This is a genomic window from Pusillimonas sp. (genome assembly GCF_029263785.1).
Lineage (GTDB): Bacteria > Pseudomonadota > Gammaproteobacteria > Burkholderiales > Burkholderiaceae_B > Pusillimonas.
On sequence record NZ_JAJUFE010000012.1, the window covers coordinates 1 to 57380 of the forward strand.

Here is a 57380-nt window from a genome sequence, read left to right on the forward strand (position 1 = left end):
AGCATCAGATTGGGCCACCTTCGGCAGCATTTTGGCGACCCGCTGCTTGTCAGGACGTCGAGCGGACTCATGGCCACGCCATTTCTTGAGGGTCTTATCGGCGACATCGAGCGCGCAATCAAATTGCTAAGCCCCGAAGAAAGCGCCCGGCGTGCGTTTGATCCGGTCACATCGACCCGGCGCTTTCGCCTGGGGCTGAGTCACATTGCACAAATGGTCATGCTGCCCGAAATTCTGGGGCAATTTAAGGTGCTTGGTCCCGGTCTTAAAGTGGAATCTCTGGATCTTGACGGCACTACCGCCGGGCTGCTGGAAAGCGGCCAGCTCGATCTTGCGGTCGGCTACACGTTTGAGTTGCATAACGGCTTCTTTCAGCAACGGCTGTTCGCCGAAAATTACTCCTGCATTGTCCGGCAGGGTCACCCTCGCATCGGCGACACCTTATCCAAGCAGCAGTTTCTGGATGAAGAACATCTCGCCCTGATTGCCCCGGCTACCGGGCATTCCATGTTGGACAAGGTTTTGGAAGAGCGTGGAGTGCAGCGCAAGATAGCAGCCAGGGTTTCTTCGTATCTTGGGCTTGAGCAGATACTGGTATCGACAGACCTGGTCGCCATGGTTCCATCGCGTCTGGCTCGAACCCTGGCGTTGGGCGATCGCATCAAGATCCTGGGCCTGCCGTTTCCTTCACCCACCTACGAAGTACGCCAATATTGGCACGAACGCTATCATCACGATTCGGGCAATAGTTGGCTGCGCAAGCTTATCTTCGAAAGCTTCACCAATCTTCCTCCGGTGTTCACCAAATTGCTGGGTTCGGTAAGTTCGCAGTGACTCTTTGTTCGTCGGTCACGCGCTGAAAAATCTCATCATCGCCCTGTGTGCAGGCAGGTTTCCAGGCCGGAATAGGTAGTTCCCGAGTCGATGCAAACGCCAATTGTTGCGTACTTTCGGGGTGACTAAGCTTGCCCATTCCAATTGGTCAATGCTTGTCACCACGGAGGTCAATATGCGAGAGCGACTCGATTGCGCTTTGATTGGTACCGCGTGCACAGAAAGCTGGACACGTCCCTGGGCCGGCCGACATTTTGCCGGTCGCCTGTATTTTCATTCACCCATGCCCAGCATCGACGTGTCGCATCCCGAAGCGCCCGATCAACTGGGCAACGGCTCCATGATCCTTCGTCGCTTCGATGTCTGTCTGGTGCCGGTCAGCGCGCAGAATCTGGCCTGGGCGCGTACCAGCCTCTCGGCAGCGAACGGCAGGCTTACTACGCCGGTGTTTGCCCTCATCGATCAGCTCAAGGCGGCAGCGCTGAACGATCTCTACGAGCTTGGTTTAAGTGATTTCGTCCGCGCACCGCTGTGCCCCGAAGAGTTGCGTGTACGAATCGAACGGCTGCTTGAACGCCGTGCGCCGGCGCTGTCCTGGTCAATGCCTGTCAGTTCGCCTTCTACCCGGGTCGGCGAGCGAAGCGGAGACTACATCGGGCCCGCCCAGGGGCTTCGCCCAGACGAGGCCGAGCTGTGCTCGACTATACTTGAGCGTACCGGCATCGAACTCGACGCCTATGCTGCTGCCACCGCTTCGCGCAGCGCAACCTCCCGCGAATCCTTTCGGGCTGCCAAGGGCAAGATCATCGAAAGGTTCGAAACCGCCTATATCAAGGCTGCATTGGGCAGACACTCGGGCAATATCGCCATGGCCGCCCGAGCCGCCCAGAAGCACCGTCGTGCTTTCTGGGCCCTGATGCGCAAGTACGACATCGACGCCGCTCCCTACCGGTCCGAGTCGCCACCTAAACACCTTTCCGACGGGTAAAATGACCCGCGTATTTTTTCAAGGATAGCCGTGTCGTCTCCCACACTTAAGAACGATGTTTTCCTGCGTGCGCTCATGCGTGAGCCCGTGCCCTACACTCCGCTTTGGCTGATGCGCCAGGCCGGGCGCTACTTGCCCGAATACAACGAGACCAGGGCGCGTGCAGGATCGTTTATGGGTCTCGCCCAAAACCCCGAATACGCTTGCGAGGTAACGTTACAGCCTCTGGCGCGCTTCGAGCTGGATGCGGCTATCCTTTTCTCTGACATCCTTACGGTGCCCCATGCCATGGGCCTGGGCCTCGACTTTGTCGCTGGCGAAGGTCCCCGATTCGCGCATCCTGTGCGCAGCGAAGACGAAGTCCTCAAGCTTGCGGTTCCCGATATGTCGCAGCTGCAATATGTGTTTGACGCTGTGTCGCTCATTCGCAAAGAGCTCGATGGCAAGGTGCCCCTGATCGGTTTCGCGGGCAGTCCCTGGACTATCGGTTGCTATATGGTCGAAGGACAAGGTTCCAGCGACTACCGTCTTATCAAGAGCATGCTTTACTCCCGGCCCGACCTCGTCCATCGGATGCTGAACGTCAATGCTCAGTCTACGGCTTTGTACCTCAATGCCCAGATTCAGGCTGGCGCACAGGCCGTGATGATCTTCGATAGTTGGGGCGGCGTATTGGCCGACAGCCTGTACCAGGAATTCTCGCTGGCCTATGTTCAGCAGGTGGTTCAAGGCTTGACCCGCGAGCGTGAAGGGCGTCGGGTGCCTGTCATCGTCTTCACAAAAGGGGGCGGGCAGTGGATAGAAGACATCGCGGCTTGTGGCTGCGATGCCGTCGGTCTGGACTGGACTGTCAACCTTGCCCAGGCTCGCCGCCGGGTCGAAGACAAGGTCGCCCTGCAGGGCAATATCGATCCCATGGCCCTGTTCGGTGGCGAGGCAGCCATTCGTGCCGAGGCACGTCGGGTCATCGACGACTTTGGGCCAGTCGGCGACGGAGGCCACGTGTTCAATCTCGGGCATGGCATTTCTCAATTTACCCCTCCCGAGGCGGTGGCGGCCCTGGTCGACGAAGTCCACACCTACAGCCGGGGCAAGCACTGATATTGCACTGAACAATTCGCAAAGGCCCGTGACTACGGGCCTTTTTGACAAGTTGTGCACAAGTTACATCGCTCTGCAACAAAACCGTAGCTCGGAAGGTCTGCATTAAGATTGCTATGTAACCTGTTGATTTATAAATGGTATATGTAAAGTTCGTGGTGGCGGGTGTGATTTGTAAGGAAAACAGCACCGACTTATCCCAAGTTGTTATTGCGGTTCTCCCCAAAGTTATCCACAGGTGTCACTTAGCCCTTTCGCCAGACCCTGATGACAACAGGGCTTACACGCCATACATAAGAATTTACTTTAAGTCTCAATGACCGCTCCGTCGTCGATCTTGCCCAGTCGCGAGCCTGGCCCGCACAATGCTGATGCACCTGCCTACTGGTTACGGGTCGCGCTCGATGTGCCCCTGCCGGGTTTGTTCGACTACCGCAGTGATCAGGATGTTGCCGTGGGAACGCGGGTAATCGTCCCGTTCGGGCGGCGGAAAATGGTGGGTGTCGTTGTTCAACTGGAAGATCAGCCGACCATCGATGCGCACTTGGTCAAACCCGTTGAACAGATCCTGAGCGATCTGCCACCCATGCCCGACGACTGGATGCGTCTGGCCAGGTTTGCCGCCCAGTATTATCAGCGGCCGCTTGGCGAAGTCATGCTGCCATGTCTTCCCACGGGTTTACGCAAGGTCAGCGCCTATCAGGGCAAGCGGTCTGGGGGCGGACCGGTAGTGCGCAGCGACGCACGAAAGCAGTCGGCGCCTGCCTCCGATGTCACGCCGGCAGCGGCACCCCAACTTAATGCCGATCAAGAAAAGGCTGTAAACGAGATCTGCGGCATTCAAGGCTTCAAGGCAGTACTGCTGCATGGTATTACTGGCAGTGGCAAAACAGAGGTGTATCTTCGTGCAGCCCAGCACGCCTTGGCGCAGGGTCGGCAAGTGCTGTTCATGGTGCCCGAGATCAATCTCACCCCGCAGCTCGAACGATCACTGCGTGCTCGACTGACCGCTGTTGCCGGTGGCGATATTCTCGCGGTCATGCATAGCGGCCTGGCCGACGGTGAACGCTTGCGTGCGTGGCTGCGTGTGCAGCGCGGCCAGGCGCGAATCCTTCTTGGAACCCGCTTAGCCATCTTTACCCCGCTTCCCGACCTGGGGCTGATCATCGTTGACGAAGAGCACGACGCTTCCTACAAGCAGCAAGACGGCCTTCGCTATTCGGCGCGCGATCTGGCTGTGTGGCGTGCGCACGACTTGGGGATACCGGTAGTGCTGGGCTCGGCGACGCCGTCCCTCGAGTCCTGGCATCATGCGCAAACCGGGCAGTATCTTCTTTTATCGTTAACGCATAGGGCCCGCGATGCCGAGTTGCCGGCGGTCCGGCTGGTAGATACCCGTCGGCTTGCCCTGGAGCAGGGCTTGTCGCCACATCTGGTAACGGCCATGCAAGAGCGCCTGCAAGACAAACAGCAGTGCCTCGTCTTTCTTAATCGGCGCGGTTATGCGCCGGTACTTTCGTGCGCGTCGTGTGGGTGGGTCAGCCAATGTACGCGATGTACCGCCTATACGGTCTTGCATCGGGCCCGCGGCGGGCGAAATCTTTTAAGTTGTCACCATTGCGGGTACCGAAGCCAGGTGCCTCGTGCTTGCCCCGACTGTGGCGACCAGGATTTGCGCCCGATGGGGCGCGGTACACAACGCGTCGAAGAACATCTTGCCGAACTGTTTCCCGACGCCCGCATTGCACGGATTGATGCTGACAGCACGCGTCTGAAAGGTAGCGCCGAGGCCCTGTTTGCCAAGGTGCATGCCGGTGAGGTCGATATTCTGGTCGGCACGCAGATGGTCGCAAAGGGTCATGACTTCTCCAATCTGGGTCTGGTTGGCGTCCTTAATGCCGATTCCATGCTTTTTTCACAAGATTTTCGTGCTCCCGAACGATTGTTTGCGCAGTTGATGCAGGTGGCCGGCAGGGCTGGGCGCCACCTGAAGGGTGCAGAGGTCATCATCCAGACCGACTACCCGGAACAACCTGTTTATCAGGCGCTGACCCGCCACGATTACAAAGGGTTCGCCGAGTACGCCCTGACCGAGCGCCGGGCGGTGGGTTTGCCGCCATTCGCCCATCAGGCGCTGCTTACCGCCGAGGCCCGGGAACTGCGGCTGGCCATGGACTTTCTTTCTGCAGCGCGAGACTTCGTCGGTCAGCATCCAGACCGGTTCCCAGCGGCAGATTTGATCACTCTGTACGACCCGGTGCCCTTGCGGGTAGTACGGGTCGCCAATATTGAGCGTGCGCAGCTCCTGGTGGAAAGTAGCAGCCGACCGGCGTTGCAGGCGTTTCTTTCCGTCTGGATGCAGGCCATGCCCCAGCTGGCAGTCGATACTCGAGTTCGCTGGCAGCTTGAAGTTGACCCCCTGGAAATCTGATGTCTGGATACACGAGTTTGCCAGCAGGCCATACGCTGGCTCCTGATTTGAATCCGCCCCAACGTGGCGCCGTCCTGTATCTGGACGGCCCCTGCCTGGTCCTGGCCGGTGCAGGCAGTGGCAAGACACGGGTCATCACGCAAAAGATCGCGTATTTGTTGCGAGAGTGCGGCTATCAGGCCCGGAACGTGGTGGCGCTTACCTTTACCAACAAGGCCGCTCGCGAAATGAGCGAACGGGTCAAGGCCCTGGTCGATTCGCGCCTGATGAAAGGCCTGACGATCAGTACATTTCATTCCCTGGGAGTGCGATTTCTGCGCGAGGAAGCCCGCCATGCCGGGTTGAAGTCAGAATTTTCGATTCTTGATTCCACCGATTCACTGGGAATAATTCAGGAGCTGCTGGCCACTACCGACAAGGCCAGATTGCGAGCCGTCCAGCAAACCATCTCGCTATGGAAGAATGCATTGATGGATCCTGATGCTGCCGAACGCGCAGCAGCTACGCCGAACGAGGCCGATGCCGCGCGGGTGTATCGAAACTATGAAGCGACGCTTGCCGCCTACCAGTCTGTTGATTTCGACGACCTGGTTCGACTGCCCACTGAGCTGATGCAGACCCATCAAGAGATACGCGAGCGGTGGCAGGCGCGCGTGCAGTATCTGCTGGTGGACGAATATCAAGACACCAACGAATGTCAGTATCGCCTGGTAAAGCTTTTGACCGGTCAACGGGCGATGTTTACGGCGGTCGGGGACGATGATCAGGCAATTTACGCCTGGCGAGGCGCGACGGTCGAGAATCTGGCCAAGCTCACCACGGATTATCCTTCGCTCAAGATCATCAAGCTTGAACAGAACTATCGCTCGGTAGAACGTATCTTGTCGGCGGCCAATCGGGTGATCGGACATAATCCCAATTTGTTCGACAAGAAGCTGTGGTCGAACCTTGGTGTGGGCGAGCCCATACAGGTCACCGCTATGGAAACCGACCTGATCGAGGCGGAATCGGTTGCAGTGCGCATCTCGGCCGAACGATTCGAGCGGCGAGCGCAGTGGCGTGATTTTGCAATTCTGTATCGAAGCAATCAGCAGGCGCGCGTTGTCGAACAAGCGCTGCGCAATCTTCACATTCCTTACACGGTGTCCGGCGGACAAAGCTTCTTTGACAAGGCAGAGATTCGTGACGTTCTGGCGTATCTGCGCTTGATCGCCAATGATGATGACGACCCCGCTTTCATCCGTGCGGTCACGACTCCCCGGCGGGGGATAGGGCAGGGAACCTTGAAGACCCTGGGTGAGTTTGCTTCCGAAAATGGCTTGTCTCTTTTTGCTGCGGTCTTCGAAATTGGTGCGTCGCAACGGCTGGCGTCACGCCAACTGGAATCTTTGCAAACTTTCGCACGCTTCATCCAGAGCATTCAGGAGCGTGCGGGCCGCAAGAGCGGTCGGCAAGTCACTCGGCAGGCCGAGCCTGCGGGCCCGCTTCTTGACGAAATGCTGGCCGCTATCCAGTACGAGCGCCATCTGTACGACACGCTTGATGATCGTGCCGCACAGACACGCTGGCAAAATGTGCTCGAGCTTACAGAGTGGCTCAAGCGCAAGGCCACCGAGGACGAGCTCGATCTTTTCGAATTGGTGCAACATGTGGCGCTGGTGACCATGCTTGAGCGCAGCGACGAGGAAGATCCCGATGCAGTAAAGCTATCTACGTTGCATGCTTCGAAGGGGCTTGAGTATCCACATGTGTATCTCATCGGCGTCGAAGAAGGGTTGTTGCCTCATATGGGCCGCGATGAAGAGGATGGCGATCCCGCAAAAGCTGCCGAATCGCTGGTAACCCGCATACAGGAAGAGCGTCGCCTGATGTACGTGGGCATTACGCGAGCTCAGCGCTCGCTGCACCTCACTTGGTGCAAGAAGCGTCGCAGGGCGCGCGAAGATGTTGTCTGCGAGCCATCCCGCTTTATTGCCGAAATGGGGCTTTCCGCCCTGAAACCGCAAGAAGACTCATCGTTGCAGGCGATGTCTCCCAAGCAACGCCTGAGCATGCTCAAAGACTTGCTCAACAAGACAGAAAGCTGAATCTGCGAAGCGGGTCTCGTCTGCTTTTTTGTGATCCACGGGCTGAACAGGCCCGGATCAGGCTTGCGTTTTGTTTTAAGCGTAGTCGCCGACGGGTATGCACGAGCAATACAGATTCCGATCACCGTAGCTGTTGTCGACCCTGCCAACCGGAGGCCAATATTTGTTGGCCTGAAGACCTGGTACAGGGAAAGCGGCTTGCGAGCGCAAATAGCTGTGGTTCCATTCGTCGGCACTGACCATTGCCGCCGTATGCGGCGCATTGCGCAGAGGATTGTCGTTTGCGGCGAATTCGCCGGCCTGGACTCTGGCGATCTCTTGTCGAATGGAAATCAAGGCCTCAACAAAGCGGTCAAGTTCGCTCAGCGCTTCGCTTTCCGTTGGCTCTAACATCAGCGTACCAGGTACGGGAAAGCTCATGGTTGGAGCGTGAAATCCGTAGTCCATCAGGCGTTTCGCAATGTCTTCATTGCTGATGCCGGTGTCCTTTTGCAGTGGCCGGATATCCAGGATGCATTCATGCGCGACCAGTCCTTTTGCGCCGGCATACAGCACCGGATAATGCGGGCTCAGACGCGACGCAAGATAATTGGCAGCCAAAATCGCGTGTCGAGAAGCATCGGTCAGCCCCTGCGAGCCCATCATGGCGATGTACATCCATGATATGGGGAGGATGCCCGCCGAGCCATAAGCCGCAGCGCTGATTGCTCCGATGCCGTTTGGATGAGGCTCGTAGCCCTGGGACCGCTGGTTGGGAAGGAACGTCGCCAGATGTTCGGCTACCGCCACCGGGCCCACTCCCGGGCCTCCGCCGCCATGCGGAATGCAGAACGTCTTGTGCAGGTTCAGGTGGGATACGTCTCCACCAAATCGGCCTGGCGCTGCAAGACCCACCATGGCGTTCATATTCGCGCCATCGACATAGACCTGGCCTCCGTGGCGGTGAACGATATCGCAGACTTCGCGCACGGATTCTTCGAAGACGCCGTGTGTCGAAGGGTAGGTGATCATGATGGCAGCCAGGTTCTGGCTGTACGACTCGGCCTTGCTGCGCAGGTCTTCCAGATCAATATTGCCGTGGTTGTCGCACTTTACGACGACCACTTCCATACCCACCATTTGGGCCGAGGCCGGGTTCGTTCCATGTGCCGATGCGGGAATGAGGCAGATATTTCGGCGCGACTCTCCGCGTGACGCATGGTAGGCGCGAATGATCTGCAGGCCTGCGTATTCACCTTGCGATCCGGCATTGGGCTGCAGGCTGACGGCGGCATAGCCGGTCACGGCGCAAAGCATGGCCTCAAGTTCCTGGATCATTTCCCTGTATCCCCGGGTTTGATCTTCAGGAGCGAAGGGGTGGATGTTTGCAAATTCGGGCCAGCTTATCGGAATGAGCTCGCTGGTGGCGTTCAGCTTCATCGTGCATGAGCCCAGGGGGATCATTCCGCGGTCCAGTGCAAGATCCTTATCGGCGAGACGACGCAGATAGCGCAGCATCTCGTGCTCGCTGTGATGGGTATTGAATACGGGGTGGGTCAGGTAGGGCGTTTGTCTTGCCAGCGTGCCGGGGAAAGCAAACGACTCAATACCTTGACGCAGATCGATGTATTCCGGAGCCTCACCACCTTGCGCAAAGATGCTCAAGAGGTCCTGCACGTCGGACGGGCCGGTAACCTGATCGAGCGATATGCCGATGTGCGTATTGTCAAGTTGTCGAAGATTTATGCCTTTGGCCTGTGCTGCTTCGATGAGGCCTTGAGTCGCCGAGCCGGTAATCAGGGTGAGAGTGTCGAAATAGGTCTCGTTGACGCGTTCCCAGCCCATCTCGGCCAGGCCCTTTGCCAGGGTGCTGGTCAGCTCGTGTATTTCCTGGGCGATTCGTCTGATTCCGCCCGGACCATGGTAAACAGCATACATTGACGCCATGATGGCCAGCAGCGCCTGCGCCGTGCAGATGTTTGACGTGGCTTTTTCTCGTCTGATATGTTGCTCACGTGTTTGCAGGGCCAGGCGATAGGCGGGTTGACCTTGCGAGTCGACGGTGACCCCTACCAGGCGGCCTGGAAGCGAACGCTTGAATTCATCTCGTACCGCCATGTAACCGGCGTGAGGGCCGCCGAAGCCCAAGGGAACACCGAAACGTTGCGTGGTGCCGATCACGACATCTGCCCCCCATTCTCCCGGGGGCTTGAGCAAGGCAAGGGCAAGGAGGTCAGCGGCTACGGTAACCAGGCCGCCACGCTCGTGTACCGCCTGTGTCAACGCACTGTAATCGCGGACGTCGCCATTAACGCCGGGATACTGCAACAATACGCCGAATGCGTCGGTATTGGCTGCCTCTGCGGCCGGTCCGACCTTTACCTGTATGTTCATCGCCTGGGCGCGCGTTTGCACGACTTCCAACGTCTGCGGCAGGACGTCGTCAGCGACATAGACAGTGGTGGAAGCCGCAGTGCGATTGACCCGCAGCATCAGGGCCATAGCCTCTGCGGCGGCAGTTGCCTCGTCCAGCATTGATGCGTTGGCGATATCCGAGCCTGTAAGGTCGGTGACCATCTGCTGAAAGTTGATCAACGCCTCGAGGCGTCCCTGAGATATCTCTGGCTGATAAGGAGTGTAAGCCGTATACCAGGCGGGGTTCTCAAACAGATTCCGCAAAATGACTGTGGGCGTCAGGGTGCCGTAATAACCCTGACCGATGAAACTGCGGAACACCTTGTTTTTTTTCGCGCGCTCTCTTAATTTTGCAAGCGCCTCCGACTCGGATAAGGGTTGACTGAACTCCCCCAGGTTCAAAGGTTCGGTGAGCCTGATGTCAGAAGGAACTACATCGTTTATGAGAGCATCCAGGCTGCTGTAGTCCAGCTCCTTGAGCATGCGTCGCTGCTCGATACGGTCAGGGCCTATGTGTCGTTCGCTGAAAGGAATGCTCATCATGTTCCTCGTTGGAGTCAAATCAGGACCTTGCCGTTACGTACGAATGGAGGACGCACGATACGAGCGCGAACGGGCTTGCCCCGTATGATTACCTGAGCTTCGCTGCCCGGCTGTACGCCCGACGGCAGGCGGGCCAGTGCGATGCTTTGTCCGACGGTGGGGCTGAAGGAGCCGCTGGTGACCATGCCGTCCCCGTCGGGCGTTTCGACTCGCTGTCCCGGCCGGAACATGCCGGCCCGATCCATCGCGACGAGTCCGCCCAGCCACGTTTGCTGAGTTTGCTCGCGCAGCGCAGCCTTGCCAATGAAGTTGCGCGAGGCTTCGAGGTCGACCGTCCAGCCCAGCCCGCAGTCCAGCGGGGAGGTGGTGTCATTCATGTCCTGGCCGTACAAGTTCATGCCCGCCTCAAGGCGGAGCGTATCGCGCGCGCCCAGACCCGCCGGCCGCACTCCTGCGTTCAGCAACTGATCCCACAGACCTGAAAGTGCATCGGCCGACAGGATCAATTCGTAGCCGTCCTCTCCGGTGTAGCCGGTCCGTGAAATCAACATCTCGCCGAAGCGCGTGTCCGTGTGAAAGCTGGCGTGAAAGGGTTTCAATTTGTCCAAAACAGAATGCGCGCCGGGCAGCGCCTGTTCACAGCGATCACGCGCTTGCGGTCCCTGAACAGCGATAATGCCAAGGGCCGGTTCTGACGTTTGCGTGTCGCCAAAGCGACGCAGGTCGAGCACAACCGAGTCGTTCTGGAGTTGCGCCTGATGTTCAAGCCAGCCGAGATCCTGGAGCGCCGTGGCCGCATTGACGACCAAGCGGTAGCGATGATCGTCGAAGTAGTACACAAGCAGGTCGTCCAAAATTCCCCCACGGGGATTCAGCATGCAACTGTATAAGGCTTTACCGGGCTGCTGAAGCTTGTCTACATTATTTGCCAGAACCGATCTCAGGAACGCGCGGGCGTCCTTTCCACGCACGTCGATGACGCCCATGTGCGATACGTCGAACATGCCGGCGCTTTGACGTACCGCATGGTGTTCGTCGATCTGCGAACCGAAATGTAGCGGCATGTCCCAGCCGCCGAAATCCACCATGCGAGCGCCCAGCTTTACGTGGCGATCGGCTAGCGGAGTCTTTCGAAGTGTGGGAGAGCTGGTCATGACGCTGGACTCGAAAACGGTGATCGGCGAAGCAACGGCCTCGTGCTCTCGCTCTGTTTAGTGCTTGGGTCCGACAGTGTCAATCAGGGCAGATCTTTATGGAATTTTTTGTTCGTTGATCAGCCGGCTGGGCAATTTAACAAATAATGAGCGTATACCCAATAAAAAGCCGGGTTCGCGTTTTGCGCGGAACCCGGCTTGGATGCTCGAATGGGGGCAAGGATAATTGCCGCCCGAGCGGTACTACTAGGAGGAAGTCTTAGGCAGCGGTGACGTTGTGGCCGTCTTTGCGTGCGTCATCCATGTCATTGGAGACGCCGGCGACAAAGGAAACCAGTTTCGTATGGACTTTCTTTACCAGAACGCCTAGCCAGCTCAGGAGATTCGGTTCGTTGTAGTAGCTGTCGATTTCGCCATTGATGAGTTCGCGCTCAAGGGAATCGGTCAGGGTGATGTTGTATTTGGTCATAGCAAGCCTCCAGGTAATCCAAATTAGCTCTTTTGAAGCGTTGACTCTATTATAGGGTAAACCCTAGTCTTATACAAGAGCTAAATACGTGTATACCCTTAGTTAACCTGGTTGTTGGTTTTAATCGACAGATCGAGTGCGCCGCACGAGTCAGGGGCGGCCAGTCAATCCGATTTATGATTAGGGTTTTGCTTTCAATCAGGCTGTACGGAGTGGGATGACATGAAGAAGATAGAGACGATAGGAATTGTCGGCGCAGGCGCCATGGGTCGCGGCATTGCACAAATTGCCGCTCAAGCCGGCCTGAGGGTGTTGCTGTACGACCTGAACGAGCAGGCAGTGGCCGCCGCACGCGAAAGTCTTGACGGTATCTGGCAGAAGCTGGCCGGCAAGGGAAAAATAACGGCCGACGATGCACAGGCTTCATTGGAGCGTGTCGTGGCGTGTTCCGACCTATCCGACATGTCGGGGGCGCAACTGGTGGTCGAAGCAGTCATCGAGCGCCTTGACGTCAAACGTGAGCTTTTCCAGAAACTTGAAGGAATCGTGGCCGAAGACTGCATCCTTGCGTCGAACACCTCGTCCTTGTCCATTACTGCGATTGCGGCCGGTTGCAATAGGCCCGGCCGTGTGGCGGGGTATCACTTCTTCAATCCTGTACCCTTGATGAAGGTGGTTGAAGTCATCGACGGGTTGCGAACCGAGAAGGCGGTGGGCGATGCCTTGATGGAACTGTCCCGCAACATGGGGCACACCCCGGTCCGGGCCAAAGATATGCCGGGATTTATCGTCAATCACGCCGGCCGGGGGATGAACATCGAGGGCCTGCGTCTTGCACAGGAGGCCGTCGCTCCCTTTTACCAGGTCGACGCCATCATGCGCGAACAAGCAGGGTTCCGCATGGGTCCGTTCGAATTGCTTGACCTGACCGCGCTTGATGTGTCGCACCCCGTCATGGAGTCGATTTATCAACAGTTTTACGACGAGCCCCGCTTCCGCCCGTCCCCCATTACGGCGGTCCGGTTTGCCGGCGGGCTGTTGGGACGCAAGACGGGGGAAGGTTTCTACCGCTATGTGGATGGCGCCAAGCAGGTGCCCGAGGCACCGGCCGTTCCCGCTTTGCCGGAAGGGCTCAAAGTCTGGCTGGCACCGTATCATCCCGTCGGCCACAAGCGCGCAGCGGCTTTACTCAAGGATCTCGGTGTTGGCGTGATTTCCACGGAATCGCCGCCGGCAGATGCGCTGATTGTTGTCACTCCGTTTGGTGAAGACACCTCCAGCGTCGTGGCCGAGTACCAGCTTGATGGTGAGCGCACTGTTGCGCTTGATACCTTCTTTGGTCTGGAGCAGGGCAAGAGACGTGTCCTGATGTGCTCGCCTGCTACGCTGCCGCAATGGCGCGATGCCGCTCACGCCTTGTTTGCATCAGACGATACTCCGGTGTCGGTCATTGATGATTCGGCGGGTTTTGTGGGTCAACGCATGGTGGCCAGCATTGTTAACGTCGCCGCTGATATTGCTCAGCAAACGATTGCTTCACCCAAAGATATTGATCTGGCGGTCTCGCTGGGTCTGGGCTATCCCCGAGGCGGCCCGTTGAGCATGGGCGATTCTCTCGGGGCGGCGCTGGTCCTGGATATCCTGCGCAATATGTACCGCGTGACGGGCGATTCCCGTTACCGCGCCAGCCTGTGGCTGCAGCGACGCGTGCAACTGGGCTTGTCCCTGACTGCCGAACCCCGGTGTGTGGCAGGCTAGAAATCACCGGATCAAAATAAAATGCCCGTTCATATGAACGGGCATTTTTATAGCCGGTCGGTAAACCGGCTGACCTTGCGGCAGCTGACTTATTGGGACTGCTGCACCATGTACTGCACGGCGGCACGAATTTCTGCGTCGGAAGCTTGCGATCCGCCGCGTGGAGGCATGGCACCTTTGCCGTGAATGGCAATTTCGACCATGGTATCCATGCCGCTGGCAATGAGTGGCTCCCACGCTGCTTTATCGCCCAGCTTTGGTGCATTGGCTACGCCGGCGTCATGGCAGGCAAAGCAAACGGATTTATAGAGCTTTTCGCCGGCCGGGTCGATGCTGGCGGTTTCTGCAGCGGCTTCGGCTTGCTGCTGCGCCGGTGCGCTGGATTCTTCAGCGGGGGCTGCAGCCTGTTGTGACTCGGACTGCGCGGCTTGGGCTGGCGCCGCCGCAGCGGGCTTGACTTCGGTTGGTACGGCTTGCTGCGGTGCCGTTGCCGAGGCTTGAGCCTTGTCGGCGCTGGCTTCTTCGCCTTCTGCCGGGGCAGCAGGCTCTTCGAACGAACCGCCTGACTGATTGGCCATGTAAACCATGGCACGTTCTACTTCGATATCGTCGAGCGAGGGGTTACCACCCTTGGCCGGCATCGCGCCCTTGCCATGCAAGGCGATGTCGAGCATTTTTTCGTAACCTTCCTGGATCAATGGTGCCCAAACGGCCTTATCGCCCAGTTTGGGTGCGCCGGCTACACCGGCCGTGTGACAGGCGCTGCAGGTGGATTCATACACTTGCTGGCCGGTTTTGAGGGTTTTGGGCGCATTGGCATCGACCAGTGCGAATCCTGCAACCGGCTTGATGCGCTGAGCAATGGCTTCAGGGCTTTGGGCATCGGAGCCGGCGGCCGGAGAAACGCTGCTGATGACCAGTCGGATCAGCAAAAATATGATGATGACCGGAACAATGAACGCAAGGATAACGGTGACAATGAGTTGCTTGGGCGTTTTGATGAGGCCTTCGTGCCCCTCGATGGTTGCTTCGACGTGGTCTTCTGTATTGTTCATGATCGAGTCCTGCGTTTCCTGACAAAGGAACAAAGCCCTTTTATAAGCCCTGTCTTCAAAGCTCTTTATGGTTCGAGGCCCCACCCGGACAAATGCCCTCCAGATGGGCGACTAAATATTGCTATGTGGCAAGATGCTGCACGACGGCGTTGCGGCGCAAGGCACGTTGTCCACAAACCGTACGATTATAACGGGTGTCATCGTCTAGTGCAGGCTGCTTTTAAATCAGGCTACAATGCTCTTTTTCGCGCGTCCGTAGTTCAATGGATAGAATGAGAGTCTCCGAAGCTCTTGATACAGGTTCGATTCCTGTCGGACGCGCCAGCAGCCTTCTTTTTTCCCTCCTGCCGTTCAAGAAAAAGTACGATAAATATAGGCGTACGGTGGGGCGGCGCTGTTACATCATCCTGGATCGCACGCCGCCATGGTATTGCTGACCCTGTACATCATCGCCATCACCGCCGAGGCCATGACTGCCGCCTTGGCTGCGGGCAGACGCGACATGGATTGGGTAGGCGTGTGCATCATCGCCTGCGTGACCGCACTTGGGGGCGGATCGGTCCGTGATGTACTGCTGGGGCATTACCCATTGACCTGGGTGGCTCACCCTGAATATTTATGGATCACGGCGGGTGCGGCGATAGTTACGGCTTTGATCGCCCCGGTCATGCGTCGCCTGCATAGCTTGTTTCTTTTGCTCGACGCGCTGGGTCTGGTGGTGTTTACCGTTATCGGTTGCCGTATTGCGCAGGAAATGGAACTGCCGATTACCATTGTTCTGATCAGTGGAATGATTACGGGTTGCGCCGGTGGAGTGCTGCGCGACGTGCTTTGCAACGACATCCCACTTTTGCTTCGTAAAGAGCTGTACGCCAGCGTGTCGGTGCTGACGGGTGGCGTTTTCATGGTGGCACAGTCTCAGGGCTTGCCCATGAATTTATCGATGCTGGTTGCCATGACGCTGGGCCTGACCATGCGGATCCTTGCCCTTCGCTACAACTGGCAGATGCCCAAGTTCGTGTATCGGGACGAATGGCGCTAGGCCAGACTTTACCTTGCGATTTCCGACGCGCTCGGACTCTTTCGGATTCGAGGTTCAGGGCATGGTAAAGGGGCCAGATATGGGTTGTTTGATGTCATGCGCGCCCAACGCGTGCAGTGCGGCGCAATCGGCGCCAGCCAATCACGACTCCCGCCCCCGACACCACGATGCCGCCTATGCTCAATGCAAGCAATATGGCGTTGCGCAAAGGTTTCGGCTCAAGAAGCGCCGGAAGATCCCAGCTATGCAGGAAGTAAAACAACCATCTTCCGACCCGTTGCCTGTAAGACAGGCTGGACACGACCAGGCCGGTATTCAGGTCAATATAGATTCGGGTACGGTCGGCATCAAGGAAGTCCAGGCGTAGTGCGGGCAGGCCATGGATGCGAGCGCCATTCATGGCTTCGGCCTGTCGCTGGTAATAATGCGCTTCGTAGCGGCGAATGACCTGCTCATCGGCAGTAGGCGCGTCGAACAGGCGGCGTGCCGCCGGAAGAATGTCTGCTTCGTCCCATGCTTGCTGTACGCTCAGCTCGCCTTGTTTCAAGGTGACCAAACGGGTGGCGGCTGTACGATCATAGGCCAGAACATACGGACGGCCACCCACACTCAGCCAATGCAATTCAACAGGTCGGAAGCGCGTGTGGTTGAGCGTCGCTATGATGGCGGAGGGGTCGGCCAGCGGTCCGATATCTGGCGAAATCCTGCCTTGGTAAGCCACGTGGTCGGGTCTGGCAGTCGCAGAAAAAACACCCCCGGGATTCATCGACATGAGGCCACTGAATATCCAGGTAAAGATGAAGCCGCCAAACAGCAGGCCTGCAATGTGGTGCCATTTCATCCAGTGTTCCCGATATGGGGACCGGGATCCGGATTTATATCGTCTGCCGAAGCGCCACCGCCAGAGTCCAACGCACAGGCCGCTTACTGCCGAAATTGTCGCTGTGAAGGAAAGAAGGATTACTGTCCACGTCCAGCCGGGGTCGACCGATGTTCTGCGGAACATGTAAAGCCAATGCAGCCAGGCTCCCACATAATTCCATCTCTGTTGAGACAGAGGTGCGTCCATCACGACTTGTCCCGTTTGTGACGACACGTACAGCGTGAGGGGCTCGGTAGCGAAGACCGTGACCTTGTGCAATGGACGGTGAAGGTCCAAACCTCGGGAATGCGTCCATCGGTCTTCATGAATCAGCCCTTCGTAACGGGTTGAGGCATAAGCGTCAGTGCCGGACGATTCCTCAATGGGCGAGGCTGCATTTATAGTCGTTGCGATGAATGCGGCGCTGGCAGCTATGGCTTCTTCTTCCCCGAAAGGGGTGGTCAGCGGCCTTGCGGTTTGACCGTGTGTTACCTGGAAGCGTCCACCGGTGCTGACTACATAGCGAGGGTGGCCTGATACCGAGGTCAGGACGATTTCGCCTGAGCCAATACCATCGCTGGAAAATATGGGCGACGTTATGCAACATTCGCTGCTTAGTTCGGAAAGTGCAGCCAGTCGCTCCCATGGGGTGAGCTTCGGATACCCGATCCACAACATGACGATGCCACTGACGAACCATAGCAGCATCAATACGCAACCGCCGATGCCGGTCCAGCGGTGAACCAGATAAACCCATTGGCGGATATTGGAAGCCAAGCTCATGCCCGAACACTCAGAAACGGTGGTTCAGAGTCAGCTCGAAGCGGCGCCCCGGGCCATACAGCCATTGTGTTGACGTGTAGTACGCGGTGGTGAAATAGGGCCGGTCAAAGACGTTGTAACCGTGAGCGGAAATCGTGGTTTGTTTGCTGACGTTCCACCGTAGGGCAAGGTCGGTGCTGGTATACGAGGGCAGCTCAAGGGTATTCGCGGCGTCGGCATATCGCTTGCCCACGTACTGCACGCCGCCCATCGCCGTCCAGCCGGGTCGGAAGTTCCAGCTGAGCCAGACGTTTGCCATTTTCTGGGCCACGTCAGGAGGAACTTTCCCCTGGCGCGAAACCGTCGTTGAGCCGCTGGGTTCGTCGAAATCGTCATAGCGCGCCCGCAAAATGGTACCTGCCGCCTGCAGCGTCCAGTTGCGCGCAAACTCAACATTGATCGAAGCCTCCAGGCCGCGCGATGACTGTCCGCCCACCTGCACTCGTTGGGAAGGGTTGGTAGGGGAGCGGCTGAGCAGGTTGGTTTTCTTGATCTGGTATGCGGCCAGAGTCCATGCCCCTGCATCTTGCATGAAGCTTTGCTTCAGGCCTATCTCGTACTGATGGCCCGTGGCCATTTCGAACTGACTGTTGGCCGGGTTAAGCATCAGAAGAGCGCTGACCGGATCCGCTGCACGCGAGTACTGTGCGTAAATCGAGGTATTGGCAGTCAGGTCCAACACGGTGCCAATGCGATAACCCAGGTTGGAGTAACTGCGGTCAAATGCGCGCTGGCCCTGCACGAGGTCATCGCGACTGACTTGGGCATGGTCGTATCGCAAGCCGGCAATGAGCGCCCATTGCCCGGTCAGCCTGAGGCGGTCTTCCAGGAATAAGGCGTACTGTCGGGCGTCATTGCGATACCGCGGAATTGTGGGCTCGTCACTTTGGAAGTAACCGGGTGAAAAGTCGTAGGGATCCACTGGGCCCGAGCTTCCGGTGTAGGTATTGTTGGCATGTTGAAACCTGCTCCGGTTGATGTCGAACCCGGCCGACAGGGTATTTGGCATCGTGCCAAGCTGTCCGTCCAGTACCACATTGGCTGTCATGCCGATTTGTTTTTGGTCGTGATCGATCTCGGTGTTATCCGAGCGGTCGATCATGCCTGACGTGGTGTTATATACGTACCGCTCGGCGTTGTGCCAATGCCTGTTGCTTCGGATGTCGTACAGCTTTACCTGGACGGTGGCGGAATCGCTGGGGGTCCAGAGAACATCAAGTTCAGTCCAACGGTCCCGATAGCGAATGACCCCGTCCTGGACGTTGTAATTCTTGTGACGCAACGACTCCAGTTGCCGGCCGTCGATTAGTGGCGTGCCGAAATATGTCATCGGCTTCTGGTAACCATACGTGTGACTGAGCCTGAGACTAAGGTCTTGGGTGGGGTCCCATTGAAGTGAGCCAGAGAACGTTGCGTCCTTTGATTTGCCACGATCGACCCAGTTATCGGCGCGGTTGCCGGCAAGGTCCAGGCGGTAGGACACAGTGTCGCTCAGGCTGCCACTGCTATCCAGACCCTGGCGCAGCGTGTTGTCGGTTCCGATTGTGGTTTGCACTTCGTTCCGGATGGGTCCGTGGCGCGGTTTGCGGGGAACGACATTCACGACGCCTCCAATCGCGCCATCTCCGTAGATGACGGATGCTGGCCCGCGTAATATTTCAATTCGTTCCACCGACCAGGTGTCGAATGGGAACGTCACTCCAATGCCACCGTACTGGCGCAGGCCGTCATAAAGACGCATGACGGACGTACTGTCGGTAAATCCGCGGGTTGACAACGAAGAGCCCCCGTTTCCGGGATGGCCCATGGCGCTCACTGTGCCTGTCCGGACGATGGCGTCGCTGATGCTGGCGTCACCCCGGGCCTCCATCTGATTCCTGTCGATGACACTGATGCTGGCGGGCGTCTCGCGGGCGCTCAGGTTCAGATTCGAGCCAGTGTGGGTGGGTGCGCCGAGCGACGCAGAGCGATCGCCCGCGACCACAATCGGGCTCAAGGCTGCAGCTTCGGCTGCGAGCGACGCAGTGCCGTGCGAAGACTCCTGCGCGAAGCCTGACGCAGGGGTGAAAATGGCAATGGCTATCAATGCGGTATGCGGCAACGCTGCGCCATACCGATGCGAAGACTCGCCTGTGGCGGTCTGCGCCAAACTGGATTGTGTTTTCACGCGCAATTCCTGAATGAACCGTATCGTTTCCAGGCCAGAAGCCCGGCCTGAAACCTGTCTGCGCCATTTATGCTGTCGGCAAAGGCAAGCAGACCTCCATAGCATGGATTCGATGGTTGTCGGGTAGTTTTCGTGTCATTGACGCGGCGGGCCCCAGGGCGACCTTGCGGCCTGTCAACGCGATGCGCATTGGCAGGACGGTCCGCGTATCAATGCAGGATTGTGGTTTGGTCAGGAACGGAAAGGGGGAGCGCGGGCAAGCCCCGGGCTCCAGTTGGAAGCTGACTTCGGAGGAGATGTTGCTGCAATGTGCACGCGCATGGCAGAAGCCGCGCGAGCCATTGGAGCGACTGAAATGCCTTCCGGTGAAGTGGAAGGCTGGAAACACAGCAGGCAGTGGCCTTGTGTGGAATCTGTAACCTGCTGCTCTGCTTCAGGGTCGTCATCTATTTGGATGGCGATGTGCTGCAGGCCTTCTGCACTGCATAGTTGCGCCCATACCGTTCGGGATGCATCGGTTGCGCCAAGGCCCATCGCCAGGGATGGGGCCAGCGTCGAGAACAGGAAGGCCAGCAATACCAGCCAACTGACAGGGTGCCGTAGTGTGGAACGAGCCATGGGCTTGATCAGGCGGTTAGCTGCTACGTGGGTGCAAGTGCAGGAATCTTAGCACGTAGTGCAGCGCGAATACGCCCCTTTAGCCTCGCAGGCCGTTCCAGAGAATGATGCCGATGGCAATAGGGCTGAGGACGCCGATGAGAACGCGCCGCCAGATCGTGATCAGGCTGCGGGTTTGTTCACCATGCCATTCATCCTGGAGCTTGCGCCAGATTATCCAGCCCGCAAACAACGCTGTGAACAGGCCTCCGACAGGCAGCATGATATTTGTAGCCGTGTAGTCGAGCCATTCGAATGCATTGCGGTCGCCCCATTGCAAAGCCGGCATGGCACCCATGCTAAGGGACGCCAGGACACCCAGAAAGAACAAAGAGACGCCGGCTGTGACACAGGCTGCTCGCCGGCTTAGCCCTGCGTGTTCCATCAGGAAGGCCACCACAACTTCAAGCATCGAGATGGACGAAGTCAGCGCGGCAATAAAGAGCAGGGCGAAAAAGATGGCGCCAAAAAAATTCCCCCATGGCATGTATGAAAACACCATGGGCATGGTCACGAAGGTAAGGCCCGGCCCGGCTCCCTGATCAATTCCCAGGGCGTACGCCGGCGGCAGCACCAGCAGGCCTCCCAGGACACAGCTGAGCAAGGTAAGAAGGGCGACCGTCAGGGCCGCTCGACCGATGTTGGTGGATTGGGGAAGGTATGAGCCGTAAGTAGGCATGATTCCCAGCGCCAGTGACAGCGTAAAAAAGGACAGGCCCAGGGCATCCAGCACCGATTGCATGGTCAGGCCGGCAAAATCCGGGATCAGAAATGCGGTAACGCCCGCCAGAGCCCCGGGCACCATCAGGCCGCGGACAATCAGGATGCACATAAGGATGAACAGGCATGGCATCAGCACCTTGGCAATTGCTTCGATGCCGCCGCGTACGCCGCCTATGACCCCGCCAACTGTCGCAAGCATGAATAAGGCGTGGTAGAACAGAGGTTCCCACGGGTGCTGTGCCAAAGCCGCAAAACCAGCCTGAAGGGTGTCGGGGTCGCGGGTCAGTTCAGCAGTCAGTGTCTTCCAGATGTAGGCAACCGTCCAGCCGCCTACCACGCTGTAATAAGAAAGTATGGTCGCGCTGGCAAGCACTCCCAACAGTCCGACCAGACCCCACGCAGTGCCACCCAGTCGACGGTAGGCGCCGAACGCTCCAGCGTTACCGGCGCGACCGATGCTCATTTCAACGCGCAGCAATGCCAGGCCGATGGTAAGGGTCAGCACCGCGAATAGAAGCAGAAACGCACCACTGCCTTGATGGGCCGTAACGTAGGGGAACTTCCAGATGGCCCCCAATCCCACCGCCGAGCCGGTAGCGGCAAGAATGAAACCAAGGTTTGATCCCCAACGGGCACGTTCCATGTCGTCTCCTCAAAATGCAGCCGGTTGGCCGCAGGATTCAGGCTGCCGTGGCAGGACGAAGCAGGCCCGCATGATAGCGGGCGACGTATTCGTCGAAGCTTTCTGTGTCGTTGTTTTCGAGTTCTGCCTGCGCAATAAGCGATTCCGCCGCTGCGCGCGACAGAGCCTGCTCTACGTCAGGGTCAAGCGGTGTGCCCAGCAGGGTGTCACGATGGTCACGGCTTTGACGCAAGGTGAACTCATGAAGGCTGAGCCCCTGCTCGCGAAGGTCGCGCAGCAGGGTGGCAGAAGGAGTGAGTTCAGGATCTTGAACTTTCTTGATCTGCACTTCGAGAGCTTGCTGATGCGTGTCGCCTCCCTCGTGGGCATCCAGCAGGCTGGCGTATTCACGCATGCGCTCAAGCAGCTGCGTTCCCCAGTCGTGGACACTGAGTTGCCGGCCTCGATGGGTCAGCATCAGGCCGGGTTTACGTCCTTCCTTGGCTACGAGACTGAAGTTGTCGTGGCTGTCGCGGCAAAAGCCGTTCTGTGGAAAGAAAGGGCTTTCTTCGACGGCGCAAAATAACAGGAAGGTGTCGATGAATCGGCTGGTTTCGGCGCTGATGCCCAGCGGGGCGTACGGGTCGATGTCGAGACAGCGGACTTCGATGTACTGCACGCCGCGCGCTGCCAGGGCGCTGGAAGGGCGCTCTCCGCGTTCAACCGTGCGCTTGGGCCGAATGCTGGAGTAGTATTCGTTTTCGATCTGCAGGACGTTGGTGTTGAGCTGTATCCACTCGCCGTCTCGATGAGTGCCGATTGCCTGATAGGCAGGCCATGGGGTGGTTACTGCATCGTAGATTCGCTGCAGAAATGTTTCGAGGTCGTTGTAGCACAGTTGCAATTCGGACTGGGCCTTGTCCTGGTTGTTGTATCCCAGATCGCTCATGCGCAGGCTGGTCGCATGGGGAAGGTACAAGGTGTCGGAATCAAGAGTCTGTAAATCGTGGGGCGAGTCGCCAAGGAAACTGCGCGAAACCGCCGGCGAGGCGCCGAACAAATACATCAGCAACCACGAAAACCGGGTGAAATTGCGTATCAGCGCCAAATAGCCCTTGGAGCGGCGCTCGACTTCATTGCCTCCTTCGGTGCCCAGGATACTCCACAGCTCTTCGGGCAGGGAAAAATTGTAGTGAACCCCTGCAATGCACTGCATTGTCTTTCCGTAACGTTCGGCCAGCCCTCGACGGTAGACGTGCTTGAGCATGCCACTATTGGACGTGCCATACCATGCAATGGGAATCTGGGGCTCGGGTGGCAAGTGGCCGGGCATCGACTGATTCCACAGGAGCTCGTTGCCGATGCGGCCGGCGACGAACTTGTGGATATCGCTCAGTTCGCCAAGCAAGCGCGGAACCGAGTCGTGGGTATCCGTAATCAGTTCGAGCAACGCTTCGGAATAATCAGTAGTGATGTGCGGATTGGTTAGTGCGCTGCCCAGATCCGGAGGGTGGGGCGAGAGGGCAAGGGCGCCTTCCGCGTCCACGCGCAGACCTTCTTTTTCGATGCCGCGCAAAATACCGGACAGCATCGGAATGTGAGGCCGCAGCAGGCTGTGGCGTGGATGGATTTCTGTCATTGAGTAAATTTATAGCTTGATACGAACGATGGGATGATTTTACCCGAGCACTTACAATGCCCGAATGAAGCTATTGTCGGCCATTTTTGGCGGATAGGTGCAAGTTTGCTGTGTCACGGCAAGTAAATGGTGGGCGGAGTTTTTGGAAATTGAAATGGGCATTTGGCGGATTTGTGCAGCAATAATGGCGGCGGTACTGGCAAGCGGGTGCTCGCCCGAGTACAACTGGCGCGAGGTCGCCGTCAGTGACCAGGTTGGAAGGGTATTGTTTCCGGCCAAGCCGCGAGTTGAGACGCGAGAGCTTCCGTTCGGTGAACATGCCTTGCAATTTACCCTGACAACGGCGAAGGTCGACCACAGCATCTTCGCGGTAGGCAGCGCTCCGTGGCCCGCCACATTGGAAAAGGACGAAGCCTTGCAACAAGACGTGGGCCGTGCCGTGATGGCGTCGTTGTATCAGAATCTTGATAGCCAGGTTCCTGACCCGCTTCCGCAGTTCGGTGAGCGCTTCGAGATTGCTACCGGAGCAACCCGGCTTCAGGCCCGCGTCTGGGTATCGAGGGAAGGTCTCATCGAGGGCGTGGTCATGGGCCCAGAGCGTGAGTTTCCGAACGCCGCTGCAGACGAGTTTCTGGGCTCGGTGGCCAAGGGTCGATGAGCAACGGGCGGTTTTGGCAGCAGGCCATGACGGTAAGCCGCCGAGATGGCCGCCTGACGTCCGCGTGATTGCAGCTTACGACAGGCATTCTGAATGTGAAAATTGATGGTGCGTTCGGTAATACCCACGATGACGCCGATTTCCCAACTGGTTTTGCCCATTGAGGCCCAATGCAGGCATTCGAGCTCGCGCCCCGTCAGCGGCTTCATTCCGTTTCCTCCTGATGGCGACCTGGGCGGTCGTCCGTTAGTTATTGGTTGTTCTACCTCCGACTGTAGCAACTTTACGCATATGGGTAAATCTTCGGCGGACAAAAGCGCGCTGGCCATGGTGATAGAATAAGGTCAATCCATGTTTGTGGCGCCGATTTGCCTGATCCGCTTGCGGGCGCCTGATAAATCCAGCTAAAGAGGTCCATATGGCCCCGTTAAACACATCCCCTGCAACCACAGACCCCTCCGCCGCAACCTCCACTTCCGGCCAAGCGGCCATCCCCGAGGGTTCAGTGGGCCTGGTGTCTCCCCAGTTCATCCCTTTCGACGAACCGCTTCAGCTAAGCAGCGGCAAGGTTCTGCCCCGCTACGAACTCGCGGTTGAAACGTACGGAACGCTCAACGCCGAACGCAGCAATGCTGTATTGATCTGTCATGCACTCAATGCGTCTCATCACGTCGCCGGAATGAATGCGGACAACCCCAAGGATGTGGGGTGGTGGGACAACATGGTCGGGCCTGGCAAGGCCGTGGATACCGATCGCTTTTTTGTCATTGGCGTGAACAACATCGGATCGTGCTTTGGTTCGACCGGCCCCGCCAGCATCAATCCAGAGACCGGCAAGCCCTGGGGGGCGTCGTTTCCCATGCTGACGGTAAAGGACTGGGTGCTGGCTCAAGCTCGCCTGGCAGACCACTTTGGCATAGAAAAATTTGCTGCGGTCATGGGGGGCTCGCTGGGCGGCATGCAGGCGTTGGGATGGGCCATAACTTGCCCGGATCGAATCGCGCATTGCATCGTCATAGCCAGTACACCCCGCCTGTCGGCGCAGAACATCGGCTTCAACGAAGTTGCCCGCCGCGCCATTATTTCGGACCCGGATTTCCATGGTGGAAATTATTACGATCATGGCACCGTGCCGCGCAAGGGCCTTGCCGTGGCCCGAATGATCGGGCACATCACCTATCTGTCTGATGACGATATGGCGGCCAAGTTTGGCCGTACACAGCGGGCTCCGGCTGCCAATGGCGAGTATCACTACGGCTACGATGTCGAGTTTGAAGTCGAATCGTACTTGCGCTATCAGGGCGACAAGTTCTCGACGTATTTCGACGCCAACACCTATTTGCTGATCACCCGGGCGCTGGATTACTTTGATCCATCGCGCACGCATGGCGGCGATCTGGCCAAGGCCCTGAGTGTTGCCAAGGCAGAGTTTCTGCTGGTGTCGTTCAGTACCGACTGGCGGTTTCCACCGTCGCGCTCGCGCGAGATCGTGCAGGCCCTGCTCAAGAACAAGACACCGGTTACGTATGCGGAAATTGACGCGCCCCACGGTCACGATGCCTTCTTGCTGGACGATCCGCGGTACCACGCCGTGGTGCAAGGCTACTATGATCGGATCGCGGCCGAGCTGGGCCTGCCGCAGCGCAAATCCGTAACGGGGGTGCTGGCATGAGTCAATCTCAAGTAGCCGTCCCGAAACCTGCGTCGCCCGCGCGTGAAACGATCAGGCACGCGCTGCGGCCTGACCTGGCGCGCATTGCAGACTGGATCGATGACGGCAGCCGGGTCCTTGACCTGGGGTGTGGCGACGGGACCCTGCTGGCCTACTTGCGTGATCATAAAAACGTGGACGGCGCAGGGGTCGAGTTCAACGATGCCAGAGTGATCAGTGCCATACGTAAGGGCGTCAGGGTCATCCAGCAGAATCTTGAGGAAGGCCTGGCGCTGTTCGACGACCAGCAGTTTGATTCTGTGGTGTTGTCGCAAACCTTGCAGTCCATGCATCACACCGAGCACATACTCACGGAAATGGCGCGGGTGGCGCGGTTCGGTATTGTGTCCTTTCCCAATTTTGGGTATTGGCCGCACGGATTCTCGATTTTGCGTGGCCGCATGCCTGTCACCGGCGAAATGCCCTACCAGTGGTACGACACGCCGAACATCCATTTGTGCACTCTCAAGGATTTCGAGTCGCTTGCACAGAAGCTTGACCTGCGGATTACACACCTCGCTACGTTTAATCGCGGAAAAGAGGTAAAGTTCTTGGCTGGCTGGCGTAGCACGTTGGCCGTATATCGTTTCGAATCGCCACTGGCGGCATCGAAGCAAGGAAAACCATAAAACAAGATCGGGGGGCGACAATCGCTTCATTGACCAACGTCTATGCCAGCCCGCGCGTTGCGCCATTGCTGGTGCTCGGCTTTGCCAGCGGATTGCCGCTGGCCCTCACGAGCGGAACCTTGCAGGCCTGGGCTACCGTAGCAGGGGTGTCCCTGCAAAACATCGGCTTTCTTACTTTGGTTGGCACGGCCTACACCTTGAAGTTTCTGTGGGCGCCGCTGGTAGACCGTTACGCCCCGCCGTTCCTGGGTCGGCGCCGTAGCTGGATGTTCATCTGTCAGGTCTTGCTGGCCATATCCATTGCATGCATGGGCCTGCTATCGCCCGCCCACAATCTGGGATGGCTCGCCATGCTTGCGGTTCTGGTTGCCTTTCTGTCGGCGACACAGGATATTGCCTTCGATGCTTACAGTACTGATGTGCTGCGGGATCACGAGCGGGCAGCCGGTGCAGCGCTGAAGGTTCTGGGCTACCGGCTGGCCATGATAGTTTCGGGCGGACTGGCGCTGGTGCTTGCGGGTACCTGGCTGGGCTGGGAGCACACCTACATGTTGATGGGGGCCTTCATGCTGGTCTGTGCAGTGGCTACGCTGGTTGCTCCTGAACCCGAAGTGCTGGTGGCGCCCCCTCGCACCTTGGGGCAGGCGGTGGTTCAGCCGTTGGCCGAGTTCTTTGACCGCCGTGGCGCCATCATGATCTTGCTCTTGATCGTGCTGTATAAGTTGGGCGATGCCTTTGCCGGGGCCTTGTCCACAACCTTCCTGCTGCGTGGCGCCGGCTTCAGCACCGAAGAGGTCGGTCTGGTCAACAAGATCTTCGGACTGGCCGCTACCATCGTCGGTGCTTTGGCTGGTGGTGCCCTGATGTCGCGCATGGGGCTCTACCGCTCGTTGATGTGGTTCGGAATCTTGCAGGCGGTTTCCAATTTCGGCTATTGGATCCTGGCCGTGACGCCGCCACATCTTTATTCGATGGCGCTGGTGGTAGGTGTTGAAAATATCTGCGGCGGGTTGGGAACTGCCGCATTTGTGGCATTGCTGATGGCCCTGTGCAATCAGCGTTTCTCGGCCACGCAATTTGCCCTTTTGTCGGCCCTGTCGGCGGTAGGGCGCACATATCTGGCGGGGCCGCTGACGCCGCCCCTGGTCGAAAGCCTGGGGTGGCCCACGTTTTTTGTCCTGACCGTACTTATTGCCTTGCCGGGTTTGCTGCTGCTGTGGTGGAAACGTAATGACATCCGCAGTCTGGATAAAACGCCAGAACAAGCGGCCGCCTAGCGCCCCCTTATTCGTTTGTTTCTTATGCAGGGATTGTGATGTTGCGTGTTATTTCCGCGAATCTGAACGGAATCAGGTCTGCGACGAGTAAAGGCTTCTTGCCATGGGCCGAAGCGCAAAACGCAGATTTCATCTGCTTGCAGGAGCTCAAGGCGCAGGAAGCCAATATGACTCCCGAGATGCTGGCCTTGCCCGGTACCAGGGGCTATTTCCATTACGCCGAAAAAAAAGGGTACAGCGGTGTGGGAATCTACGCTCGGCACGAACCCAAGGACGTTGTCATCGGCCTGGGCGTACCAGAGATCGACGCGGAAGGCCGTTATATCGAGCTCGTTTATGACAAGCTTGCCGTGATTTCAGTTTATTTGCCTTCGGGCTCCAGTGGTGAACATAGACAAACCGCCAAGTTTGCGTTCATGGAACATTTTTTCGGTCACCTGCACGATTTGTCGCGGCGTGACTGCCAGGTTCTGTTGTGTGGCGACTGGAATATCGCGCATAAGGAAATAGATCTCAAGAACTGGAAAGGCAACCTCAAGAACAGCGGCTTTTTGCCGGAAGAAAGGGCCTGGTTGACTCGTGTTTTCGACGAGCTGGGCTGGGTCGACGTTTATCGCCACCTGTACCCGGACGCAACGGGCGACGCTTACACCTGGTGGAGCAATCGTGGGCAGGCGCGGGCCAAGAACGTTGGATGGCGCATCGATTATCAGATCGCCACCCCCGAAATCGCGGCTACCGCCAAAGAAGCCTATATATACAAAGAACAGTGGTTCAGTGACCACGCACCTTTGACTATCGATTACGATTGGACGCTGTAAGCGTTTGGATTGCCGGCGGGGCGTTCAACGCACGGGAAGAAAGTTAAAGAACAACAATCCTTGCATATAGTTGATGCCCACCCGCCGGACGTTTTCGTCAAGCAGGTTTGCCACCAGATCGAGCCGACCAACCATTTGCCCGAACTCTCGTTCGAAGCTCAGGTTAGTGACGTCGGAAGACATTTCATTGGCCAGCAGCAGGGGGGTGCCATCCACGTTTCGGCGGCTTGTCAGCAGCCAGGCTGCGGTTTCAACGTTACGTGCTGCGTTGTAGACATGTCTGGCGTCCAGAACATCTGAAACGTAGAAGCGTGTTTTTCCTCCGTGCGACTGGATGACCATGTCGGCCAGGCCCAGTACGAAAGCCGATACCCTGTCTCCCTGATAATCGGGATCCAGTGCGACGGACAAGATCTGGATGTCGCGCAGCCCGTGAAGGTCCTTGGGAGTTTTGCCGTTTTGTATTGCGGCACTTCCTTCGGCAATGGCAGCCTCCAGGGTGGTGGCACCGGATTTTCTCCATTCTCGAGGGTTGCGTCGGTACAGCTTTTCCAACAGGCGGGTCAGGCTGTCGAGATTGTCTCGCATGGCCACTGTGACAGTTCGATTGAAATCTGTCTGGGCAAGCTGGTCAAACGACATCTCTTCAGTCGAAGGGCCTTTACCCGACGATACCGCAGGCGGTGCCACACATCCGGTCAAAGAAAAGCTCAGTATCAGGATCGACAGTGCAATCCGGCAGCGACTCATAGTGTTGATTCTTGGAGTTCGTGGGTCGGGTAACTGTGCGCGCCAGCGAAGCAGTCGCCCAAGACTTTAGCAGAAACCGGTCATCCCGCCGTCACCTCAAGAACCACGGCAGCGATGCGGTCGGCGTCTTCGTACGGTGGGTGATCAAGCTCTTCACCAAAGACGTCTGGATCCATTTCGTGGTAGCTGCAGTGCCATGCGGATGGCAATGATTGCAGAATGGGCCGGGCGCTGTGCAGAAATGTGTCGAAACCGTCGACAATAGTGGAACCGGTATATAGCAGCAATGTGCCACCGGGTCTTAATCTTGGCAGGGATGCTTCCAGCATGGCCACTGCCAGTTCCTGACCATGGCTCCCGCCCCCATGGCGGTATGAGCGTTTCAGCGAGTCGTTCAGGTAGGGTGGATTGGCCACGATCAGGTCGAAGTCCTCGTGGACTCCGTCGAGCATGTTGCTATGAACGGGACGAACATTCTTGAGGTTTGCGATATATGCATTGATGCGTGCCAGACGCAAAGCGCGTGCATTGATGTCGCCGGCCCAGATTTCTGAATCGGGATGCGCGAGGGCTATCCGAAGAGCACCGGCTCCGGTGCCGCTACCAATATCCATGGCGCGTTCGACCGGAATTGTCCGTTGCTTCAGGCAGGCATCAATTGCGCGCGCAAATCGATACGTGTCAGGTCCGAAAAAAACGGCATCGGCCTGTGTGGTGGGAAAGGCGGTATGCCAGAGCAGCAGCTCGTCCATTGAAGACAGGCGCAGGGTGCTTTTGAACCCACCCTCTACAGGCGTGACTATTTCGGCCTCGTTCATAAGATCCAGAATCTCGGATGGAAGCATGCTGTTGCGGAAGGGCCGGCTCCAGCCAAATACGGCACGCAGATCTGTAGCCCAACCGTTTGGCGGACGCGCATTGACTCGTTCGTGGGTGGCAGGGGTAGGCGTAACAAATTGATATCCAAGGCTGCGCAGGGCGTTGGCCAGTCGTACCAGTGCAAGATCCTGTACCGCGAGAGCGTCGTGTTGATTGGGGTGCATGCCGCTGAGTTCCGTTTTGCAGAGGGCTCAACATAGCACGCCGCGAGTTCGCGACACAATCTGGTGGCGGGCACGGCGATTGCTTTAAGGGAACACGGCCCAGAGAAGGGCAACCGGAGTAAAGACGATGTCAGCATTGCCTATTTACCGCAGCCAGAGCACCACAGCGCCAGCACTATTGGCGCAAGATATCTATGGTTCGCTTTATGAAGTCACGCCTCGCGCTGAAATGCTTGAGGCGGCGCGCGCCTATCTGGAAGAATGCATGGAGCAGGCCCAGGCCTTTGATTGCGATCTTCCTGCCGAACCTGCTGCACTGGAAGCCTGGATGAAACGGCGTCATGATCAGGTGGGGAGGCAGTACCTGGATTATCTCAAGCAACGGAAGCTGGGCGCACCCAGACGCTATTTTTCAAATCGGGCCCATGTACTGTACTTTCTGCAAGGTGTGGCGCCGACCAAGTTTGTGGACGGCGCCTGGTTATACGGGCTTCTGCCTCAGTGGCAGGATGATCGGTTTCGCGCCTTGATCCGCATTTATCTCGAAGAACTGGGCGAAGGCCGGGCTGCCGATAACCACGTATCGATGTATCGCAGGCTGTTGGCAGTCAATGGCTGTGAGCACCTTATGCCCCTGAGCGACGGCCATTACGTGCAGGGCGCAATACAGCTCTGTCTGGCCAGGCTCGCGGCGCAATTCATGCCCGAAGTGGTTGGCTTCAATCTGGGCTACGAGCAGTTGCCGCTGCATTTGCTGATCACAACCTACGAGATGAAGGAACTGGGGCTTGACCCATACTACTTCCAGGTTCATGTAACCGTTGATAATGCAGGCACCGGACATGCGCGCAAGGCGCTTGAGTCGGTAAATGTGCTGCGCCCGGCGGGAATGGACACCCGCCATTATTTTGAGCGCGTGCGTCGTGGCTACCGTTTGAACGACTTGGGCCAGAGCACGCTATCTGTCATCAAATCGTTTGATATCGACAAGGAAGTTGTCCGCGTTCTGGCTGACAAAGCGGAGCACGGACAGCACATGCATTCGGATTACTGCAGATTTGGCGGCAAGACGGTTAACGAGTGGCTCTCAAACCCCGAGTCCATTGCCGGGTTTCTGGAGGCTCTTGAGCGCCAGGGCTGGATAAAGCGCAATCAGGATCCGAAACAAAGCCGGTTCTGGCGTCTGCTGGAAGACGAGGGCTCAGACATGTTTGGTGTGTTCAGCGGTTACGAACGACAGGTCATTCATGACTGGATCGCCGGCGACTGGCAAGAAGGACGCGAGAATCGACGTCCCGGGGTCGAGCCTGTACGCATCGATAAAAAGCTGGCTCAGCGCTGGATCGGTCGGGACTCTGACGGCAGCAGTATTCAGGCAGCGCCGAGCGACGACGATTTTGGTGTTGAAATGCGCGACTTTGAGACCGCGGTGATGCGTGCCCGAAGCCGGCCCGAACTTATGGAAAGGCTATCTGCAATGATGGGGCCTTCGAGTCATCACACGCCGGTGGGCTTTGCTGCGACACGGATGTATGGGCGCCTGCTTGATATGGCGTAAAAAAACTGCTGATTCAGGCAGCGGTTTTCTATTTGCACGGGCTCTGCCTGCAAGCGATGGCCAATATGTTCGATAATATGGCTTTTCAAGTTTTGATTGTTGAGCCATGGCCGAAACCACTTCCCGTACCGACTTCGTTCGATTTTCCTTAGAGCAGGGCGTATTGCGCTTTGGCCAGTTCAAGGTTAAGTCTGGACGCGTCAGTCCGTACTTTTTCAACGCCGGGCTATTCAATTCAGGGGCATCAGTAGGCCGGCTGGCCGGCTTTTATGCCGAGGCTCTGATCAAATCCGGCATTGAGTTCGACATGCTGTTCGGGCCGGCCTATAAGGGCATTCCCCTGGCAACTGCGACGGCCGTTGCCCTTGCCGCGCATCCGGCCACTGCCGATCGTCACATTCCATTTGCCTTCAACCGGAAGGAAGCCAAAGACCACGGCGAGGGTGGAGTGCTGGTCGGTGCTCCCCTTCAGGGCCGGGTAGTGATTATCGATGATGTGATCACAGCAGGTACCTCGGTGCGCGAATCCGTTCAAATTATCCGGCAAGCGGGTGCCGAGCCGGCTGCCGTTCGGATTGCATTGGATCGCATGGAGCGCGCCGGCACCGACGACGCGCTGTCGAGTCATTCTGCTGTGCAGGATGTGGCCAGATCGTACGGCATTCCGGTTGTCAGTATTGCGTCGCTCAGCGACATCATGGAACTGATGGAAGGCGATGCCCAGTTTGGAGAGCATCGCGAGGCCGTAGCACAATATCGCGACAAGTATGGTGTCAGTCAAGACACCTGAACTTATCCGTCGAGTTTTTCCTTGAGCAGCTGATTGACCTGCTGGGGGTTGGCCTTGCCCCTGGCGGCCTTCATTACTTGCCCGACCAGCGAGTTGAAGGCTTTGTCCCGCCCGGCACGGTATTGCTCGACAATGGCGGGGTTTGCGGCCAGCACTTCGTCGATCATGGCTCCGATGGCGCCGGTATCGCTGATCTGCTTCAGGCCACGCGCTTCAATGATGGCGTCGGGGTCTCCGTTGTGCTCGCCTTCCCACATGGCGGCGAACACGTCGCGTGCAATCTTGTTGGAGATGGTGCCATCGACAATACGGGCAATCAGGGCAGCGAGCGCCTTGGGCGCCACGCGACTATCGGCAATTTCGATCTCGTCGCGGTTCAGTGCGGCAGATAGTTCGCCCAGTATCCAGTTTGCGGCAAGCTTGGCCTGTCCTTGAGGCACATGTCGGGCAGCTTCCTCGAAATAGTCGGCGTACGCACGGTCCATCGTCAGCTGGGCGGCATCATAAGCCGTGACACCCAGCTCGGTCTCGAACCGCTGGCGCTTGGCTGCCGGCAGTTCAGGCATATCGTCCTTGATCCGCTGGATCCAATCCGAAGTGATGCAGAGCGGGGGAAGATCCGGGTCGGGGAAGTAGCGATAATCGTCTGAATCCTCTTTTGTACGCATGCTGCGGGTTTCGTCGCGATCTGCGTCGTAAAGGCGAGTTTCCTGGCGTACGGTTCCGCCGTCTTCGATCAGCTCGATCTGTCGCCGGGCCTCGTACTGAATGGCGCGCTCGAGAAAACGGAATGAGTTGAGATTCTTGATTTCGCAGCGAGTGCCAAATTCGGCCTGTCCCTTGGGACGGACCGACACGTTTGCATCGCAACGGAACGAGCCTTCCTGCATGTTTCCATCGCAGATTCCCAGCCATACGACCAGCGAGTGCAACGCGCGGGCGTAGGCAACTGCTTCTGCCGCCGAGCGCATCTCGGGTTCGGAAACGATCTCCAGCAGCGGTGTGCCGGCGCGGTTCAAGTCGATTCCGGTCGACGATTCACCATGCGGACCGGTGAAGTTTTCGTGTAAGGATTTGCCTGCGTCCTCTTCGAGATGGGCGCGCGTCAGATTGACGGTGTGTTCCTGTTCGCCTACGAAGAAGCGCAGCGAGCCGCCCTGGACTACGGGCAGTTCGAACTGGCTGATCTGATAGTTCTTGGGCAGATCGGGATAGAAATAATTTTTTCGCGCAAAGACAGAACGAGGCGCGATCTGTGCGCCAACCGCCAGTCCGAAACGGATGGCGTGTTCAACGGCCCCACGATTGAGCACCGGCAGACTGCCGGGCAAAGCCATATCGACCTCGTTGGCCTGCGTGTTGGGCGCTGCGCCAAAACGGGTGCTGCTGTTCGAGAAAATTTTCGACTCAGTGGCGAGCTGAGTGTGTGTCTCGAGCCCGATGACGATTTCCCATTCCATTATTGCTGTTCCGGTTTACGTTGATGCCAGTCGGTTGCCTGCTGGAAGCGGTCGGCGATGGCCAGCAAGCGACCTTCGTCGAAGTAGTTGCCGATGATTTGAAGCCCGATGGGCAACGGTTTGGAGGTCGTGCTGAAGCCACAGGGAACAGACATGGCGGGCAAGCCTGCCAGGCTGACACCCAGGGTGTAGATGTCGGCAAGCCAGTCGGCTGTGGGATCGTCACGGTTTTCACCGATGCGCTTGGCCACAGCTGGAGTCACCGGCCCCATGATCACATCGCACTGCTCGGCAAAGGCTTGTTGAAAGTCATTGGCGATCATGCGCCGCACGCGTTGTGCCTGCAGGTAGTACGCGTCGTAGTAGCCGTGGCAAAGCACATAGGTACCCACCAGTATCCGTCGAATGACTTCGGGGCCGAATCCCTCGGCACGGGAACGGCTCGTCATGTCAGCCAGATCGGTGTATGTAGCTGAGCGATGGCCGTACCTGACTCCGTCGTAGCGTGAAAGATTGCTGGACGCCTCGGCAGGCGCAATGACGTAGTAGGCTGGAATCGACAGCTTTGTGCGAGGCAGCGAGATTTCTACCCGCCTGGCACCCAGCGCTTCGAACGTTTGCAGTGCTGCTTCGACTGCTTCGGCGATGTCGTTATCAAGACCCTCGTTGAAAAATTCGGCCGGCACGCCGATACGCAGACCCGACAGGGGCTTTGCGCCCGCTTCGTGTTGTGCGCCCATCGCTGCTTCAAACGCGGCGCGGATGCGGCCGGGCTTGTTGGGGATGCCGTCGCAATCGGCCAGGCTGGTCGCGTCGCGCTCGTCAAAAGCGCTGATGGGGTCAAGCATTTCGAGCAGGTCGCGGGCGTGCCGTGCCAAGGGCCCTGCCTGATCGAGACTGGAACCGTACGCCACCATGCCATAACGCGACACCGTACCGTAGGTGGGTTTAATGCCGCTGACCCCGCATAATGCGGCAGGCTGGCGGACAGACCCTCCGGTATCGGTGCCTGTAGAAGCGATGACAAGGCCGGCGGCCACTGCAGCCGCCGAGCCGCCCGACGATCCGCCGGGGACGGTATCTGTATCCCAGGGGTTGCGCACGGGACCGAAGGCCGAGTTCTCGTTGCCCGACCCCATGGCGAACTCGTCGCAGTTGAGCTTGCCAAGGGAAACGGCCCCGGCCTGCTCGAGCAAGGAAACGACCGTGGCGTCGAACGGGCTGGTGTAATTGGACAGCATCTTGCTGGCAGCCGTGGTTCGCCAGCCCCGTGTCACAAAAACGTCTTTGTGAGCGATGGGAATGCCGGTGAGCGGACCGGCGTTTCCGTTGGTCAGCAAGGCGTCCGCTGCACGTGCCTGAGCGCGGGTAAGCTCGGCGTCAACGTGCAGGAATGCATTCAGGTCGGCGCGGGCCTCGATGGCCTGCAGGGCGCTTTCGGCAACTTCCAGGGCGCTTATCTTGCGTTGGACGAGCGCCGAGCGCAGGGCCTCGATGGAATCGAATTCGGAGTGTATGGGCATGGTGGACATGAGTTATTCAATGACCGTAGGCACGAGGAACAGCCCTTCGGAGACTGCGGGCGCATTGGCCATGAGTGCGTCGCGCTGCGCTTCGGAGCCGGGGGCGGCGACATCGTCTCGCAAGCGCAGGCTGATGTCCTGATGCGCCGACAATGGATGAGCCATTGGCTCGACACCCTGCGTGTCGACGGCCTGAAGCTGTTCGATCAGGTCGAGGATTCCGTTGAGTTCTGAGCGGGTGCGTTCGGATTGCTCGGGCGACAGGGCAATGCGCGCCAGGTCGGCGATCCGTTTGACGTCTTGATCGGTAATGGACATGAAGTGGTCGTGTCGGAGGTCGCTCTTTTTTACGTTAAAGAGCGGTAAATGAGTAATAAATCAGTCAAATTATAAGTTATCATTGAAGGCTTAGCCGTCAGTGGCCTGGCCGCCGCCTTTATTCGTAGTCCAATTCTTCAGACACCTTCAGCACATGTTCGGATTCCTGCGCAGTTATTTCTCCAGCGATATGGCGATCGATTTGGGTACCGCCAACACGCTTATTTATGTCCGAGGCAAAGGTATCGTGCTTGATGAGCCGTCTGTAGTGGCCATTCGACACGACGGCAGCGCCAGCGGAAAAAAAATCATTCAGGCAGTCGGTCGCGAAGCCAAGCAGATGTTGGGTCGGGTTCCCGGCAACATCGAGGCCATCCGGCCTATGAAAGACGGCGTAATAGCCGATTTCACCGTTACCGAGCAGATGCTCAAGCAGTTTATCCGCATGGTGCATCCCCGCAGCATGTTTGCGCCCAGCCCGCGCATCATCGTGTGCGTACCTTGCGGCTCTACCCAGGTTGAACGGCGTGCCATCCGCGAATCCGCCCTTGGCGCCGGCGCCAGCCAGGTGTTCCTCATCGAAGAGCCCATGGCCGCGGCCATTGGTGCCGGTCTGGCTGTTTCTGACGCCAGCGGTTCCATGGTGGTCGACATCGGCGGTGGCACCACCGAAGTTGCGGTCATTTCACTGGGGGGCATGGTCTACAAGGGTTCGGTTCGTGTCGGGGGCGACAAGTTCGACGAAGCCATCATCAATTACATTCGTCGTAACTACGGCATGCTCATCGGGGAGCCCACCGCCGAGCTCATCAAGAAAGAAATCGGTTCGGCCTTTCCAGGAGCGGAGATCCGCGAAATCGAGGTCAAGGGACGAAACCTGTCCGAAGGTGTGCCTCGCAGTTTCACGGTGTCCTCCAACGAGATCCTTGAGTCCCTCACCGACCCCCTCAACCAGATCGTTTCGGCCGTCAAGACGGCGCTCGAGCAAACACCGCCCGAGCTTGGGGCCGATATCACCGACAAGGGCATTGCCCTGACCGGTGGTGGCGCACTGCTTGCCGACCTCGACCGACTGCTTCAAGAAGAAACCGGTCTGCCTGTCGTCGTCGCCGAAGATCCCCTGACCTGTGTTGTGCGCGGTTGCGGTGAAGCCCTCGAACATCTCGAAAGACTGGGCACGGTTTTCATTTATGATTGACGCCAACGGCGGGCTCTGACCTCCGGTTCTGCAGTCATTTTCTGTGTTAATACGCCCAGGCCGCCGGGCATTTTTCCAGGCAGGCGCAACATACAATGCAAGAGCAAGGGACGATCAGGCTATTCAAGCGTGGGCCGACCGCGGAGTTCCGGCTGCTTGTTTTCGTGATCCTGTCTCTGGCACTTCTGTTCGTCGATGCGCGATGGCGGGTGCTCGATCCCGCTCGTGAGGCGGTGTCAGTGGCCTTGTACCCGTTTCAGCGCGCGGTCATGATGCCGCGTGATCTTATTGCCACCGTTGGAGACTGGACGGACGCGGCATCGACGGCCCGCAGTGAAAAAGAGGCTTTGCAGCGCCAGCGTATCGAACTGGCCCAGATCGCCACGCACGCGGCTCAACTGTCGGCCGAGAACCAGCAGTTGCGCCGCTTGTTGGGTGTGGCCGATATGGTGGTACAGCCTTCTGTCGCTGTCGAAGTCCTGTACGAGCCGCCCAATGCCTTTACCCGACGTCTTGTTTTCGACAAGGGGAGAAACAGCGGCATCATGCCGGGCATGCCTGTGATCGATGAGGGCGGAGTCGTGGGCCAGATTGTTCGGGTGACGCCATTTACTTCCGAAGCCGCACTGCTGACGGACGACAAAGTGTCAATTCCGGTTCAGGTGCTTCGCAACGGACTGCGTCTTATCGCTTTTGGCGGGCACCCCGGTGGCAAGCTTGAAGTTCGCTACCTGACCAACGACACTGACATCGAGCCGGGCGACGTGCTTGTCACCAGCGGCGTGGGCGGCTTGTTTCCGGCAGGGCTGTCGGTGGCTCAGGTGGACGAAATCCAGCGCGACAATGCGTCCGGATTCTCGATGGCAATAGCGACACCCTTGTCTCACCCCGAGCGCTATCGCCATTTTCTGGTGTTGCGGGTTGATCCGCCCTTGCCTGAAGCCATGAAGGAGTCCGATGGATAAGCATCATTCCAGCCGGTCGGGGCCCCCCGTGCGTCGCAAGCCGCTTAGTGCGCTTGAACCCATAGACTCAACTCCCTTTCGTCGCCCATCGGGATGGCTCTTCATCTGGTTCACCATTCTGCTGGTGTGGCTTATTTCATTGCTGCCCTGGCGCTTGTGGCAGCCGGCCCCTGACCTGCTGCTGCTGGTCATCCTCTTTTGGTGCGTGAACGAGCCCAGCCGGATCGGCATGACGACAGCATTCTTTTTTGGCTTGCTGATGGATGTCCACGACGCCGGCCTTTTAGGCGAACAGGCGTTGACATATGTATTGGCTGCCTATGGAGTGATTGTGCTTGCCAGACGCCTGCAACGGTTTAGCGCATTGGCCCAGGCCGTCCATATTTTGCCGATTGTGGTGGCTGCGCAGGCTGCGACCAGCCTTCTTCATGCCTGGATTGCCGGTGAATGGGCGGGCTGGGTGTGGTTATGGTCGGCGGTCTTTACCGTGGCTTTATGGCCCCTGGCCGACATTCTGCTTCACCTTCCCCAGCGTCGCCAGGATGAAATAGACGCCGGCGCGGCGTAGCGGGCGACCATGTTTGAGTATAAGCGCACCACCTTGCATCAGAAGCGCCGCATCCTGCTGCGTGCATGGGTGGCCGGCATTTTTGCACTTGCGTGTTTCCTTGGACTTGCGGGTCGGCTCTGGTATTTGCAGGTAGAGCGGTACGAGGGTTTCGCCGCGCGTGCAGATCAGAATCGCATCGCCGTCGAACCGATTCCGCCGCGTCGAGGCGAGATCCTTGATCGTAACGGTGTTGTGCTGGCGCGAAACTATCGCGACTATACGCTCGAGGTGGTGCCCGCCAACGTCAAGGATATGGATGCCCTGCTTGAAGAGCTCAATACCATCGTCAATATCAGTCCTTTCCAGCGACGGCGGTTCGAACAGGCGTTAAGTCAGTCGGGCAGGTATTCCAGCGTCATCTTGCGCAACAATCTTAGCGACCTCGAAGCCTCTTGGTTTGCCGCGCATGCGTACAAGTTTCCGGGCGTCGAACTCAAGGCGCGCTGGGTACGCGAATACCCACAGGGTGAAACTGCTGCTCATGTAATCGGTTACGTCGGGCGCATATCCGAGAGCGATATGGCACGCCTCGAAGAGGAAGGCGAACTGGGCAACTATCGCGGTACCAACAGTATCGGCAAGAAGGGTATCGAGAAAACCTGGGAGCGGGTCTTGCACGGCAAGACAGGCGTCGAAGAAGTCGAAGTGACCGCTTCGGGCCGGCCGGTCCGAACGCTTGCGCGTACCGACCCGGTGCCCGGGTCGGATCTTATGCTGTCCCTGGATATCGGCTTGCAAAAGGTTGCCGAAGCACAATTTGAGGGTCGACGGGGCGCATTGGTGGCAATCGAGCCTGGAACAGGCGAGGTCCTGGCCTTTGTTTCGGCGCCGTCCTTTGATCCCAATCTGTTTGTCGACGGTATCGATGTCGAAAGCTGGCGCGAATTGAATGAATCGCCCGACTACCCGCTGATCAACCGCCCCTTGTACAGTACCTACCCGATAGGCTCTACGTATAAACCTTTTGTTGCATTGGCCGCGCTTGAACTCGGCATACGCTCGCCCACCTTGCGGGTGCCGGACCCCGGTTATTTTGAATTGGGAGGGCAGCGCTTCCGCAATGCGGCCGGAGCCGTATATGGGCCGACCGACATGCATCGGGCCATCGTCGTGTCGTCCGATACGTATTTTTATTCGCTTGGTCCGGAAATGGGTGTCAATGCCCTGCACGACTTCAGCAAGCAGTTTGGTTTCGGCCAGCTTACCGGCATCGACCTGGACGGTGAGCGTCGCGGTGTTTTGCCCTCTACCGAGTGGAAGCGTCAAAATTACCGCAAGCCGGAGCAGCAGCGCTGGTACGCGGGCGAGACGGTTTCTGTGGCAGTGGGGCAGGGCTACAACGCATTTACGCTTCTTCAACTGGCGCAGGCCACGGCAGTGTTGGCTGATGGCGGCACTTACATCGAGCCGCACCTGGTCAGCAAGATTCGCAACCCCGAAACCGGAGAGATCAAAAGCAAGGCGATCGAGCCGACCCATGTCATTGACCTTAAGCCCGAAAACCTCAAGGTCGTACGTGACGCAATGGTCGATGTCCTGAAATCGGGTACAGCCCGACGTGCGTTTGCCGGAGCAGACTATGTGGCCGCCGGCAAAACCGGTACGGCTCAGGTGTTCAGCCTGCGTGGTGCCAAATACAACGCTGCTGAAATCGAGGAGCGGCTACGGGACCATGCCTTGTTCATGGCCTATGCCCCGGTTGAAAATCCGCGCATCGCCCTTGCCTTGATTGTCGAAAACGGTGGATGGGGTGCCACGGTGGCTGCGCCCATCGCCCGCACGATATTTGATTATTGGCTTGATCCCGAACGAGTGGCGGCCAGAGAAGCACTGATTCCAGGCACCCTTTCGCAAGAAGAGCCACAGGTGCAGCCCTCTACCGAGGAACCGTCATGAAGATGCTGCTTCAAGGCGTTCTGAGGGCGTTGCGCAGTCTGGATTGGCCCTTGCTGGCCATTCTTGTACTCATGACCCTGCTTGGGCTGACCATCATGCATTCGGCTGTCGGAGGCACGGACTGGCGTTTTGCGGATCAGTCGCGCCACTTCCTGCTTGCCTTCATCGCGATGTGGGTCGTGGCGATTGTTCCCTTGCCCAGGCTGATGCAGTTTGCGCCGTGGATCTACACGTCAGGCGTACTGTTGTTGCTGGGAGTGGAGTTTTTCGGTGAAACCAGCAAGGGCGCCACCCGGTGGCTGGATCTGGGGTTCATTCGCATTCAGCCGTCCGAGATGATGAAGATCGCCGTGCCGATGATGCTGGCCTGGTATTTTCATCGTCACCAGGGCAAATTCGGGATCGTCGACTTTTTGGTCGCGGCTGTGCTTTTGACCATTCCCTTTGCGTTGATTGTTTTGCAGCCAGACCTGGGTACGGCGCTTCTTGTATTTGCTACCGGATTCTGCGTTATTTATTTTGGGGGCCTGTCGTTCAAGCTGCTGGCTCCAATTTTTGTGGTGATCGTTGTTTCGCTGGGCACCATCGTCTACCTTGAAGACCAGATATGTCAGCCAGAGGTGGACTGGGTTGTCTTGCATGAATACCAGAAGCATCGTGTCTGCACGCTGCTCAATCCGGGTTCCGACCCCCTGGGCAAGGGCTTTCACACGATACAGTCCATGATTGCAATTGGCTCGGGCGGCATCTATGGCAAAGGCTATATGCAGGGCACGCAATCGCACCTGAACTTCATACCCGAGCGTACCACCGACTTCATTTTCGCCGTGTATGCCGAAGAGTTCGGCCTCTATGGCGGAATCATGCTGCTGGTGCTGTATGGCTTGCTGATACTGCGTGGCCTGGCGATTGCGGTGCGTGCGCACACCCAGTTCGGACGTCTCCTGGCAGGCTCGATGGCCATGATGTTTTTTGTCTATGTATTTGTGAACATGGGGATGGTCATGGGGATCTTGCCGGTGGTGGGCGTTCCCTTGCCGTTCATGAGCTATGGCGGGACGGCTCTGCTGACATTGGGAATCGCTTGCGGATTGCTGATGAATATCAGTACGTATCGGCCCGTTCGTCGTTGACGAGCAGATCATCAGGGTAAATGCCGTCGAGCAGCTTGCGCACCGGAGCCGGTACCGCCGCATCACGAAGTTCGTCAACGGGAAGCCATATATGATCGGCCCCGGGTTCCCCAAGCATTGCTCCATTGTGCAATACCCACCATGGCTCGATGTGCAAGGTGAAGTGGCTGAAAGCGTGCGTCAGGCCTGCCATTTTCTGACCTGGATTCAAGGACAGCCCCCAACTTGCGCAGGTTTGCTCCAACAACTGCCTGCTTTCGAACTGGGGCAGGCTCAGCAGCCCGCCCCAGATGCCGGAAGATGGCCGTTGATGCAGCAGCACACTGCCTGCGCTTTCCAGGATGAGCATTGTGCAGCGTCGCTGGTCGGGTTTTTTTCGAACTTTGGGGGTGGGCAGGTCGAGCTGGCGCCCATGAACGCGTGCCCAGCATCCTGACGCCAACGGGCACGCGTCGCAGGCGGGCCGGCCACGGGTGCAGATGGTCGAACCCAGATCCATCAGGCCTTGTGTATAGGCCTTCATGTTCAGCCCCGTTGGTGCCGCGTCCAGTACGTCTTCAGCTGTTTTCCACAGCACTTGCTCTACGGCCCGTTTGCCGGGGTCCCCCACGATGCCGAAATACCGGGTGAAGACGCGTTTGACGTTCCCATCCATGATGGGACTGCGCTGGCCATAGGCGAAGGCGGCTATTGCGGCCGCCGTTGATCGGCCGATCCCCGGTAGGGTCATGATGTCGGCGGCGTTCTTGGGAAACTCCCCCTGCCAGTGGTCCCGAATAATTTGCGCACAGCGGTGCAAGTTTCGGGCGCGGGCGTAATAGCCCAAACCCGCCCAATAAGGCATGACATCGTCCTGCTCGGCTTCGGCCAGCGCCTGTACCGTAGGGAAGCGTTCAAGGAAGCGCTCGTAATAACCCATCACAGTTGAAACCTGCGTCTGCTGAAGCATGATCTCAGACAGCCAGATCCGGTATGGATCGGTAGTGTCCTGCCACGGCATACCGTGCCTGCCGTGCTGTACCTGCCAAGATGCCACTGCAGAAGCGAAATCGGGAGGTACTGTCGAGCGAAGGGGCAAAGTTGACATCAGAAGCGGGTGTTGCGCGTAACCGAAAGGCGTGCCGAAAGGGCTCCCAGAATGGCAACGACCAATACGGCAAGTGTCAGGTCGACAGAGTCGGGCAGACGCAATGTCAAAGAGGTTCCATAGCTTTGTGCCAGCCTGCCCAAAGCGGCGTTCAATGGCATGAGCGCGAACCAGGCAAATGCAATGGCAGCCAGCCCGGCGGTCAAGCCGGTGAGGGCACCAAGGTATAAGAACGGACGACGTACAAATGCTTCGGTGGCGCCCACCAGTCGAGCTACACCGATTTCTTCGCGTTGCGTAAGTGCCTGCATGCGGACCGTGTTGAACACAGTAGCCAGCACCACCAGCGCGACACCTGCGGCAAGAAGATACAGGCCGATTCGAGCGAAGCGCAGTATGGCCTCGAGCCGCTGCACCCAGGCACTGTCGTGCTGCACCAGGTCGACCTGGTCCCATTGCCTCCATTGGGTTGCCAATGCATCGGCGTGGGCGGCCAGATCGGGATGATCACGCAAGGTGACCACCACGGCGTCCGGCAATGGGTTTTCGGGAAGGACTGCCAATGCCTGGGACCAGTTTGGATTCTTGTTGAACATGGCCAATGCCTGCTCACGTGGCACCAGCCTTACTGCCTCGATGTCCTCATTGAATTCTTCTTTAAGCCGTTGCGAGACTTCTTTGCCAGCCTGGGCATCGGCAGACGGCGAAATAAACAACGTCATTTCTGGCGAGACCGAAAGCTGCGTGGCCACAGGTTGCGCAGTTATCAGAATGGCCGCAGCGAGAATGGGCAAGGTCAGGGTCAGCGCGATAACGAGCAGGTTGGCTAACGACGAAAACGGCTGAGCCAGCAATCGACGTATTGCTACGGCCAGGGCATAACGGTGTTGTCGAAGCCAGCGTCTCATGCTGCTGCTCCTTTTTTGTCGGTGAACCTGCCGTGCTCGATGAGGAAGGTGCGGGTTGCGTACGAGGCCATCAGCTGGCGGTCGTGTGAAGCGATCAGGGTAGTGACTCCTACACGGTTGAAGTCTCTGAATACATCCATGATCCGGCGCGCAGTTTCCTGGTCGAGATTGGCCGTCGGTTCGTCGACAATGAGGATGGCGGGTCGATTGACGATGGCACGCGCAATGGCCAGGCGCTGTTGCTCACCGCCGGACAACTCGATGGGATTCATGTCTTCTTTGCCGGACAAGCCAACCTTTTCGATGGCGGCGCGCGCCCGTGTCGCAGCCAGCCGGCTCTCCAGACCCAATACCTTTAATGGAAGCAATACGTTTTCGATGGCATTGCGATCGTACAGCAGGTGGGTGTCCTGCAGGATGATGCCAACCGCCCTGCGCAAGTAGGGTCGCGCGCGTGGCGGCATCTTGTCTATGCGCTGGTTGTTGACCGATATGGCGCCGCGACTGGCAGGCTCAAGCCCTCCGATGAGCTTGAGCAGCGTCGACTTGCCTGCTCCGGAAGGCCCTGATATGAAGACGAATTCCCCCGGGTCGACACGGAAATTTATGTCAGACAGTATGTTTCTGGTGCGACCGTATGACTTGAAGACGTGCTGAAATTCGATCATGGGCGGACAGGCCTTGACGATGCTTGGTGGTCTGTAAAGGCGTAGCGCAGGTAGGCGCAGGGCGAATGCAGAGCTGAATATGATATCTTGCCTGAGAATTGTATCGGATGGGCCGTTGTGACCGTCCTCCGTAGTGTTGACGACACGCTGGCAAACGTTGCTATGAACACCCAACGACCCCGTACTGCATCCCGCCGCGCCACCACATCCAGGTTCAGTGTTCACCATTGGAAGCCCCTGGCATATCAGGCGCTGCTGGTATTGGCCGTGGGCCTGGTGGTCTGGTATCTGGTTTCAAATACCATAGCCAACCTGCAGGCTCGCAATATCACGACCGGCTTCGCTTTTCTGGGCGATGAAGCTGGCTTTGCAATTGGCGAATCCGCCATCGCCTATACGCCCAACGATACCTATGCTCGCGCATTATGGGTGGGTGTATTGAACACGCTGCGTGTATCCGCCGTGGGCATTGTCGCCGCCACGTTATTGGGCACCCTGCTGGGCATCGCCCGTCTCTCGGCCAACTGGCTGGTTTCGGGCGTTGCCAGATCGTATATCGAGCTCATGCGCAATGTGCCTTTGTTGTTGCACCTGTTGTTCTGGTACGCGCTGATTACAGAAAGTACGCCCGGCCCAAGACAGGCTCTTCACCTTTTTCCGGGCGTGTATTTGTCCAATCGAGGGTTGTCGCTACCGTGGATACAGGGTGAGGGGGCGGGCCTGATTGGTATGGCCTTGCTTGTTTCGCTCTTGCTATGGGTGGCCAATCGGGTCTGGGCCGGAAAGAGACGAGAGGTCGGGCTGGGGCCGGTCTTGCCCGCGGGAATGGTTGCCCTGGTGGCGGCTTGCGTTCCGGTCGTTGCGTGCCTTTGGGCGGCGGGCTCCCTGGAATGGCAAGTGCCCGAACTGAAAGGCTTCAATTTCCGTGGGGGCGTCACTCTCAGTCCGGAATTTGCCGCTCTCTTGATTGGTCTGGTGCTGTACACCTCGGCCTTCGTGGCCGAGGTAGTGCGCTCGGGCATACAAGCGATCGGGAAGGGGCAATGGGAGGCGGGGAGCGCACTGGGCCTGAGCTCTGGCCAAGTGTTGCGGTTGATCATCATGCCGCAGGCGCTGCGGGTGATAGTTCCGCCCATGACCAGCCAGTATCTCAACCTGACAAAGAACAGTTCCCTTGCGGTAGCCATCGGGTATCCGGATATCGTCTCGATTGCCAACACAACCCTGAACCAGACTGGCCAGGCGATTGAAGGGGTGATGATCATCATGGCGGCGTATCTCACTGTCAGCCTTTCCATTTCACTGTTGATGAATTGGTATAACCGGCACGTCGCATTGGTTGAGCGTTGAAATGGCATCACTTCCCGACTCCTCGACGCTCACGCCCAGCCGCAAGCCGCTGCACAAGCGTCTGTTCTCCGGGCTGTTTGCGACGCCGCTAAATGCCGTGCTGACGGCGCTGGTCGTCTGGATGCTTCTCATGATGGTGCCGGCTGCCGTGGAGTGGCTGCTTCTGGATGCGACGTTTAGCGCCGGCACTGCAGCCCAGTGCCGGGAATCCACCGGTGCCTGCTGGGCGTTCATAGCGCACAAGCACCGTCTGATACTGTTCGGCATTTACCCTTTCGATGAACAGTGGCGTCCCATGCTCGCCAGCCTCATCCTGATAGTGCTTGTGGTGTGTACATGCGTTCGGCGATTCTGGCGTCTGTGGTTGGCGGCAGTCTGGGTGACGGCACTGTTTTGCGCCGGCGTGCTTATGTGGGGCGGAGTGCTGGGTCTGACGCCTGTCGAGAACCGCTTGTGGGGTGGATTGCCCTTGACGCTTATGCTGGCAACCTTTGGCGTGGCAGGGGCATTTCCGTTGGGGATCTTGCTTGCCTTGGGACGACGTTCAGAACTTCCCGCCGTCAAGTCGCTTTGTGTGGTGTACATCGAGCTGATCCGGGGTGTGCCGCTGATCAGTTTATTGTTCATGTCATCGGTAATGCTTCCGCTATTCCTGCCGGAAGGCGTGACGATAGACAAGTTGCTGCGAGCTCAGATTGCCATCGTGCTGTTCGCCGCGGCATATGTCGCCGAGACGGTCAGAGGGGGTCTGCAGGCCATCCCCAAAGGGCAGTACGAAGGTGCAGCCTCGCTCGGTTTGACCTATTGGCAATCCATGGGAAGCGTTATTCTTCCGCAGGCCCTACGGGTGGTGACAGGCCCCTTGGTGGGCATATTCATTTCTCTTTTCAAGGACACCTCGCTGGTAATGATCATCGGCATCTTTGATCTGACGCAAGCCACGAAAGCCGCGATTGCCGATCCGCAATGGCAGGGATTCAGCACTGAAGCCTATCTGTTCATCGCAGCCATCTATTTTGTTTTTTGTTATGCCATGTCGCGCTACAGCCGGGTCCTGGAGCGTACTGCCTGAGTATCGCCGACAGGCACTTTTCTTGAATTTTTGTCAGGAAGCTGCCGAAACGTAACCGCCATTGTTGCCCTATTGGCGGCAGGGACGCAGCGTTGGGTCGTGCTGCCTTCCCGCAGCGAATCAAAGCGTTACATTTGCAAGGCGGCGGCCTTGCTAGCATAGGACGGGCTGGAAGCGTATTGTCAATGGTGTGACAAGGAGAACTAAAAATGAACGTATCTATGCAATTGAACCGCGTGGCGGCATGTGTGTTTGCGGCTTCCCTGGTTGCCGGATGTGCAGCCATAGATGACACGATGGGTGGAATGAGTACTGGCGGTCGAACCGCTGCCGGAGCCGGTGCCGGCGCCGCTGTAGGTGCGGGTCTTGGCGCACTTATCGGCGACAGCAGCAAGGCAGCTTTGATCGGTGCGGGCATTGGAGCTGTGGCGGGCGGTATCGCCGGCTACAACTGGTCGGGGGTCAAAAAGGATGTACAGCAGTCTGGTGCGAGCAGCTTGGGCATTGACGTGATCGAAATGCCTGACGGCACACTTAAGGTCAATATTCCAAGCCATGTATCGTTCGATACGGGCAAATACGCGTTGAAACCCGAACTTCTGCCAGTTCTGGACAGTGTGGCACGCGCATTGGTGCAGCATCCCGAGCTTCGTGCCAAGGCCATCGGTTATACCGACAGCACCGGTCCGGCATCGGTTAACCAGACACTGTCGGTCAACCGGGCTCAGGCCGTTACCAACTATATTGCAAGCAAAGGTGTCGCTCCAACAAAGTTGATGGTCGAGGGTCGCGGTCCCAGCAACCCGGTCGCAGACAACAATACGCCTGAAGGTCGAGCGATGAACCGGCGCGTTGAGCTCTTCTTGTACGCCGTACAGTAAGAACCCGATTTCCAACGTTGCGGCGTGGCCGGCCTTCGTGAACTGGGGCCGGCTTTTTTTGCATGGCGATTAGTCAGGCTTGTTAAGCAGCGACGCGATCAAGCTTGCTATGGTGTTTTCGACCAGAGTTCGATCTGCGTCGGACAAAGACCAGAATATTTCAGGCGAAATATCGCGGAACGGCCAGTCTGATACAGCCGGCCGAGGAGTACCGTCGGCCACGCCCAGGCGTGATATGGCCAGGGCGGGCGCGTCATATTCCATGGGGCCTACGCCTTCTGCCAGCCAATGCGCACTGACTCGCAACGCCGCAGCAAGACGGAAGATGGATTTGGGGAACAGGCGTGCGTTGCCTTCGTAATTGGCGATAGCACTCTGAGAAATTCCGCTGGCCCGGGCTAGCTGGGCCTGCGTCAAATTGCGTAGGGTTCTGGCAAAGCGAAGTCGGTCGGCAAACGTATTCACATATGTGATTGAATCGGTTTATTCGATCACGTTGGGCATATCAGGAATTACGTTCGAAATAAACTAATGTAAACTCAAGTAACATTTGTGGCGGATTGATTCCGAAAGGTTTTTGCCTTATGGGTCCTGCAATCCTCTTCTATAGCCCGGAAGAAAATCCGCATCTGCCGGCCTATACGCAGATGCTGGCCAACTATGGTTTTCGGCTCTGTCATTGCCCGGATACTGCGTCGCTTCGCCACGCGCTTCGTAGAGAATTGAGTTCGTCGCGCCGAACGGCCGAACCGGTCATGGCGGTGCTTGCGGCAAGTGCGCCCCTGAACCGTTCGGCAGTCAGCATCCTCACCGCTGCGCCGGATGTGGGCGTGCTGGCCTATGTGGATGGCTGTGACGATGCGACCCTGGCCGAAACCTTGCAGCTTGGAGTGGATGCCTGGTGCCCTCGCGACTGTTCGGCAGTTGTGCTGGCCTTGACGCTGCATGGATTGAAGCGTCGGATGGAACGTGGCGTTTCGCGAGCGGTGGGGTCGCCTCAGGGGGATGGCGGGACATCGGATGCGCATGCCGTCGACAAAGTGTGGGCGCTTAGGGATCAGGGCTGGGCTCTGGAAACGCCTGATGGTGTACCGGTGCGCCTGACTTCGTCGGAACGCCAGTTTGTAATGGCGCTGGCCATGCAATCGGACAAGTCGGCTTCCCACGCGCAGCTGCTTCGCGCGTTAGGCAGAAAGGTGTCGGATGACCACAGGATTCTAGGTGTGCTGGTAAGCCGGCTACGCAGGAAGGTGGCACAGTTTGAAGAAGAGCTGCCAATTAAGTCGATTTATGACCGAGGGTATATGTTCGCGGCGCAGATCACTGTGTGAGCGCAATCTATCGGCGAAACCGATGGCGAACTTTGTTGTAATCGGCCGGCCGTGCTTGGGTGCTGCTTCTTGCTGAAATTTCAAAGCGTGGCAGCGGCCGGCCGGCCCAAACGCATCGTTTTGCCCGAGGCGTTGCAATTCAGGACTCGCGTTTGCTTGGTCGGCGGTTGAAAACCATGTTGTCGCGATGGATGAGCTCGGTGTCAGACATGCTGCCAAGGATTTCTGCTATCTTGCTGCTGGGCTGGCGCATGATGCGTCGTGCGTCATTGGCAGAGTAATTGATCAGACCGCGACCGTATTCCACGCCGTTCTGGTCGACGCAAGCCACGACGTCGCCGCGCTCGAACTCGCCTTCGACGGCGATGACGCCGATGGGCAGCAGGCTTTTATGTTCTTGGGTTAGTGCCTTGACGGCACCGTCGTCAAGCATGACTCGGCCACGAAGCCGAAGCTGATTGACGAGCCAGCGTTGCCGGGCGGAGCGCACAGGCAGGAGGGCGCGTAGTTCGGTGCCTATGCGTTCGCCATTGGCCAGGCGTAGCAGGACGTCGGGTTCGCGCCCCGAGGCGATGATGGTATTGCCGCCGCTGTTGGCGGCGCGGCGAGCGGCCAGGACCTTGGTGAGCATGCCACCGGTGCCGATGCCGCTTCCGGCACCGCCGGCCATGGCTTCAAGGGCGGGATCGCCGGCCTGGGCGGTTGTTATCAGAGTGGCAGATGGATCCTTGCGGGGATCCGCGCTGTACAGACCAGGCTGGTCGGTAAGAATAATAAGGGTTTCGGCTTCGATGAGGTTGGTTACCAGGGCGCCGAGGGTGTCATTGTCGCCAAGACGTATCTCGTCGGTGACGACGGTATCGTTCTCGTTGACGATGGGCACGACTCCAAGGTCGAGCAGGGTGTACAGGGTGCTGCGGGCATTGAGATAACGCTTTCGGTCGGACAGATCTTCGTGTGTGAGAAGAATTTGCGCTGTGCGCAGGCCATGCCGCGCGAAAGCAACTTCGTAAGCCTGGACGAGACCCATCTGGCCGACCGCTGCCGCAGCCTGCAGCTCGTGCATGGTATGCGGGCGACGAGCCCATCCCAATCGGGCCATGCCCTCGGCAATGGCGCCGCTGGAAACAAGCACCACCTGCTTGCCCTGGGCATGCAGCGCGGCTATCTGGGATGCCCATTCGGTGACCGCAGCCTGGTCAAGCCCTCGACCTTCGTTGGTGACAAGTGAAGAACCCACCTTGACGACAAGACGTTTGGATTGCGGTACGACCGGCTGGCTGGCTGTGGCGGGGGACATCGGGCAGAACCCACTTAGGTTGGACGAGCGGCGTGCGCCGCGGCAAATCGGCTATTTTAACTATGCTTGTGCAACAAGTGTCAGTCGGCGGGAGGCGTACTGCGCGTTGGGTCGAAGCGCGGGTCACCGTCGATGGGCAAGCCGGCAGCGATGTCTTCGGCTTCTTGCTCGCGCTTCTTTTGCTCATCGAGCCAATCTTGCAGTTTCCAGACCAGGTCTTGCGTGCCTTCGCCGGATAACGCGGATATGCCGAACACGGGACCTTGCCAGTCGAGTTCATCACACAAGCGTCGGGTGACTTCTTCCGGGTCGGCGACCATGTCGAGCTTGTTGAGTACGAGCCAGCGGGGCTTGGCATAGAGGTCGGCGTCGTATAGACGTAGTTCTTCGACAATTGCCCGGGCATCGGCCACAGCTTGAGGTACTGGATCGTAGTCAGGATCTGGCGACGAGACGTCGACCAGATGCAGCAGGACACGAGTGCGCGACAAATGTCGCAAGAACTGGTGCCCGAGGCCGGCTCCGTCGGCGGCGCCTTCGATCAGGCCGGGTATGTCGGCCACTACGAAGCTGCGCGCGGGCGAAGTGCGCACTACTCCCAGATTGGGATGAAGCGTGGTGAATGGGTAATCAGCGATCTTGGGACGTGCGTTGGAGATCTTGCTGATAAGCGTGGATTTGCCCGCATTGGGCAAGCCCAGCAATCCGACGTCTGCCAGCAGCTTGAGTTCGAGCCGAAGGCGCCGTTGTTCACCTGGCTTGCCCGGGGTAAATTGCCGAGGTGCCCGGTTGGTGCTGGATTTGAAGTGCAGGTTGCCCAAGCCGCCTTCGCCGCCGGCCGCCAGCGTGACTTTCTCTTGGTGACGGCTTAGGTCGTAAAGCTGTTCGCCGGTATCGGCATCGCTGATGATGGTGCCCACAGGCACACGTAGAACGATGTCGGGGGCGGCGGCGCCGTACTGGTCTGAGCCACGGCCGTTTTCACCATTCTTTGCCCGGTGCAGCCGGGCGTAGCGGAAATCGATCAGGGTATTGATGTTGCGGTCGGCCACAGCATAAATGCTGCCGCCGCGGCCGCCGTCTCCACCGTCCGGGCCGCCTTTCGGGATAAATTTTTCGCGGCGGAAGCTGGCGCAGCCATTGCCGCCATTGCCGGCGATGACTTCGATCGTTGCCTCGTCTACGAATTTCATGGTTGCCTAACCTGATAAAAGCATAAGTGCCGCAGGTAGCGGCGCCAGTATGTGATGTCGGTCTTGAAGCAGCCTGCCTTGCAGCAAAGAACAATCCCGAGTCAAACTATTCTAGAACAAAAAAGCCCTGCCTCCGGGCAGGGCTTTGTGCCTGTCGCGTTGCGAAAAGCTTATTCGGCTGCTTCGACCGAAACGGTGCGCTTGTTGAGCGCGCCCGAGATGCCGAACTTGACCTTGCCGTCGACCAGCGAGAACAGGGTGTGGTCCTTGCCCATACCGACGTTCGTGCCGGCATGGAACTGCGTGCCGCGCTGACGCACGATGATGGAACCGGCGCTGATGCTTTGACCGCCGTAAACCTTAACACCGAGTCGCTTAGCCTGTGAGTCGCGACCGTTACGCGTTGAGCCGCCGCCTTTTTTCTGTGCCATGTTTAGCTCCTGCTATGCAATACCGGTTCGATTACGCCGTAATGGCGTCGATGCGAATCTCGGTGTAGTTCTGACGATGGCCCTGGCGCTTTTGATAGTGCTTGCGACGGCGCATCTTGAAGATCTTGACCTTGTCATGCCGGCCTTGCGCAAGAACTGTTGCCTTAACCAGGGCACCAGAGACCAAAGGAGCGCCAATCTGAAGCTGCTCGCCTTCGCCAACGGACAATACCTGATCGAGGGTGATTTCTTGCCCAATGTCTGCCGGTATCTGTTCTACCTTAAGTTTTTGGCCGGCGGTAACTCGATACTGCTTACCACCGGTTTTTATGACCGCGTACATGGGTTAACCTCAATAAAAAAATTCTTGGCCAATATGCCAAGCCTGCTATATTAACTTGGTTTTGTCTATCAAGTCAAACACATAGGCAGTTATTACGAGCGATAGTCGGCGTTGATGCTGACGTAGTCATGTGAGAAATCGCAGGTGTAGACGGTTTCGCAGACATTGCCGCGACCCAGCGCGATGCGCATGGAAATTTCGGCTTCTTTCATTACGCGCTGGCCATCTTCTTCTTGGTAATCCGGGTGGCGTTGTCCTTGCCCGGCTACCAAGACGTCTCCGAGCCACAGATTGACTCCCGAAACATCAAGGTCGGCGATGCCTGCGTAGCCAATGGCAGCCAGGATTCGTCCCAGATTCGGATCGGACGCGTAAAAAGCTGTTTTTACCAGTGGTGAATGTGCGACAGCATAGGCGACCTGCAGGGCTTCTTCCGAGCTGCTTGCCTCTTCAACCTGGATCGTAATGAATTTGGTGGCACCTTCGGCGTCGCGCACAATTTTTTGGGCCAGCTCCAGGGCCGCGGCAGCCAGGGCATCGTACAGGGCCTGATAATGTGGCGACGAAGTTGAGTCGACGCGCAGCCCGCTGCGCCCGGTGGCAATGATGATGAACGAGTCATTGGTCGATGTGTCGCCGTCTACTGTAATCCGATTGAACGACCGGTCTGCAATGTCGCGCGTCATGCGGGCGAGCAGATCGCCCGGAATGGCGGCGTCGGTGGCCAGGAAGCCAAGCATGGTCGCCATGTTCGGGCGAATCATTCCTGCGCCCTTGCTGATGCCGGTGATCGATATCTGATGCTCACCCAGTTTGATGCGTTGCGAACTGACCTTGGGCAAGGTGTCGGTGGTCATGATGCTGTGGGCCGCCTGAAGCCAGTTGGCTGGCCGCAGGTCGTCGATCGCGGCGGGCAATGCAGCGATCAGCCGGTCGACCGGCAGCGGCTCAAGGATAACTCCGGTCGAAAACGGCAGAACCTGCTCGGGAAGTATGCCCAGCAACGAGGCCGCTGCATTGCAGGTTTCTAGCGTGGCTTCGAGACCCTTTTGCCCGGTTCCCGCGTTGGCGTTGCCCGTATTGATGACCAGCGCACGAATACCTGGGGCCTTCGCCAGGTGCGATTCGCAGACTTGTACGGGAGCTGCTCGAAACCGGTTGCAAGTGAACACGCCGGCAACTGCACTGCCTTCAGCAAGACGGAAAACCGTAAGGTCCTTATGTTGTTTTTTGCGAATACCGGCTTCGGCTATGCCGATTTCGACGCCCTGAACAGGGTGAATTTCAGATTCGGTCGGGATGTGCAGATTGACGGCCATGGAACAGTTCGGAAAAAAGCGGCTACAACGAAAATTTTTGCCGGTTGGCGTAGGGGGGTTAGTGCACCAGTTTACTAGAAGCAGCTCACCCCGGCTCGGCAAAAGCGTTCCCATGCACCCGGACGTGCCGGGTGCAGACTGCGGCTTGAATCGGCAGGTTCTTCTGACGGCCTTGCGGGCAGCGATCAGTTTCGCGGAGTCAGTCGGGTTTGCGCGACCAGTTTGAGTTCGCCGAGCGCTTCGAACAGATTCTTCCTGCTTTTTTCGGAAAGCCCGGAAAAGAGATCTTGAATCCACTGTTCGTGTGAATCGGCCATCCGCTTGAAGGCGCGCTTGCCTTTTGGCGTGAGCTTGATCAAAGAGCTGCGCCTGTCGGTGAGGACCTTGTTGCGCTGAACCAATCCCTCTTTTTCGAGCTGGTCGGTAATGCCGGTGATATTTCCGTTGGTGACCATCATATGCCGGGAAAGCTCGCTCATTTTCATGCCTTCCGGAGCGCGCTGAAGCTGCGCCATCAGGTCAAAACGGGGCAGGGTGGTTTCGTACTCGGTGCGCAAGCGGCCGCGAATGTCTCCTTCGATGAGGTTGCAGCAGGTAAGCAGCCGCAGCCAAAGGCGAAGATCGTCGTGATCTTCGGGGCCGGTAAGCGTTTCGAGATCAGGGGTTTCTTCAATTGCGGCCTGCGCGGTTGTGGTGTCGTTCATGTGTATACAGCGAAGCAATTGACTCAGTGGTTTATTTTAATCTTCAACTAACATGATAACTGTAAATATCTGAAAAAACAGTCATTAATCGGCTGAGGAAAAAACCTATTGCGCGCGAAATTTTTTAGCTATATAGTTTAAGCCTAAAGTAATTGGATTTGTGGCGTGGGCCGGTATGAGGCCTGTCGCTTCTTTCAGGCAACACACGGAGCTAGCATGAAGATAGTATGTATTGGCGGGGGTCCCGCAGGCTTGTATTTCGGCTTGTTAATGAAGCTCAGTGATCCGCGTCACGAAATCACGGTCATAGAGCGAAACAGGCCTTACGATACGTTTGGCTGGGGGGTCGTGTTCTCGGATGCAACTCTGGGCAATCTGCGCGAGGCCGATCCTATCTCGGCCGAGCAGATCAGCCAGGCGTTCAACCACTGGGACGACATCGAGATCAATTACCGCGGTAAAAGCATCCGCAGTGGTGGTCACGGGTTTATCGGCATTGGCCGGAAAAAGCTGCTCAATATCTTGCAGGCCCGATGCGAAGAGGTCGGCGTCAACCTCGTGTTCGAAACCGAGGTTACAGACGACCAGGAAATCGCTCAAAAATACCAGGCCGATCTTGTCATCGCATCCGACGGTCTTAACAGCCGCGTGCGTACCCGCTACCAGGACACCTACAAACCCGATATCGACACGCGACAGTGCCGCTTTGTCTGGCTGGGCACCGAGAAGCAGTTCGATGCCTTCACGTTTGCCTTTGTCGACACCGAACATGGCTGGTTCCAGGCTCACGCCTACCAGTTCGAAGACGGCATGTCGACATTCATCGTCGAGACGCTCGACGAAACATGGAAGGCGGCGGGCCTGGACACCATGAGCCAGGAAGAAGGCATTGCCTACTGCGAAAAACTGTTCGCACCCTGGCTCGACGGCAACCCCCTCGTCAGCAACGCCAAGCATCTTCGCGGCTCGGCTATCTGGATCCGCTTCCCGCGCGTCATATGCGACACCTGGGTGCATTACCAGACCCTGCCCGACGGGCGTTCGGTACCTGTTGTCCTGATGGGCGACGCGGCACATACCGCGCACTTTTCAATCGGTTCGGGTACCAAGCTGGCACTCGAAGACGCCATCGAGCTCAATCGTTCAATCATTGCACAGAACAATGATCTCAAGGCAGGCCTTGATCACTATCAAGAAGTCCGCAGCGTCGAAGTCCTCAAGATACAGAACGCTGCCCGAAACTCTACCGAGTGGTTCGAGAACGTTGCGCGTTATGCCCAGTTCGAACCCGAGCAGTTCAGCTACTCGTTACTGACGCGCTCCCAACGCATATCGCACGAGAACCTGCGTCTGCGCGATCCCAAATGGCTCGAAGGTTATGAGCGCTGGTTTGCAGAAAAGGCCGGTGCCAGCTCGCTGTCGGATCGTCCTGTGCCTCCGATGCTTACGCCGTTCCAGGTCCGCGATACCAAGCTTCCCAATCGCATCGTGGTTTCTCCAATGGCAATGTACTCGTGCGTCGACGGTGTGCCGGGCGACTTCCATCTGGTGCACCTGGGTTCACGTGCCATGGGTGGCGCCGGGCTGGTCATGGTCGAAATGACCTGCGTGTCGCCAGAAGCACGCATCACTCCGGGATGCCCGGGGCTGTGGAACGACGAACAAGAAGCCGCCTTCAAGCGTATTACCGACTTCGTTCACGAGAACACCCAGGCAAAAATCGGCATGCAGATCGGCCACGCCGGCCGCAAGGGGTCGACCAAGGTCAGTTGGGAAGGTACCGACATGCCGCTGGAATCCGGGAACTGGCCCCTGGTTTCGGCCTCCGCCATTCCGTATATCGAAGGCGTCTCGCAAGTGCCGCAAGCCATGACACGCGAGCAAATGGACCAGGTACGCGATCAGCACGTCGAGTCCGCCCGTCGTGCTGCGGCCGCCGGGTTCGATTGGCTCGAGCTGCACTGCGCACACGGCTACCTTCTGTCCAGTTTCATTTCGCCGCTTACCAATAAGCGTGACGACGAGTATGGTGGTTCGCTCGAGAACCGTCTGCGTTATCCGCTGGAGGTATTCAAGGCTGTCCGCGAAGTCTGGCCACAGAACCTTCCGATGTCCGTGCGTATTTCGGCACACGACTGGGTCGAAGGGGGTATCACGCCTGACGACGCCGTTGAAATTGCCCGCATCTTCAAGGCAGCCGGCGCAGACATGATCGACTGCTCGTCGGGCCAGGTAAGCAAGGCCGAGCAGCCGGTGTACGGCCGCATGTTCCAGACGCCGTTCTCCGACCGGATTCGCAACGAGGCCGGCATTCCGACGATTGCGGTTGGTGCCATCTTTGAGGCCGACCACGTCAACAGCATTATTGCTTCAGGTCGTGCCGACCTGTGTGCCCTGGCTCGTCCGCATCTGGCAGACGCCGCCTGGACCCTGCGCGAAGCAGCCAAGATCGGTTACACCGACATCACATGGCCCAAGCAGTACTTCCCGGCCAAGAAGCAGCTGGAAACGAACTTCGAGCGTGCTGCGGCCTACGCCGAGCAGGTGGGAGCATGACGTTGCCGGCCACAGAGCGGCACGCCCTGGTAACCGGAGCCTCGCGCGGAATCGGCCTTGCCATCGCGCGTCGCCTTCTGGAACAGGGTTGCCGCGTCACCCTGATGGGGCGCGGCGAGGCGTCCCTGCAAAAGGCCTGTGACGAACTGGGCGGCGGAGATCAGCTAGCCTACGTAACCGGCGACGTCTCGCAACGTTCCGATGTGCTGACGGCCTTCGATCAGGCGCGCCAGCGCTTCGGGCTGATCAGCATTCTGGTCAACAATGCAGGTCAGGCAGTCAGCGAGCGCTTCGACAAGCTGGAAGAAGACGCCTGGGACCACATGCTGGCGATCAACCTTACCGGTACCTTCCACTGCATCCAGGCCGCGTTGCCCGACATGGTTTCCGCCAAATGGGGCCGAGTCGTCAATGTGGCCAGTACGGCGGGTCTGGCCGGCTATGCCTACGTCTCGGCGTATTGCGCTGCCAAGCACGGGGTCATCGGCCTGACCCGATCCCTCGCTCTCGAAGTCGCACGCAAGGGCATTACGGTCAATGCTGTCTGCC

49 protein-coding genes, 1 tRNA gene, 1 pseudogene and 1 riboswitch (1 of these 52 running past the window's edge) are annotated in these 57380 nt (G+C 58.0%); of the genes and pseudogenes, 26 read left to right on the forward strand and 25 right to left on the reverse strand.

The features are described from left to right. The 5 genes from Q1J88_RS05220 to Q1J88_RS05240 form a co-directional block, all read left to right on the forward strand. Positions 1–834 (forward strand): LysR substrate-binding domain-containing protein (locus Q1J88_RS05220; RefSeq protein ID WP_301116506.1); only part of this gene is annotated, 834 nt, incomplete at its 5' end. A 151-nt stretch (positions 835–985) separates the two neighbouring features. Beyond that, positions 986–1822 carry a hypothetical protein gene (locus tag Q1J88_RS05225; protein WP_301116507.1) on the forward strand — a complete coding sequence of 279 codons (837 nt, stop codon included), beginning with the start codon at positions 986–988 and terminating at the stop codon, positions 1820–1822. A gap of 30 nt (positions 1823–1852) precedes the next feature. Further along, positions 1853–2923: a uroporphyrinogen decarboxylase gene (gene hemE, locus Q1J88_RS05230; RefSeq protein ID WP_301116508.1), complete on the forward strand. Its 1071-nt coding sequence runs from the start codon at positions 1853–1855 to the stop codon at positions 2921–2923. Between the two features lie 316 nt (positions 2924–3239). Then, on the forward strand, positions 3240–5354 hold the full coding sequence (locus Q1J88_RS05235) for a primosomal protein N' (protein ID WP_301116509.1): 2115 nt from the start codon (positions 3240–3242) through the stop codon (positions 5352–5354). Then, entirely contained in the window at positions 5354–7441 is a 2088-nt protein-coding gene (locus Q1J88_RS05240) for a UvrD-helicase domain-containing protein (protein WP_301116510.1), read from the forward strand. Before Q1J88_RS05235 ends, Q1J88_RS05240 begins: the two co-directional genes overlap by 1 nt. A gap of 75 nt (positions 7442–7516) precedes the next feature. Here the strand turns inward: Q1J88_RS05240 and gcvP are convergent, their stop codons facing one another. From gcvP to Q1J88_RS05255, 3 genes are all read right to left on the reverse strand, one after another. Beyond that, entirely contained in the window at positions 7517–10378 is a 2862-nt protein-coding gene (gene gcvP, locus Q1J88_RS05245) for an aminomethyl-transferring glycine dehydrogenase (RefSeq protein ID WP_301116511.1), read from the reverse strand. A 14-nt stretch (positions 10379–10392) separates the two neighbouring features. Continuing rightward, the gene (gcvT, locus tag Q1J88_RS05250; RefSeq protein WP_301116512.1) at positions 10393–11532 is read right to left on the reverse strand and encodes a glycine cleavage system aminomethyltransferase GcvT; all 1140 of its coding nucleotides are present in this window, start codon (positions 11530–11532) and stop codon (positions 10393–10395) included. Between the two features lie 259 nt (positions 11533–11791). Next, entirely contained in the window at positions 11792–12001 is a 210-nt protein-coding gene (locus Q1J88_RS05255; RefSeq protein ID WP_301116513.1) for a hypothetical protein, read from the reverse strand. A gap of 222 nt (positions 12002–12223) precedes the next feature. On the opposite strand from Q1J88_RS05255, the gene Q1J88_RS05260 reads away from it, so the two are divergent. Next, a complete protein-coding gene (locus tag Q1J88_RS05260; protein ID WP_301116514.1) occupies positions 12224–13759 on the forward strand; it encodes a 3-hydroxyacyl-CoA dehydrogenase in 1536 nt (511 codons plus the stop codon). Positions 13760–13848: 89 nt separating this feature from the next. On the opposite strand, the gene Q1J88_RS05265 is transcribed toward Q1J88_RS05260, so the two are convergent. After that, a complete protein-coding gene (locus Q1J88_RS05265) occupies positions 13849–14814 on the reverse strand; it encodes a c-type cytochrome (RefSeq protein WP_301116516.1) in 966 nt (321 codons plus the stop codon). Between the two features lie 249 nt (positions 14815–15063). Between Q1J88_RS05265 and Q1J88_RS05270 the strand changes: the two genes are divergently transcribed. Further along, positions 15064–15138: transfer RNA gene (locus tag Q1J88_RS05270), tRNA-Arg, on the forward strand. A 100-nt stretch (positions 15139–15238) separates the two neighbouring features. Next, a complete protein-coding gene (locus Q1J88_RS05275; RefSeq protein ID WP_301116517.1) occupies positions 15239–15856 on the forward strand; it encodes a trimeric intracellular cation channel family protein in 618 nt (205 codons plus the stop codon). Between the two features lie 94 nt (positions 15857–15950). Here Q1J88_RS05275 and Q1J88_RS05280 read toward each other — a convergent pair whose 3' ends face one another. The 5 genes from Q1J88_RS05280 to gshA all read right to left on the reverse strand — a co-directional run bounded on the left by Q1J88_RS05280 (position 15951) and on the right by gshA (position 23348). Continuing rightward, positions 15951–17501 (reverse strand): PepSY domain-containing protein, encoded by a 1551-nt coding sequence (locus Q1J88_RS05280; protein ID WP_301116518.1) that lies wholly within the window; start codon positions 17499–17501, stop codon positions 15951–15953. A 10-nt stretch (positions 17502–17511) separates the two neighbouring features. After that, positions 17512–19524 (reverse strand): TonB-dependent receptor, encoded by a 2013-nt coding sequence (locus Q1J88_RS05285; RefSeq protein ID WP_301116562.1) that lies wholly within the window; start codon positions 19522–19524, stop codon positions 17512–17514. Between the two features lie 414 nt (positions 19525–19938). Then, the gene (locus tag Q1J88_RS05290) at positions 19939–20325 is read right to left on the reverse strand and encodes a DUF2946 family protein (protein WP_301116519.1); all 387 of its coding nucleotides are present in this window, start codon (positions 20323–20325) and stop codon (positions 19939–19941) included. Between the two features lie 79 nt (positions 20326–20404). Next, positions 20405–21730 (reverse strand): sodium-dependent transporter, encoded by a 1326-nt coding sequence (locus Q1J88_RS05295; RefSeq protein ID WP_301116520.1) that lies wholly within the window; start codon positions 21728–21730, stop codon positions 20405–20407. A gap of 37 nt (positions 21731–21767) precedes the next feature. Beyond that, the gene (gene gshA / locus Q1J88_RS05300) at positions 21768–23348 is read right to left on the reverse strand and encodes a glutamate--cysteine ligase (RefSeq protein ID WP_301116521.1); all 1581 of its coding nucleotides are present in this window, start codon (positions 23346–23348) and stop codon (positions 21768–21770) included. Positions 23349–23532: 184 nt separating this feature from the next. Between gshA and Q1J88_RS05305 the strand changes: the two genes are divergently transcribed. Next, positions 23533–24006, forward strand: coding sequence for a hypothetical protein (locus Q1J88_RS05305; protein WP_301116522.1), 474 nt, complete (start codon positions 23533–23535; stop codon positions 24004–24006). 50 nt (positions 24007–24056) lie between these two features. Here the strand turns inward: Q1J88_RS05305 and Q1J88_RS12900 are convergent. Next, positions 24057–24335 (reverse strand): annotated as a pseudogene (locus Q1J88_RS12900) (helix-turn-helix transcriptional regulator); the annotation flags it as partial. Positions 24336–24356: 21 nt separating this feature from the next. Continuing rightward, positions 24357–24435, forward strand: a riboswitch (SAM riboswitch). Here Q1J88_RS12900 and Q1J88_RS05315 point away from each other — a divergent pair. The 4 genes from Q1J88_RS05315 (at position 24425) to Q1J88_RS05330 (ending at position 28444) form a co-directional block, all read left to right on the forward strand. Next, positions 24425–25678: a homoserine O-acetyltransferase gene (locus tag Q1J88_RS05315; protein WP_301116523.1), complete on the forward strand. Its 1254-nt coding sequence runs from the start codon at positions 24425–24427 to the stop codon at positions 25676–25678. Its footprint overlaps the riboswitch before it by 11 nt. Next, positions 25675–26346, forward strand: coding sequence for a methionine biosynthesis protein MetW (gene metW / locus Q1J88_RS05320; RefSeq protein WP_301116524.1), 672 nt, complete (start codon positions 25675–25677; stop codon positions 26344–26346). Before Q1J88_RS05315 ends, metW begins: the two co-directional genes overlap by 4 nt. A gap of 29 nt (positions 26347–26375) precedes the next feature. Then, positions 26376–27623 carry a muropeptide transporter gene (locus Q1J88_RS05325; RefSeq protein WP_301116525.1) on the forward strand — a complete coding sequence of 416 codons (1248 nt, stop codon included), beginning with the start codon at positions 26376–26378 and terminating at the stop codon, positions 27621–27623. Between the two features lie 38 nt (positions 27624–27661). Further along, a complete protein-coding gene (locus Q1J88_RS05330) occupies positions 27662–28444 on the forward strand; it encodes an exodeoxyribonuclease III (RefSeq protein ID WP_301116526.1) in 783 nt (260 codons plus the stop codon). A 24-nt stretch (positions 28445–28468) separates the two neighbouring features. Here Q1J88_RS05330 and Q1J88_RS05335 read toward each other — a convergent pair whose 3' ends face one another. Together Q1J88_RS05335 and Q1J88_RS05340 are read right to left on the reverse strand one after the other, a co-directional pair. Further along, positions 28469–29194 (reverse strand): hypothetical protein, encoded by a 726-nt coding sequence (locus Q1J88_RS05335; protein ID WP_301116527.1) that lies wholly within the window; start codon positions 29192–29194, stop codon positions 28469–28471. Positions 29195–29274: 80 nt separating this feature from the next. After that, positions 29275–30237, reverse strand: a complete 963-nt coding sequence (locus Q1J88_RS05340) for a class I SAM-dependent methyltransferase (RefSeq protein ID WP_301116528.1) — start codon at positions 30235–30237, stop codon at positions 29275–29277. A 127-nt stretch (positions 30238–30364) separates the two neighbouring features. Here Q1J88_RS05340 and Q1J88_RS05345 point away from each other — a divergent pair, with 127 nt between their 5' ends. After that, a complete protein-coding gene (locus Q1J88_RS05345) occupies positions 30365–31795 on the forward strand; it encodes an iron-containing redox enzyme family protein (RefSeq protein WP_301116529.1) in 1431 nt (476 codons plus the stop codon). Between the two features lie 106 nt (positions 31796–31901). Then, entirely contained in the window at positions 31902–32585 is a 684-nt protein-coding gene (gene pyrE / locus Q1J88_RS05350) for an orotate phosphoribosyltransferase (RefSeq protein WP_301116530.1), read from the forward strand. A 2-nt stretch (positions 32586–32587) separates the two neighbouring features. On the opposite strand, the gene gatB is transcribed toward pyrE, so the two are convergent. From gatB to gatC, 3 genes are read right to left on the reverse strand one after another with little or no spacing between them, the layout of a single operon-like run. Continuing rightward, positions 32588–34045: an Asp-tRNA(Asn)/Glu-tRNA(Gln) amidotransferase subunit GatB gene (gatB, locus tag Q1J88_RS05355; RefSeq protein WP_301116531.1), complete on the reverse strand. Its 1458-nt coding sequence runs from the start codon at positions 34043–34045 to the stop codon at positions 32588–32590. After that, on the reverse strand, positions 34045–35577 hold the full coding sequence (gatA, locus tag Q1J88_RS05360; RefSeq protein ID WP_301116532.1) for an Asp-tRNA(Asn)/Glu-tRNA(Gln) amidotransferase subunit GatA: 1533 nt from the start codon (positions 35575–35577) through the stop codon (positions 34045–34047). Before gatA ends, gatB begins: the two co-directional genes overlap by 1 nt. Before the next feature lie 3 nt (positions 35578–35580). Next, positions 35581–35886: an Asp-tRNA(Asn)/Glu-tRNA(Gln) amidotransferase subunit GatC gene (gatC, locus tag Q1J88_RS05365; RefSeq protein ID WP_301116533.1), complete on the reverse strand. Its 306-nt coding sequence runs from the start codon at positions 35884–35886 to the stop codon at positions 35581–35583. A gap of 154 nt (positions 35887–36040) precedes the next feature. On the opposite strand from gatC, the gene Q1J88_RS05370 reads away from it, so the two are divergent. The 5 genes from Q1J88_RS05370 (at position 36041) to rodA (ending at position 41688) form a co-directional block, all read left to right on the forward strand. Continuing rightward, the gene (locus tag Q1J88_RS05370) at positions 36041–37084 is read left to right on the forward strand and encodes a rod shape-determining protein (RefSeq protein ID WP_301116534.1); all 1044 of its coding nucleotides are present in this window, start codon (positions 36041–36043) and stop codon (positions 37082–37084) included. Between the two features lie 95 nt (positions 37085–37179). Continuing rightward, the gene (gene mreC, locus Q1J88_RS05375) at positions 37180–38049 is read left to right on the forward strand and encodes a rod shape-determining protein MreC (RefSeq protein ID WP_301116535.1); all 870 of its coding nucleotides are present in this window, start codon (positions 37180–37182) and stop codon (positions 38047–38049) included. Then, on the forward strand, positions 38042–38617 hold the full coding sequence (gene mreD, locus Q1J88_RS05380; protein ID WP_301116537.1) for a rod shape-determining protein MreD: 576 nt from the start codon (positions 38042–38044) through the stop codon (positions 38615–38617). The genes mreC and mreD overlap by 8 nt, the downstream gene beginning before the upstream one ends. Positions 38618–38626: 9 nt before the next feature. Beyond that, entirely contained in the window at positions 38627–40555 is a 1929-nt protein-coding gene (mrdA, locus tag Q1J88_RS05385) for a penicillin-binding protein 2 (RefSeq protein ID WP_301116539.1), read from the forward strand. Further along, a complete protein-coding gene (gene rodA, locus Q1J88_RS05390) occupies positions 40552–41688 on the forward strand; it encodes a rod shape-determining protein RodA (protein ID WP_301116541.1) in 1137 nt (378 codons plus the stop codon). Before mrdA ends, rodA begins: the two co-directional genes overlap by 4 nt. Here rodA and mutY read toward each other — a convergent pair. The 3 genes from mutY to Q1J88_RS05405 are packed head-to-tail and all read right to left on the reverse strand — an operon-like array spanning position 41660 to position 44351. Next, the gene (mutY, locus tag Q1J88_RS05395; protein ID WP_301116542.1) at positions 41660–42775 is read right to left on the reverse strand and encodes an A/G-specific adenine glycosylase; all 1116 of its coding nucleotides are present in this window, start codon (positions 42773–42775) and stop codon (positions 41660–41662) included. The genes rodA and mutY overlap by 29 nt on opposite strands. Further along, positions 42775–43683, reverse strand: a complete 909-nt coding sequence (locus tag Q1J88_RS05400; protein WP_301116543.1) for an ABC transporter permease — start codon at positions 43681–43683, stop codon at positions 42775–42777. The genes mutY and Q1J88_RS05400 overlap by 1 nt, the downstream gene beginning before the upstream one ends. Next, the gene (locus tag Q1J88_RS05405) at positions 43680–44351 is read right to left on the reverse strand and encodes an ATP-binding cassette domain-containing protein (protein ID WP_301116544.1); all 672 of its coding nucleotides are present in this window, start codon (positions 44349–44351) and stop codon (positions 43680–43682) included. Before Q1J88_RS05405 ends, Q1J88_RS05400 begins: the two co-directional genes overlap by 4 nt. 162 nt (positions 44352–44513) lie before the next feature. Here Q1J88_RS05405 and Q1J88_RS05410 point away from each other — a divergent pair, with 162 nt between their 5' ends. The 3 genes from Q1J88_RS05410 to Q1J88_RS05420 all read left to right on the forward strand — a co-directional run bounded on the left by Q1J88_RS05410 (position 44514) and on the right by Q1J88_RS05420 (position 47654). Continuing rightward, the gene (locus tag Q1J88_RS05410; RefSeq protein WP_301116545.1) at positions 44514–45701 is read left to right on the forward strand and encodes an ABC transporter permease subunit; all 1188 of its coding nucleotides are present in this window, start codon (positions 44514–44516) and stop codon (positions 45699–45701) included. Between the two features lies 1 nt (position 45702). Next, on the forward strand, positions 45703–46773 hold the full coding sequence (locus Q1J88_RS05415; RefSeq protein ID WP_301116546.1) for an amino acid ABC transporter permease: 1071 nt from the start codon (positions 45703–45705) through the stop codon (positions 46771–46773). A gap of 305 nt (positions 46774–47078) precedes the next feature. Continuing rightward, positions 47079–47654: an OmpA family protein gene (locus tag Q1J88_RS05420; protein WP_301116563.1), complete on the forward strand. Its 576-nt coding sequence runs from the start codon at positions 47079–47081 to the stop codon at positions 47652–47654. A 69-nt stretch (positions 47655–47723) separates the two neighbouring features. Here Q1J88_RS05420 and Q1J88_RS05425 read toward each other — a convergent pair whose 3' ends face one another. After that, positions 47724–48119 carry a helix-turn-helix transcriptional regulator gene (locus Q1J88_RS05425; protein ID WP_301116547.1) on the reverse strand — a complete coding sequence of 132 codons (396 nt, stop codon included), beginning with the start codon at positions 48117–48119 and terminating at the stop codon, positions 47724–47726. 119 nt (positions 48120–48238) lie between these two features. Here Q1J88_RS05425 and Q1J88_RS05430 point away from each other — a divergent pair, with 119 nt between their 5' ends. Continuing rightward, on the forward strand, positions 48239–48985 hold the full coding sequence (locus Q1J88_RS05430; RefSeq protein WP_301116548.1) for a helix-turn-helix domain-containing protein: 747 nt from the start codon (positions 48239–48241) through the stop codon (positions 48983–48985). A 139-nt stretch (positions 48986–49124) separates the two neighbouring features. Here Q1J88_RS05430 and proB read toward each other — a convergent pair whose 3' ends face one another. From proB to Q1J88_RS05460, 6 genes are all read right to left on the reverse strand, one after another. Beyond that, on the reverse strand, positions 49125–50285 hold the full coding sequence (gene proB / locus Q1J88_RS05435; RefSeq protein WP_301116549.1) for a glutamate 5-kinase: 1161 nt from the start codon (positions 50283–50285) through the stop codon (positions 49125–49127). An 80-nt stretch (positions 50286–50365) separates the two neighbouring features. Further along, positions 50366–51478, reverse strand: a complete 1113-nt coding sequence (obgE, locus tag Q1J88_RS05440) for a GTPase ObgE (RefSeq protein ID WP_301116550.1) — start codon at positions 51476–51478, stop codon at positions 50366–50368. 170 nt (positions 51479–51648) lie between these two features. Continuing rightward, on the reverse strand, positions 51649–51909 hold the full coding sequence (gene rpmA, locus Q1J88_RS05445) for a 50S ribosomal protein L27 (RefSeq protein ID WP_301116551.1): 261 nt from the start codon (positions 51907–51909) through the stop codon (positions 51649–51651). 31 nt (positions 51910–51940) lie between these two features. Next, entirely contained in the window at positions 51941–52252 is a 312-nt protein-coding gene (gene rplU / locus Q1J88_RS05450; RefSeq protein WP_301116552.1) for a 50S ribosomal protein L21, read from the reverse strand. A gap of 92 nt (positions 52253–52344) precedes the next feature. Further along, complete coding sequence (argJ, locus tag Q1J88_RS05455; RefSeq protein WP_301116553.1) at positions 52345–53571, reverse strand: bifunctional glutamate N-acetyltransferase/amino-acid acetyltransferase ArgJ; 1227 nt, start codon at positions 53569–53571, stop codon at positions 52345–52347. A 185-nt stretch (positions 53572–53756) separates the two neighbouring features. Next, the gene (locus Q1J88_RS05460; protein WP_301116564.1) at positions 53757–54245 is read right to left on the reverse strand and encodes a MarR family transcriptional regulator; all 489 of its coding nucleotides are present in this window, start codon (positions 54243–54245) and stop codon (positions 53757–53759) included. A 246-nt stretch (positions 54246–54491) separates the two neighbouring features. Between Q1J88_RS05460 and Q1J88_RS05465 the strand changes: the two genes are divergently transcribed. Both Q1J88_RS05465 and Q1J88_RS05470 read left to right on the forward strand, forming a co-directional pair. After that, complete coding sequence (locus tag Q1J88_RS05465) at positions 54492–56831, forward strand: bifunctional salicylyl-CoA 5-hydroxylase/oxidoreductase (protein ID WP_301116554.1); 2340 nt, start codon at positions 54492–54494, stop codon at positions 56829–56831. Continuing rightward, positions 56828–57380 carry the 5' portion of an SDR family NAD(P)-dependent oxidoreductase gene (locus Q1J88_RS05470; RefSeq protein WP_301116555.1) on the forward strand. Its footprint extends 230 nt past the window's final position, so 553 of the gene's 783 nt are visible here — the first part of the coding sequence; its start codon is at positions 56828–56830; the stop codon falls past the right edge of the window. Before Q1J88_RS05465 ends, Q1J88_RS05470 begins: the two co-directional genes overlap by 4 nt.

Excerpts from the sequence above, each read along its gene's own strand:
- Q1J88_RS05225 (WP_301116507.1), top strand. The coding sequence starts at position 986 with ATGCTTGTCACCACGGAGGTCAATATGCGAGAGCGACTCGATTGCGCT.
- Q1J88_RS05235 (WP_301116509.1), top strand. The coding sequence starts at position 3,240 with ATGACCGCTCCGTCGTCGATCTTGCCCAGTCGCGAGCCTGGCCCGCAC.
- Q1J88_RS05240 (WP_301116510.1), top strand. The coding sequence starts at position 5,354 with ATGTCTGGATACACGAGTTTGCCAGCAGGCCATACGCTGGCTCCTGAT.
- gcvP (WP_301116511.1), bottom strand. The coding sequence starts at position 10,378 with ATGATGAGCATTCCTTTCAGCGAACGACACATAGGCCCTGACCGTATC.
- gcvT (WP_301116512.1), bottom strand. The coding sequence starts at position 11,532 with ATGACCAGCTCTCCCACACTTCGAAAGACTCCGCTAGCCGATCGCCAC.
- Q1J88_RS05255 (WP_301116513.1), bottom strand. The coding sequence starts at position 12,001 with ATGACCAAATACAACATCACCCTGACCGATTCCCTTGAGCGCGAACTC.
- Q1J88_RS05260 (WP_301116514.1), top strand. The coding sequence starts at position 12,224 with ATGAAGAAGATAGAGACGATAGGAATTGTCGGCGCAGGCGCCATGGGT.
- Q1J88_RS05265 (WP_301116516.1), bottom strand. The coding sequence starts at position 14,814 with ATGAACAATACAGAAGACCACGTCGAAGCAACCATCGAGGGGCACGAA.
- Q1J88_RS05275 (WP_301116517.1), top strand. The coding sequence starts at position 15,239 with ATGGTATTGCTGACCCTGTACATCATCGCCATCACCGCCGAGGCCATG.
- Q1J88_RS05280 (WP_301116518.1), bottom strand. The coding sequence starts at position 17,501 with ATGAGCTTGGCTTCCAATATCCGCCAATGGGTTTATCTGGTTCACCGC.
- Q1J88_RS05290 (WP_301116519.1), bottom strand. The coding sequence starts at position 20,325 with ATGGCTCGTTCCACACTACGGCACCCTGTCAGTTGGCTGGTATTGCTG.
- Q1J88_RS05295 (WP_301116520.1), bottom strand. The coding sequence starts at position 21,730 with ATGGAACGTGCCCGTTGGGGATCAAACCTTGGTTTCATTCTTGCCGCT.
- gshA (WP_301116521.1), bottom strand. The coding sequence starts at position 23,348 with ATGACAGAAATCCATCCACGCCACAGCCTGCTGCGGCCTCACATTCCG.
- Q1J88_RS05305 (WP_301116522.1), top strand. The coding sequence starts at position 23,533 with ATGGCGGCGGTACTGGCAAGCGGGTGCTCGCCCGAGTACAACTGGCGC.
- Q1J88_RS05315 (WP_301116523.1), top strand. The coding sequence starts at position 24,425 with ATGGCCCCGTTAAACACATCCCCTGCAACCACAGACCCCTCCGCCGCA.
- metW (WP_301116524.1), top strand. The coding sequence starts at position 25,675 with ATGAGTCAATCTCAAGTAGCCGTCCCGAAACCTGCGTCGCCCGCGCGT.
- Q1J88_RS05330 (WP_301116526.1), top strand. The coding sequence starts at position 27,662 with ATGTTGCGTGTTATTTCCGCGAATCTGAACGGAATCAGGTCTGCGACG.
- Q1J88_RS05335 (WP_301116527.1), bottom strand. The coding sequence starts at position 29,194 with ATGAGTCGCTGCCGGATTGCACTGTCGATCCTGATACTGAGCTTTTCT.
- Q1J88_RS05340 (WP_301116528.1), bottom strand. The coding sequence starts at position 30,237 with ATGCACCCCAATCAACACGACGCTCTCGCGGTACAGGATCTTGCACTG.
- Q1J88_RS05345 (WP_301116529.1), top strand. The coding sequence starts at position 30,365 with ATGTCAGCATTGCCTATTTACCGCAGCCAGAGCACCACAGCGCCAGCA.
- pyrE (WP_301116530.1), top strand. The coding sequence starts at position 31,902 with ATGGCCGAAACCACTTCCCGTACCGACTTCGTTCGATTTTCCTTAGAG.
- gatB (WP_301116531.1), bottom strand. The coding sequence starts at position 34,045 with ATGGAATGGGAAATCGTCATCGGGCTCGAGACACACACTCAGCTCGCC.
- gatA (WP_301116532.1), bottom strand. The coding sequence starts at position 35,577 with ATGTCCACCATGCCCATACACTCCGAATTCGATTCCATCGAGGCCCTG.
- gatC (WP_301116533.1), bottom strand. The coding sequence starts at position 35,886 with ATGTCCATTACCGATCAAGACGTCAAACGGATCGCCGACCTGGCGCGC.
- Q1J88_RS05370 (WP_301116534.1), top strand. The coding sequence starts at position 36,041 with ATGTTCGGATTCCTGCGCAGTTATTTCTCCAGCGATATGGCGATCGAT.
- mreC (WP_301116535.1), top strand. The coding sequence starts at position 37,180 with ATGCAAGAGCAAGGGACGATCAGGCTATTCAAGCGTGGGCCGACCGCG.
- mreD (WP_301116537.1), top strand. The coding sequence starts at position 38,042 with ATGGATAAGCATCATTCCAGCCGGTCGGGGCCCCCCGTGCGTCGCAAG.
- mrdA (WP_301116539.1), top strand. The coding sequence starts at position 38,627 with ATGTTTGAGTATAAGCGCACCACCTTGCATCAGAAGCGCCGCATCCTG.
- rodA (WP_301116541.1), top strand. The coding sequence starts at position 40,552 with ATGAAGATGCTGCTTCAAGGCGTTCTGAGGGCGTTGCGCAGTCTGGAT.
- mutY (WP_301116542.1), bottom strand. The coding sequence starts at position 42,775 with ATGTCAACTTTGCCCCTTCGCTCGACAGTACCTCCCGATTTCGCTTCT.
- Q1J88_RS05400 (WP_301116543.1), bottom strand. The coding sequence starts at position 43,683 with ATGAGACGCTGGCTTCGACAACACCGTTATGCCCTGGCCGTAGCAATA.
- Q1J88_RS05405 (WP_301116544.1), bottom strand. The coding sequence starts at position 44,351 with ATGATCGAATTTCAGCACGTCTTCAAGTCATACGGTCGCACCAGAAAC.
- Q1J88_RS05410 (WP_301116545.1), top strand. The coding sequence starts at position 44,514 with ATGAACACCCAACGACCCCGTACTGCATCCCGCCGCGCCACCACATCC.
- Q1J88_RS05415 (WP_301116546.1), top strand. The coding sequence starts at position 45,703 with ATGGCATCACTTCCCGACTCCTCGACGCTCACGCCCAGCCGCAAGCCG.
- Q1J88_RS05420 (WP_301116563.1), top strand. The coding sequence starts at position 47,079 with ATGAGTACTGGCGGTCGAACCGCTGCCGGAGCCGGTGCCGGCGCCGCT.
- Q1J88_RS05430 (WP_301116548.1), top strand. The coding sequence starts at position 48,239 with ATGGGTCCTGCAATCCTCTTCTATAGCCCGGAAGAAAATCCGCATCTG.
- proB (WP_301116549.1), bottom strand. The coding sequence starts at position 50,285 with ATGTCCCCCGCCACAGCCAGCCAGCCGGTCGTACCGCAATCCAAACGT.
- obgE (WP_301116550.1), bottom strand. The coding sequence starts at position 51,478 with ATGAAATTCGTAGACGAGGCAACGATCGAAGTCATCGCCGGCAATGGC.
- rpmA (WP_301116551.1), bottom strand. The coding sequence starts at position 51,909 with ATGGCACAGAAAAAAGGCGGCGGCTCAACGCGTAACGGTCGCGACTCA.
- rplU (WP_301116552.1), bottom strand. The coding sequence starts at position 52,252 with ATGTACGCGGTCATAAAAACCGGTGGTAAGCAGTATCGAGTTACCGCC.
- argJ (WP_301116553.1), bottom strand. The coding sequence starts at position 53,571 with ATGGCCGTCAATCTGCACATCCCGACCGAATCTGAAATTCACCCTGTT.
- Q1J88_RS05465 (WP_301116554.1), top strand. The coding sequence starts at position 54,492 with ATGAAGATAGTATGTATTGGCGGGGGTCCCGCAGGCTTGTATTTCGGC.